Consider the following 56330-nt stretch of genomic DNA (forward strand, 5'->3'; position numbering starts at 1 on the left):
CCCTCGCCGGTGTAGGTTATGCGGGCATCGGCGATGAGGCTGGAGTTGACCGTGTTGTCCGGGGAAACGTCCCGGGGGCGCACGGTCCCCTGGAGGATGATGATCTGGTCCTCGTTGTTCACCTTCACGTTGCGCCTCCCCTCGATGAGGAAGTTGCCGTTGGGGAGGACGTCGATAATCTTGGCGCTCATGGTGGCCACAAGGTTTTCCTTCCGGGTGGTGGCGCCGCTTCCCCCGAAGGTTGAACTGGTGCTGGCCCCCAGGAGATTGCCGAGATCGGCGCCCGTCAGCTTGCCCAGGATCAGCTTCTGCTTCTCAAGCCCCATCATGTAGGGAATGCTTGCCGAAATGCTTGCGTCGCGGTTCGTGTCCGTGGTGGCCTGCTTGCTGGCGCTGGCGTTCTCTACGATCACCACGGTGATGATGTCACCCTTCCTGCGGGCCTTGTGGTCCTCGGCAAGCCCCGCCGACGCCGCCTGCCAGATGGAGCCGTTGGCATAGGTGGGCTGGGGTGCGGGGAGCTGCTCATCGAAGGAAGGGGTTCTCACTTCCGCCTTCTCGATGGCGCAGCCTGCCAGGGTGAGACAAAGTATTGACACTGCCAATCGGTTCACTGACGTACTCCTAAAAGTCTACCTGAACAGTTCCCGCGTCTATCACCCGCGCCGGCACTTCCTTGAGGGAACCGAGGTTCTGGACCATGACGATATCCCCCTCGGCCCCGTTACTCCTGGCCTTGCCGGTGGCGGTGAGACGCATGGCCTGGTTCTCGACGAGGATGGTGACGAGTTGGCCGCTCTTGACCAAGGGAACCTTTTCGAGCTGGTCTCCCCGCAGCGGCATATTGGCGCGCACCGGCATCCGGGCTCGCTTGCCGATCACCTCGTCCGCGCTCCGGTAGACCCGCCCCGTGAGGGTCGAGATGTCGCGCCGCTGCACCGTCACATCGTTCGGGCCGATCACATCGCCCCGCTCCAGTGCCCGCAGCACGACCACCGTGTCGCCAAGGGCCTCCACCTCCACGGGAACGGAGATGTTCCGCTCCACCCGGTCGTTCACCCGGACGATGACGGCCAGGTTCGCCTTCCCCCACCCTTCCCACCGGTTCGGGGCAGCCACTTCGAAACTGACCTCGCCGGCGGGGACCTTCAGGTCCCCCTGAAAGCCGATCCGCTTCAGGGTTGTTTCCATGCCGAGGCCTTCGGTCTTCTGCCGAACGAATTCGGCGACGGCCTCTTTCACCCGGGCATTGGGGATTGTCTGGGTAGCCGGGGAGGCCATGGCGGTCGAAACCAGAACCACTGCGAGAATGAGTACCGCTATTACCTGTTTCATCTCACATCCTGTGTCCCCTCACCCCCAGCCCCTCTCCCATGGGGAGAGGGGCTGGGGGTGAGGGGTATCGCGTCAGCGACGCTTCTTACCGCTTGAGGCTGTTGGCCGTCTGGAGCATCTCGTCGGCGGTCTGGACCGCCTTGGAGTTCACCTCGTAGGCCCGCTGCCCCGTGATCATATTTACCATCTCTTCCATGACGCTCACGTTGCTCATCTCCAGAAAGCCCTGAGCGGTGGTGCCAAGGCCGTTCTGGCCCGGCGTGCCGGTGGTGGCATTGCCCGAGGAGTCGGACTCCTGGAAGAGGTTCTTGCCAATGGCCAGGAGCCCCGACGGGTTGGAGAACATGGCCAGCTGGATATTTCCCACGTTGGTGGGGCTCTTCTGGCCCGCTTGGGACACGGAGACGGTCCCGTCATTGCCGACATTGATGGCCGTGGCGTTGTTGGGAATGACGATTTCGGGGATCAGGGGATAGCCGTCAGAATTGACCACCCGTCCCTGGCTGTCGCGCTTGAAGGCGCCGGAGCGGCTGTAGGTGGTGGTGCCGTCGGGCATCTGGATCTGGAAGAAGCCGTCCCCCTCGATGGCCATGTCCAGCTCGTTGCCGGTCTGGTTGATGTTGCCGATGGTGAAGATCTTGGTGACCGCCGCCAGCTTGGCGCCGAGGCCGATCTGGATACCGGACGGCACCTGCGTGGTGTTGGTGGAGGGGGACCCGGTGGTCTTCATGTTCTGGTACATGAGATCCTGGAAGTCGGCCCGACTCTTCTTGAACCCCGCGGTGTTGACGTTGGCCAGGTTGTTAGCGACGACATCGATGTTCGTCTGCTGGGCCTGCATCCCTGAGGCCGCCGTCCACAGTGCTCTGATCATGTTTTTCTCCTTGTATTGTTTCCGTGTACCCTGTAGGGGCGCATTGCATGCGCCCTGAGCGGACGCAGCCCGCCCCTACGAATTACCGATCCCCGGTCCCGGGTCCCTAGATTTTGCCGATTTCATTGGCTGCCTTGCCGGTCAAGTCGTCGTAGGCCTTGACCACCTTGGAACACATCTCGAAGTAGCGGTTCGTCTCGATGAGCTGCACCATCTCCTGGACGGTGTTCACGTTGGACTCCTCAATGGCCCCCTGCTTGACCTTCTCACCGGTCACCGGATTGGGCGTTGCCTGGGGGTCGGCCGGCACAAAGAGCCCGCCGCCGAGCTTCTGGAGGGCATAGGGCTTGGGGAAATCGACCACCTCCAGCCGTCCCACCTGGCTTCCGTCCACGAAGATCTCGCCCCGTCCGTTGATGTCCACCTTTCCTCCAGCAATAACGATGCCGCCGGCCACCTGGGCGCCGTCGGCGGTCACGAGGCGGCCGGTCGAATCGAGGCGGAAATTCCCCTGGCGGGTGTAGGCCCGTTGGCCGTCGGCCGTGGTGACGGCGAAGAATCCGTCGCCATCGATGGCGAGATCGAAGGTGTTGCCGGTCTGCCTCACGGAACCGGGAGAGTAGTCGGTGAAGAAAGTGGTCTCCGCGAAGACCGGCGCATCGGTGCCGCCGCCGGGACGGGGCTGGGCACCCACTGTCTGGAGCATGCTCTCGAAGGTCATCCGGTCTTTCTTGAAGCCGGGGGTGTTGACGTTGGCCAGGTTGTTGGACAGCACATCGAGCCGTTTCATGGCCGCGACGTTCCCCGTGAGTGCCGAATAGATGCCGCTGTTCATGGTTTCACCTCATGTTCTTCATCTTCGCCCGCAGACGGACGATGGCCTGGCTGTGGAGCTGGGAGATGCGCGATTCGGACAGATCCAGTACCGCGCCGATCTCCTTCAGGTTCAGTTCCTCGTAGTAGTAAAACGTGATCACGAGCCGCTCTTTCTCGGGGAGCCCCTCAATGGCCTCGGTGAGCGTATCGAGCATCTGCCGGGCCATGAGCTGGCTCTGGGGATTCTCGACCCCCTTGTCCTCCAGGATATCCAGAAGCCCGAAGGGGCTGCCGTCCTCGTCCTCCCACGATTCGTCGAGACTCACGAAGGAGAGGAGGTGAATCTCCTCCAGCATCTGGTGGTAGTCGTCCACGCTGATTTCTAGGGACTTGGCCACCTCTTCACTCGTGGGGTTGCGGCCGAGCCGGTGCTCCAGCATCACGAACTCCCGCTCCAGCTTCTTGAACTTGTCCCGCAGGGACCGGGTGAGCCAGTCCTGGGAACGGAGCTCGTCGATGATGGTCCCCCTGATCCGCTGCTCGGCAAAGGTCTTGAACTGGACCCCCCGGGATGGGTCGAACCGCTCGGCGGCGGTAATGAGACCGATAACGGCGGCGCTCATGAGATCGTCCTGGTCCAGATGTGGAGGTAATTGGGTTGCGATCCGTCCCACCAGGAATTTCACCAGGGGGAGATGGGTGACAATCAGCTCGTCGCGGGACTGGGCCGACGAACGCTGAGCCTCCTGCTCGTATGCCTTTACCAGACAGTTCATAGATTCTCCATTTCGGCCTCGGCGCCGAGGAATCTCCTGAAAAAGAACTGCACGTTTCCCTTGAGCCGCCGCTCGCCGCCGTTTTCCAAAATCCGCCGGGCCAGGGTGGTGAAACAGCCGGCGGCGGGGGAGTCGGGCGAGAGCTCGATGACCGGCTTCTGGCTCTTGACCGCCTCAAGGATGGCGTCGTCCCGCAGGACGCACCCCAGATAGTCCAGGGAGATGTCAAGAAACCGGCTTGTCACGTTGGAGAGCTTGGCGAAGACCTGGAGGGCGTCGTCGGTATCCCGGGCCATGTTGACGAGCACCTTGAAGTAGCGCTCGGAATGCCGCGTGGCCAGAAGCTTGATGAGGGCGTAGACATCGGTGATGGAAGTGGGCTCCGGCGTGACCACCACCACGATCTCCTGGGAGGCGGTGTTGAAGTAGGCCACGTTGTCGGAGATTCCCGCCTCGGTATCGACGATGAGGATGTCGAAATCCTCCTCCAGGGCATCGAGTTCTTCCATGATTTTGACCCGTTCCTGGAGCCCCAGAGAGGTGAAATCGGGGAGCCCCGACCCGGCCGGGATGATCCGAATGCCGCCAGGGCCTTCCACAATGATCTCCTCCAGCCGTTTCTTCCCGGAGAACACGTCGTTCAGGGTCCAGTCAGGAGTCAGTCCAAGGAGAACGTCGATGTTGCCAAGCCCCAGGTCCGCGTCGATGACCAGGACCTTTTTCCCTCGACTGGCCAGGGCCAGGGCCAGGTTGACGACGACATTGCTCTTGCCGACCCCCCCCTTGCCGCTGGTCACGGAGATGACCCTGATTCCCTTCTGGTTCTGGCCGTCGTGGGCACGAGTCGCCGTGGCCTTGCGCTTCTTGCTTACGGAGGTGGCCAGTTGCCGCAGGCTGTCGGCCTGGTCTCCCGTGGTCGCTGTCAGGTTCATTCCTTGATCTCCCCCAGGACAAGCCCGGCGACCCTGCCGGGCGTTGCTATTTCCAGATCCTCGGGCACCCGTTGCCCGGTGGTGAAGTACGAGAGCGGGAACTTGGTCCGCAGGTGGGCGTTGACGATGGTGCCGTAGCTCTCGCTCTCGTCTAGTTTGGTGAAAATGACGCGGGAGATGGGAAGGATGCCGAACCGCTCCACCACCTCCAGGATCTCCCGGTCACGGGTGGTGGCCGCGAGACAGAGGTGAATCTCGATGGCGAACCGCGACTCCAGGAAACCCTTCAGTTCTTCGATCTTCTCGTTATCCTTGTGGCTTCGACCTGCCGTGTCGATGAGGATCAGCTCCTTGTCGGAGTGGAGCTCGATGGCCGCCTCCAGTTCCGCCGGCGTCGATGCCACCTCCACCGGAACCCCCATGATGCGGGAGTAGGTCTTAAGCTGTTCCACGGCGCCGACCCGGAAATTGTCGATGGTGATGAGGGCGGCCCGGTGATTCTCCCGCAGGGCGTAGTGGGCTGCCAGCTTGGCGATGGTGGTGGTCTTGCCGACCCCGGTGGGCCCCACCAGGGCGACGATCCGCGGGCTGTTCTTCTTGAAGGCCACGGGTCCGGCACATTTGATGACGGAGGTGAAGGCATTGGGAAGGAATGAGCGGAGCGCCTCCACGGTCCCCCCCTTCTTGGCCTCGGGCTCCACCTGCTCCATGACCGCCCGCACCGCGCCACGCTCCAGCCCTTTGCGGTGCAGCTCGCTCATGATGACGCGAAGCGTCCCCCTGAAGCCCCCCTTGCCGCCGTCGGCCGGAGCCGCCGCGGGCTTCGCGAGAACTTCAGCCTTCTCGGCGGGGGTTACCCCTTCGCCGGCCTCTTTTGCAGCCAGGGTCTTGAAGAGGAGCTTCTTCATCTCCTCCAGATCCTGCTTCTGGATCGTCTTCGGCACGGAGTCGGCGGGGGCCGACGGGACGACCGTCTCCACCACGGGAGCGGCAGGCACAGCCTGGGACGCTGCCTGGGCCTTGGCGGCCGCCTCCCTGCGGGTGAGCACCTCGACCCGCTCCCGCAGGTCCTTCAGCTCCCGGGCCAGGGGAGCCAGCATGGAGCTTTCCATCATCTCCTTGGCAGAGACGTTCTCTTCCTGGGCCTCCCGGTACGGATTGGGCGCCGGCTGCCGAGGCTTCATCTCGATGCCGGCGGTCACCTGCACCACCTCTTTGGAGAAAAACCCGAGGATCCCCCCCCGCTTCTCCTTCTTCGAGGAGATGATCATGGCATCCGGGCCAAGCTCTGCCTTGACTTTGCGGAGGGCTTCCGACATATCCACTGCTTCGAATGTTTTAACCAGCATTGAGCGTCACCACCCCTAACGATTGGATTTTGACGTTTGACGGAATCTCGTTGTGCGACAGCACCGCCAGGTTCGGGACGAACCGCTCGGTGAGCTTCTTCACGTGCCGCCGGATGGACGGCGACGCCAGAAGCGTCGGGTTGGTCCCCGCCTGGTTGAACTTCTCGATCTCCTGCCTGATGCCGGAGAGAATCACCTGGGCAGTGTTCGGCTCAATGGCCAGATAGCTCCCCTGCTCCGACGGCTGGATCCCCTCGGCCACGATCTCTTCCACCCGGCGGTCGAGGCTGATGATGCAGAGGGTCTCGTCGTCCCGCTTGTACTGGTCGACGATGTAGCGCCCCAGGGCCTGGCGGGTGAACTCGGTGAGCATCTCCGGGTCCTTGGTGAGCCCACCGTAGTCGGCCAGGGTCTCCAGGATCGTCCGGAGGTCCCGGATCGAGACTCCCTCGCGCAGGAGGTTCTTGATGACTCGGAGCACTGTCCCCAGGTTGAGGAGGTTCGGAACCAGTTCGTCCACCACCTTGGGGAAGCTGGACGACAGGTTGTCCAGAAGCTGCTGGAGCTCCTGGCGCCCCACCATCTCGTGGGCGTGCTTCTTGATGATCTCACTGATGTGGGTGGCGATGATCGTGGTGCTGTCCACCACGGTGTAGCCGTAGAGCTGGGCCTGCTCCTTCACCTCGGGCCTGATCCAGATGGCCGGCAGGCCGAAGACCGGCTCCGTGGTCCGCACCCCTTCCACCTGGGCGGCAACGGCGCCGGAATCCATGGCCAGGTACTGGCCGGCCAACTCGCCTCCCCCCACCTTGGCCCCCTTGATGAGGACGTTGTACTCGTGGGGCTTCAGCTGCAGGTTGTCGTGGATGTGGATCGGTGGCACCACGAATCCCATTTTCTGGGCGTACTGGCGGCGGATGGAGCGGATCCGCTCCAGGAGTTCACCCTCCTGGGCCGCATCCACCATGGGGACCAGCCCGTATCCCACCTCAAGCTCCAGCATGTCCAGGGGACGGATCGCCGCCTGCTCTCCCGCTTCCCCCGCCTCGGCTGCGGCAGGAAGAGCCGCCAGTTCCTCTTCCATCACCTGGGGAGCTTCCTTGGCCATGCGCCCACCCATGTAAGCCAGCCCCGAGAGGAGGAAGAAGGCGAAGTGGGGAAGCCCCGGGATGAGGCCGAAGGCGAAGAGAACCCCGGAGGAGACGTAGAAGGCCTTGGGATAGTTGAGGAACTGCCCCGTGATCTCGTGGCCGAAGTTCTTCTCGTCGGCGGAACGGGTCACGATGATGCCGGCTGCAGTGGAGATGACAAGGGCCGGAATCTGGGCCACGAGCCCCTCGCCGATGGTCAGGAGCGTATAATTTGACAGGGCCGCTTCGAGGGACATCCCGTTCTGCCAGACGCCGATGATGAACCCGCCGATGATGTTAACCAGCATGATGAGGATGCCGGCAATGGCGTCCCCCCGCACGAACTTGCTGGCACCGTCCATGGAGCCGTAGAAGTCGGCCTCCCGCGACACCCGTGAGCGGCGGCGGCGGGCCTCCTTCTCGTTGATGAGCCCCGAGGAGAGGTCGGCGTCGATGGCCATCTGCTTGCCGGGCATGGCGTCCAGGGTAAAGCGGGCCGCCACCTCTGCCACCCGGCCGGCGCCCTTGGTGATGACCGTAAAGTTGATGATGACGAGGATTAGGAAGATGACCGCCCCCACCACGAAGTTTCCGCCGACCACGAATTGGCCGAAGGCCTTGATCACGTGCCCCGCGGCCTCGGTCCCCTCGTTGCCGTGGAGGAGGATGAGCCGCGTGCTGGCAACATTCAGGGCGAGGCGGTAGAGGGTCGTGACGAGGAGTACCGACGGGAAGACGGAGAAATCCAGGGGTTGCTGGGTATAGAGGGCCACCAGGAGGATCGCCAGGGCGATGGTGATGTTTGCGGCGAGGAAGATATCGAGCAGGATCGCCGGCAGCGGCACGATCATCAGGGCCAAGACGCCGATGAGCGCCACGGCCATGTAGATGTCCGAGTTGCTTTTTGCTGGCTGAAGATCCACAGCTCCGGCCGCCGGGTGTGCCATAGGGTAAAATCTCCTTGAAAATTCAAGCCCTTTTTGGGCGCACCCGTAAATGTGCAACCGTTGTGCCAGATAGAGAGGGAGAAATGTGGGTAAACCGTGGAGAAAGTACTGCCGGTAGCGGAGGGAAATGCCTAAAGAATTGCGCGGTCGTGCCGATAAGACCCATAGCAGGTCATAAGTACGGCATTTTGAAATGTATCGGTCAAGGTTTTGACGGGGAGAGAACGACTGCGGACAACGCCGAATCAGATAGTGGTGAAATAGTCAGCCAGACGAGCCTTGAACATGTCAAACACTTCTTCCAGATTGTCGATTCCTTCCACCATTCGCTCCCAGTCCACCTGAAACCCGTAACTGTGATGAACGATATGTCTGAACTTGCGGTAGGGAGCAAGGGCACGGGCCAACGAATCTTCGAAAAGAACCGGCAGGGGCTGGCGCGAGGGAGCACAAAACCAGCGAAACAGCTCAGAATGCCATGTGGCGCCTGACGGCAACTCAATTGCGTGGAATCTGCAGACTCGCTTGAGGATGTTCTCGACTCCCCCGTAAAACTGGGCAAGGAACGCCGCCGCAGCCGTTTTCTCCCGAACCGTTGCCTCGCGTTCAGCCACGTCCCGGCGTAAGGCAAAAAGCTCGCTGCAGACACCTTCCATCAACTCAAGCTCAATAGAGATCTCTTCCCTCAACTCATCGGCAGTCACAGCAGCACCCGCCCCCTCTTCTCAACGAGTTGCGTAAAGCGGTTCGGGGGGCTCAACGGCACGACATCGAACGGGGTCTGGAGCTCATCCTCGAGCCGTGCGGCAAGCTCATAGAGCTTCCAACCTTCAATGCCGTCACAGGCGATGTCGATATCACGCGCTCCCTCGGGGTTTTCGACGGCGCTGCCGAAAAGGATAACCCTTGTGGCACCGTAGGATTGCGCCATTTCCTTAATTCTCTCGTAGTGCTCCTGCCTGATAGCCATGACAATCCCTTTTTTCCTGAGTGAAGAGCCGATTTGATTATACCGGAGTAGTTATGAAGCGCAATGCAAAGCATCCAGTACCTCTCTCCGTCAATAATACTCCTCCCCATACTCCGGCACCTCGTCTAGGTATCCCGGAATCCCCTCAAGATGGGCAATGGCTTTCTCTACGGAAGCGATGAGCCGCTCCCGGTCCTTGGGATAGCTCCCTGCAAGCTCCAGGAAATTGGAGACGTGATTGGAGCGGAGAATGGTCCGCTGGGGGGAGAGGTGCGTCAACAGCTCCCGGGCCTCGGCCAGCAGTTCCCGGCGGGTGCACTGGTCCAGGGTGTCGATGAACTCCTCATTGTGGCGGCGGAAGAGGGTGAGGAGCGAGAAAAACTCGGGATTCACCCGGTTCACCCAGGCGGCCGTGGCCCGCGCATGATCGAGACTCCGCCCCCGGCCCGCCACTCCCAGGATGGCCGTAACCGACAGCTTCATCCCCGCTTCCCGGGCCTTGCACGCCTCCTGCGCCATTTTCTCCGCCGTAAAGCCCTTGTTCACCGCCGCAAGCGTCGCGTCATCCCCCGACTCCAGCCCGAAGTAGACGATCCGCAGCCGCTTCTCCCGTAGCACCCGCAATTCATCCACACTCTTGGTGGTGAGGCTGTTGGGCGAGGCGTAGGAGGCGACCCGCGCGAGGTTCGGAAACGTGGCGGCAAGCCGGTCGAGAATGGCGCACAGCCCCCCGAAGGGGTAGACCAGGGCATCGCCGTCGGCCAGAAAGACCCTATCCACATGGAGACGGTACCGGGCCGGGATGCCGTCGATCTCTGCGAAAACCTCTTCCACCGGCTTCAGAGCAAAGCGCTTCGTTTTGTACATGCCGCAGTAGGCGCAGTGGTTCTGGGAGCAGCCGATGGTGATCTGGAAGATCAGGCTGCGGGCCTCGCTGGGGGGACGGAAGACGGGTTCGATGTAGGTGGGCATGGTGGGGTCCTTAACCAATAGCTTCAGTGCAGAGTCAATTACTCTCTACTTTATTCACTCAACAGGGGGTGAAAGTCAACTGTCCACCACTTGCTGAGCAAAATACAGGAAGTGATGCATGTACAGACCTTGCCAACCTTTCAGGAACTTCCCTCTGTGCGCCCGGGAATTATCGGCAAAATCGGGTAAAATGGTAAAATAACTGGAAGCAATCCGCGGACGGTCACGGCTGCAGGGAGGTGGCGATGAGTCTCAAGGGAAAGACAGCGATCGTAACCGGCGCAGGGCGAGGTCTCGGTCGCGCTTCGGCTATGGCGCTGGCGCGGGAGGGTGCCGATCTGGTGATCATGAGCAGAACCCCCAAGGAACTGGAGGAGACCGCGACGCTCGTCATGGAAGCGGGGGGAACGGTGGTGATCCAGGAGGGTGACGTGGCGAACCCCGCAGACGTCCGGCGGGTGGTGGAGACCGCGGTCGAGACGTTCGAAACGGTCGACATCCTCATGAACAATGCGGCAGTCATCGGCCCGGTCCGCACCCTCCATCAGGTGGCTCCGGAGGAGTGGGCGTACGCCATGGCCGTCAATCTCACCGGCCCCTGGCTCTTTGCCCGGGAGGTCGTCCCCCACATGATCCGCCAGGAGCGGGGGAAAATCATCAACGTCGTCTCGGGGCTGGGCGAGATCGTCATTTCCCCCTTCGGGGCCTACGCCATCGCCAAGGCGGGGCTCATCCACATGACGCGCTACCTGGCCGAGGAGTTGAAGGTCCACAACATCCAGGTAAACGGCCTCAACCCGGCGGTGATGGATACCCGGATGCAGGAGGATATCCGCGGCCTCGGGCCGGCGGTTCTTGGTCCCGATGTCTTCGCCGACTTCACGGCCATGAAGGATCGGAAAGAGCTTCTCCCGCCCGAACGGGTGGCGCGGCTGGCGGTCTTCCTCGCCTCCGAGGCGTCTGACCGGGTAACGGGAGAAAACGGGACCGAGAGCCATTTCCGCACGTTCGGCTACCGGTATTAGGTAGGGTAACGAAACACGAAGGATGCGGATAATGGCCGCACAGGAGGTCACGCCGATGAAACCGACCGAAGAGATGCTGAGAAGAATGGAAGCCGCCTTTGAACGGGAGCCCCGGATCAATCTCCACGCCTATCCCCTTCAGATGGAGATCGACGACGGGATATTGACCCTTGAGGGAGTAACGGAGAGCGTGGCGGCCAAGAAACTTGCCCTGGAACTGGCCGCCGCAGAGCCAGGCGTGGCTGGGATCGTGGACCGGCTGAGGGTGGAGCCTGCCGAGACCATGGAGGACGCGGATATCCGCAACCACGTCTGCGATGCCTTCGTCCAGGAGCCGGCCTTCGCCGACTACGCCATCCGTGCCTTTTCCTTCGGTACCTGGGAAACGGTGCGCAGTGCCCCGCGGGAGCCGACCGGGGTCATGGAGGTGGAGGTGGCCGATGGCATTGTCACCCTGAACGGCACCGTCGGGAGCCTTTCCCACAAGCGCCTGGCCGGGGTCCTGGCCTGGTGGGTGCCGGGGAGCCGCGACGTGGTGAACGGGTTGGAGGTCTCCCCACCCGAGGAGGACAACGACGACGAGGTGATCGACGCCGTCCGTCTTGTCCTGGAGAAGGACCCCTTCGTCAACGCCTCCCAGATCCGGGTAAGCTGCCGCGATTGCGTCGTCACCCTGGAGGGGGTGGTGCCCAAGCCGAAGGAGAAGGAGATGGCCGAGGCCGATACGTGGTACGTCTTCGGGGTGGACCGGGTGGTGAACAGGCTGGAGGTGCGGGAATAGAGCTCCTACCCGCCAAGGGCTCGTCGATACTCCCGTCTGAGCCGCTCGGCGTCGGCGCTGGCGATGACATCCCACGGCAGCATCTCGTCGAGGGGAATGGTCCGGTGGACCAGGAGGTCGGTGTCGACGGGAAATTCCCGGGCCGCCCGCTTCCAGCTCTCCAGCTCTGCGGCGCGGAGGAGAAAACTGGATAGCCGCCGGTCCCCCCGGGAGAGAAGGGCCTGGAGCCAAGCGTCCTTGGGGCTCTCGGCGATGAGCCGCACGTTGGAGAGCTTCCCGACCGCCTGCTGGAGGTACTTGAGCTTTTTCTCAAGCGAGGGGATCTCCTCCATGCCGCACCACTGGAACGGGGTGAACGGCTTGGGGACAAAGGGGTTCACGGAAAGGATGATCTCACCGAGCCGCTTGTTTTTCCGCGCCGCGGCAATGACCCGCTCGCGGATCTTCCCCATGAGGATGGCCATCTCCTCCAGATCGTCCATGGTCTCGGCGGGGAGGCCGATGATGAAGTAGAGCTTCAGGTTCAGGATGTCGTGGCCGATGAGGAGATCGCAGGCGGCTAGGATCTGCTCCTCGGTCAGGTTCTTGTTGATGAGGTCCCGTATCCGCTGGCTCCCCCCCTCGGGGGCCAGGGCCACGGTCTTGTGGCCGCTCGCCTTGAGCACCTCGATCATTCCCTCGTCGAGGCGGTCGATTCGCAGCGACGACACCGACACTGTCCCACCCTCCGCCAGGATGTGCCGGCACAGTTCACCGATCTCCCGAAAATCCGACACAGCCGCCCCCACAAGCCCGATCTTGCGCCGGTGGCTAAGCCCTTCGGCGACGGCGGTCTTCACGGCATCGAAGGAGCGCTGCCGGTAGGGATGGTAGATGAAGCCGGCGGCGCAGAAGCGGCATCCCCGCCCGCACCCCCGGGAGACCTCCACGAGATACATGTCGGAAAACTCGGTGCCGGGCGTCAAAATCTCGGACACGGTGGCCCGCCCGTCGGGCTCGGCCATCCAGATGCGCTTCACCTGCTCCGGCGCCCCGTCCTTCGCCTCCCGCGACAGCAGGCAGGCGCCGTCGTACTCCGTCGCGTAGAGAGACGGCACGTAGATACCGGGAAGTTCCGCCACTCCTGCAAGAAACGTTGCGCGGTCGCCAATCCCCTCGGCGCGGATGCAGTCCAGAAGCGCCGGCAGGATCGCCTCCCCCTCCCCCACGACAATGAGGTCCAGGAAATCAGCCACCGGCTCCGGGTTGAGAAAGAGGGCCGCCCCGCCCCCCATGATAAGGGGATGGGCCCCAGTCCGCTCCGCCACCAGGGCCGGGATGCCGGCCAGGTCGAAGATGACGGGGATGTTTAGGTAGTCGCTCTCGAAGGAAACCGAGAAGGCAATAATATCAAAGGAGGAAAGGGGTTCCTGGGACTCCAGGGAGAGGAGCCGGGTGCCGCTGCGGCGGTATTCCCGCAGGTCGTCCTGATCGGGGAGGAAAGCCCGTTCGCAGAGGATGTCGGGCTCGGCGTTTAGCAGTGCATGGACCGCCTGGAAGCCGAGGTTGCTCATGGCCACGGCGTAGCGGTTGGGATAGACGAGGCAGACGGTCAGTTTCCCGCCACGCCGTTTGGGTGAACTCCCCTCTTCCTGGGCCAGGATCCGGCGATATTTTTCAATAATTTTCCACGACATTGACAGAAGGTATCACGGAGGAAGAGGTTTCAGAAAGGGGAAAAAGGCCCGGCCCCCCTGGAGGGGGTAAGTGGGGAGCCGGGAAATTGAAATTGAAAGCAATGACTGAAACAAAGGGGGAAGGTGCGTGCCGCAGGGCCAAAGGGCCCCTACGGCACGCACCGCGGTCAACTAATCAACCGACTTCCTCAGGAACGTCGGAATGTCGTACTGGTCCTCCTCATCGGAGAAGAACCCCTTCTGGCGGCTGTAAGAGGGCTCCCGCTGCTGCTTCTCGCGGATGAAGGTGGGAATCTCGCGATTCACCTCCTGGCGGGTGCCGGGGGGGGTGACGGACTTCAACTCCTGGCGCTGCTTCTCCACGTCAAAACGGTCGCCGAACCCGGTGGCGATGGCGGTCACCTTGAGCTGCTCCCCAAGGGTCTCGTCGATGGTGACGCCGATGATGATGTTGGCATCCTCGTGGACCTTCTCGTGGATGGTCCGGTTCACCGCCTCGAACTCGTCCATGGTCATGGCGGCGGAGCCGGAGATGTTCACCAGCACCCCCTTGGCGCCGGAGATGTCCACGTCCTCCAGGAGCGGGCTGGAGATGGCGCGCAGGGCCGCTTCAACCGCCCGGTTCTCGCCGGCGGCGATGCCGATTCCCATCATGGCCATGCCCCGCTCGCTCATGATGGCCTTCACGTCGGCGAAGTCCACGTTGATGAAGCCGCTGGTGGTGATGAGGTCGGAGATGCCCTGGACCGCCTGGCGGAGCACGTCATCGGACGGTTTGAAGGCGTCGAGGATCGACATGGACTTGCCGGCCAGCCCGATGAGCCGGTCGTTGGGAATGACGATGAGGGAATCCACGTGTTTTTTTAGCTCTCGAATCCCGTCATCGGCCTTGGCCAGGCGCTGCTTCCCTTCCCGGGAAAAAGGCTTGGTGACCACGCCGACGGTGAGGGCGCCCACTTCCTTGGCAACCTCGGCGATAATGGGCGCTGCGCCGGTGCCGGTGCCGCCCCCCATGCCGGCGGCGATAAAGATCATGTCCGCCCCTTTGAGAGTTTCCGCCAGCTGCTCCCGGTCCTCCTGGGCCGCCTCGCGCCCCCGGGACGGATCGGCACCGGCCCCGAGCCCCTTGGTGAGCTGCCGGCCGATCTGAATCTTGATGGGCGCCTTGGAGATGCGCAGGGCCTGCACGTCGGTGTTGGCCACGGCGAAGTCAACCCCGCCGACCTGGCTCTCGATCATGGTGTTGACCGCATTCCCCCCGCTGCCGCCGACGCCGATGACCTTGATCTTGGCACACTGATCGATGCTTTCGTCGAATTCGAACATACCCTACCCCCTTTTTCCTTTCATGATGTGTTTGGTTGTCATTGCAATACAGAACAAAACATGAATGCGAACAATACGCTCCGGTGACTAGAAAAACTCCCCGAACCACTCCTTCATCCGCCGGGAGACCCGCCGGAAGAGGTTCTCGTCGGTCTGGGCCGTGGGGAACTCGCGGATGCCGACGTTCTTGCTCCCGTAGACCACGAGCCCGACCCCTGTTGCGTAGACCGGCGAGTTGACCACATCCACGAGGCCGCCGATCTGCTGGGGCATGCCGCGACGCACCGGCAGGTTGAAGACCTGCTCGGCCAGTTCCGGCATCCCCTCGAGGATGGTGGTGCCGCCGGTGATGACCACGCCGGAGGCGATGAGGTCCTCAAAGCCCGATTTCATGATCTCGCGGTTCACCAGGGTGAAGATCTCCTCCACCCGCGGCTCCAGGATCTCGGCCAGAAGCTGGCGGGAAAGGACCCGCGGCTTGCGGCCTCCCACGCTCGGCACCTCGATGGTCTCTTCCTTCCCCACCAGGGACGCCATGCAGCAGCCGTACTTCTGCTTGATCTTCTCCGCCTCGGCCATGGGAGTCCGGAGTCCCACGGCGATGTCGTTGGTGAGGTGGTTCCCCCCCAGGGAAAGGACCGAGGTGTGCTTGATGGCACCGTCCACGAAGATGGCGATGTCGGTGGTGCCGCCGCCGATGTCCACCAGGGCCACCCCCAACTCCTTCTCGTCGGCCGACAGGACCGCCTCGGAGGAGGCCAGCTGCTCAAGGACAATGTCGGCCACGTCGAGGCCGGCCCGGTTGCAGGCCTTCACGATGTTCTGGGCGCTGGCCACGGCGCCGGTCACGATGTGGACCTTGGCTTCGAGCCGCACCCCGCTCATGCCAAGGGGCTCGCGGATGCCGTCCTGGTCGTCGATGATGAATTCCTGGGGAAGGATGTGGATCACCTCCCGGTCCATGGGGATGGCGATTGCCTTGGCCGCGTCGATGACCCGCTTCACGTCTTCGGAGGTCACCTCGCGGTTCTTGATGGCGATCACCCCCTGGGAGTTGAATCCCTTGATGTGGCCTCCGGCGATCCCCGCATAGACGGAGCGGATCTCGCAGCCGGCCATGAGTTCAGCCTCGGAGACCGCCTTCTTGATGGACTCGACGGTGCTCTCGATATTGATCACGACACCCTTGCGCATCCCCCGTGACGGGCTGCTGCCGATCCCGACGATGTCGATGCCGTCCTCGGTAACGTTGCCGACAATGGCACAGATCTTCGTTGTGCCGATATCGAGTCCGACGATCAGGTTATCCCTTCGTGCCGACATAGTGTTTCCCCCTCCCCCGCTTTATCCTTTTTTGACGATGATCTTGTCCTGGTAGTCGCAGTCGATGTACTCAACTGCCGTCATCTGCGTCTTCAGTTCCCCATAGACCGTGGCAAAACGGGCCAGTTTGGTCTCGTACCCATCCTTGCCAAGCCGTACCGGCACGCCGCCACCGGCGGTGAAGAGAGTGAGTCCGAATCCCTTGTCGATGTGAATCTCCGAAACATCGGCCAGGGTAAAGGCACTCCCCTTCTTCAGCATATCCATGAGGGCCACGGCGCCGGTAAGCATCTCCCTGGCCCCCTTGGGATCCCGGGCCAGGTCATCCTCGGTGATGCCGGTTATGACCGGAAAGTTGAGGCTGTCACCTTGGGTAAGGGGCTTGAAGACCTCCCCCTTGGCATCCAGGTAGTAGAGGAACCCCATGTTCACCACTGCCACTGGCTCCCGCTCCACCACCTCGATGCGGATGGTGTGGGGGAAGTAGCGGCGCACCTGCACCTTCTCTATCCAAGCGTTCTTGGCCAGTTGTTCGCCGATGCGGCGCAACCGCAGCCCCAGCATGGAATCGCCCCTTCTCACCCCAGCCTGTCCAAGAACTTCGTCACGGGTCAGGTGCCTCAACTTCGACACCTCGATGGCCTCCACCTGAAGCACCGCCATCTCGTACCGGGAGGCAAACGTGTATCCCTTGTAGCCTGCGCCCCCCACGACCGCCACGGCCAGCGCGCCGAGCACGGCCCGGCTCCCCCAGGTGATGAGGGGGCGCCAGTTGATCGGCTTCCGCTCCTTCTTTACCCGGTTGCGGCTCTTCTGGGCCGGCTGGATTCGTGTTTTTACGTGTAGATCGCGCATGGACGTCCGTGAATCAGAATTCTGAAATCGACAACAATTAGCAGTCGCTCCTAGTTTTCCGTACCGATCTTCAAAGAAGCTGAAACAAGTATCCGCTCCACCAGCTCCTCGAAATCGATCCCGGCCTCCTTCTGGGCAATCTCCGGCAGGAGGCTCAGGGCCGTCATCCCCGGCAGGGTATTCACTTCAAGGAGAAAACAGTCACCCCCCTCGGTCACCAGGAAGTCTACCCGGCTGTACCCGGCGCACCCCAGAGCCCGGTGGGCCTTCTCCCCTTCGGCGAGGAGCTTGCGGTACAGGTCGGCGGGAAGCACCGGCGGACAGATGTGCTCCGCCATGCCGTCGGTGTACTTGGCCTCGAAGTCGTAGAACTCCTTCTTCGGCACAATCTCGATGGCTCCCATGGCCCGGTCGTCGAGAATCCCCACTTGGATCTCCCGCCCCTTGACGAACTTCTCCACCAGAATCTCGTTGTCGTAGCGGAACGCAGTCTCCAAAGCGGCGGAAAGCTCCTCAGCCTTCTTCACGATGCTCACCCCTACCGACGACCCCTCCTGGGAGGGCTTCACCACCACGGGGAGATCAATGCCGGCCGAAACGGGGTCGAAGGTTTCGCCCCGCACGAGTACCCGGTGGTGGGTTATCGTGAGGCCGGCGGCGGCAAAGGCCTGCTTGGCAAAAATCTTGTTCATGGCCAGGGCGCTCGCAAGGACCCCCGAGCCGGTGTAGGGGATTCCCATGAGTTCCAGCACCCCCTGGACCGCCCCGTCCTCGCCGTAGCGGCCGTGAAGGCAGATGAAGGCCACGTCGATCCATTCCCTGACGAGAACCTGGGGGAGATCGCGGTCCACATCAATGGCAACGGCGTCATATCCCCGGGCCAGAAGCGCCTTGTGCACCGCTCCCCCGCTGGAGAGAGAGACCTCCCGTTCCGCCGAGAGCCCTCCCATAAGCACGCCGATCTTCTTGGTTTTCAGTTCATCACTGGTCATCGAGTTTTCGCCTGAGCGCTTCTTGGAAGCGGTTCTTTAATCACCCTTCACCGACAATCCTGACCTCTTCTTCAAGAGCTATGCCGGTACGTTGTTTTACTGCCTCTTTAATTCGGGTAGCCAAGGCAAGAAAATCGGCAGCCGTCGCCCTCCCCCGATTTATCAGGAAGTTAGCGTGGGCCTCCGACACCTGGGCGCCCCCCACCCGCTCTCCCCGAAGCCCAGCTTCGTCAATCAGCCGCCAAGCAGCGGTCCCCTCCGGATTTTTAAAGAAGGACCCGGCATTGGGAAAGCCGACTTTTTGACTCGCGGCCCGGTGTTCCAGATAACCGGCGATCCGTACCCCGATCTGATCGGGATCGGCCGGATCCAGGCGAAAGGTTGCCCCAACAATAATCTCGCCAGGCGCAAGCCTCAGGAATCGGTAGCCGTAATCGAGGCCGTCGCGGCCGGTTTGCAGCATCTCCCCGTCCCGGATGGTGAGGAGTTCCTCCACTCGGTCAACCACCGCTCCGCCGTGGGCTCCGGCGTTCATGGCCAGGGCGCCGCCAACCGTGCCGGGAATGCCGCAGAGAAACTCAAGCCCCCCAAGCCCCCTGTCCCGCAGCAGCTGCACGAGCTGCCGGTTGGTTACTCCGGCCCCGGCCATCACCTTCTCACCGGCGAGCAGGGTCATCTCATCCAGGCGCGCGAGGGAAATGACCACTCCCCGGATGCCGCCGTCCCGTACCAGGAGGTTGTATCCTCCGCCGACCACCAGGTAGGGGGTACCGGTTTCAGCCAGAAGCGCCAGGAGCGCCGCGAGATCATCCCGGTCAGCCGGGATGACGAAGAAGTCGGCGGCTCCCCCCACCTTAAGCGAGGTGTGGCGCGCCATCGGCTCATCCCGCAGGGTCTCCCCCCTCACGTATGCACGGAGACGGGCGTACAGTTCGTCGTTCAAAGAGCTATCCCTCTGCCGTCTCCAGCTTCCGGAGCAGGGCCTCCCCGGTCTGCCAGATGTTGCCGGCGCCGAGGGTCAGGACGATGTCACCGGGCCTCACGATCTGGACCAGGTGGTCGGGGAGCGCCTCCCGATCAGCGATGTACGTCACATCCCGCTGTCCGTGCTTGCGGATATTCTCCGCCAGACGCTCCGCCGTCACCCCCTCGATGGGGTTCTCGCCGGCCGAGTAGATGTCGGTGAGCACCAGCACGTCGGCATCGTAGAAGCAGGTGACGAATTCGGCGAAGAGCTCCTTGGTCCGGCTGTAGCGGTGGGGCTGGAAGGCCACCACGAGCCGCCGATCGGGCCAGCCGCTCTTGCCCGCGGCCAGGGTGGCCCGGATTTCCGCCGGATGGTGGCCGTAGTCGTCAACCACGGTGATGCCGTTCACCTCTCCCTTTACCTGGAAACGCCGCCCCACGCCGCCGAACTTGGCAAACCCCTCCTGGATCTGGGCAAAGGGAACATCGAGCTCCATGGCCACGGCGATGCACGCGAGGGCGTTCAGCACGTTGTGGGCACCGGGCATCGCGAAGGAAACCTCCCCCATCCGGTACCCCTTGTAGTGGGCCACAAAGGAGGTGGTTCCCCCTTCGAGGCGGATGTGGGTAGCGCGGATGTCGGCTTGGGACGAAAGGCCATAGGTGACGAACCGCTTCTTCACCCGCGGAAGTATCTCGGCGATGTTCCGGTCTTCCAGACAGAGGACCGCCAGACCGTAGAAGGGTATCTTGTTGATGAAATCGACGAAGGTATCCTTGATCTGCTCGATGCCGCCGGTGTAGAAGTCCAGGTGGTCGGCGTCGATATTGGTCACCACCGCGATGGTGGGGGAGAGCTTCAGGAACGAGCCGTCGGACTCGTCGGCCTCGGCCACCAGGAACTGCCCCTGGCCGAGCTTGGCGTTGGTGCCGAGGGTGTTGAGCTTGCCGCCGATGACGATGGTGGGGTCAATGCCGCCGTGGGTGAGGACCGTGGCCACCATGGAGGTGGTGGTGGTCTTGCCGTGGGTGCCGGCGATGGCGATCCCGTACTTCATCCGCATCAGTTCCGCCAGCATCTCTGCCCGGGGTATCACCGGGATCATGCGCCGCTTGGCCTCCACCACCTCGGGGTTGTCGTCGTGGACCGCCGTGGAGGTCACCACCACGTCCACATCGGCCAGGTTTTCCCGGGCGTGGCCGAAACGGATGTCCCCCCCGAGGGAGGCAAGGCGGTCGGTGGTTTCCGATTGCTTCAGGTCGGAGCCGGACACCTTGTACCCCAGGTTCAGGAGCACCTCGGCGATGCCGCTCATGCCGATGCCACCGATACCGACGAAGTGGATTTTCTCGATCTTTCCGTACATATCTATTTTTCTTTCCTTTGACTTGTCATCATTTCGTCAACGATCACCTGGGCCGCATCGAGTCGCGCAAGCCCCTGGGCCGCCTCTCCGACGCTTTTCAGCCGCGCCGGGTCGACCATGAGATCCCGGATGGTTTTCGCCAGCACCTCACCAGAGAGTTCCTGCTCGATAATCACGAATCCGGCCCCCCGCTTGAGGAGCGCCTCGGCGTTTCGACGCTGGTGGTCGTCCACGGCGTGGGGATACGGGATAAAGATGCACGGCTTGCCGCAGGCGGTTATCTCGGCGATGGTGGTGGCCCCTGCCCGGCAGACCACCAGGTCGGCCCAACGGTAGGCATCGGCCATAGAATCGATGAACGCCACCACGTCGGCGGCGATCCCCTGTTCCTCATAGACCGAGGTCACATCTTCCAGATCATTCTCGCCGGTCTGGTGGGTGATCCGCAGCCTCTCCTTCACGTCCTCCAGATAGGGCAGAACTTCTCCCATGATCAGGTTGATCCGGTGAGCCCCGGCGCTTCCGCCAAAGACCAGGAGGTGAAAGGCATCATCGGCCCGTTCTTCCTGAGGGGCAAGGGCAACCTGCTCCAGTATCTGGCGACGGAGCGGGTTCCCGGTCAGCAGCGTCCGCTCCTCGGGGAAAAACTTCCGTGACTCTTCCAAAGAGATAAAGACCCGCTCGGCCACCGTGGCAAGCATCTTGTTGGTGAAGCCGGGGATCGCGTTCTGCTCGTGGATGAAGCGCGGAATCGACATTCCCCGGGCGGCCAGCAGTGCCGGCGCAGACGCGTACCCACCCACGCCCAGGACCAGATCGGGCTTGAACTCCTTGAGGATCTTCCGGGACTGGGCATAGCCGTAGAGGAACTTGGCAAGCCCCTTGGCCCGGGCGACGCTCCCCTTGCCACGAATGCCGGCAGCGGTGATGCATTCGAGCCGGTACCCCAGCTTCGGCAATACCCGTGCCTCGATTCCCCGCCAGGTCCCCACGAAGAGAACCTCGTTCCCTTTCTTGCGAGAGAGGAACTCCTCGGCCACCGCAATGCCGGGAAAGAGATGCCCCCCGGTTCCGCCGCCCGCGATCAGAAGTCTCATGGCGTCCCCTTCATCCGGGTTGACACGTTGAGGAGAATCCCCACCGCGAAGAGCGTTACAATGAGGGAACTGCCACCATAGCTGATGAACGGCAGCGCCAGTCCCTTGGTGGGGAGAAGCCCCGTGACGACCCCCATGTTGACGAAGGCCTGAATGCCGAGCAGCGTCACGATCCCGAAGGCCAGAAAGCGCCCGAAGGGGTCCTGGGCCATGAGAGCCACCCGCACCCCCCGAAGCACGAGCATCAGGAACATGGCCGCGATGACGATGACGCCGATGAGCCCCAGTTCCTCCCCAATTACCGAGAGGATGAAATCGGTGTGGGCCTCGGGGAGGAAGAACATCTTCTGTTTCCCCTCGCCGAGCCCCTGGCCGATGATGCCGCCATTGCCGAAGGCGAGCCATGACTGGATGATCTGGAAGCCGGTGTTGGTGGGATCCTCCCAGGGATTCAGGTATGCCAGGATGCGACGGCGCCGATAGTCCACGTTCATGACGAGGAAGTAGAGGAACGGCAGCGCCAGCACCACCATTCCGAGGATGTAGCGAGGCCTGGTGCCGGCGGCGAAGAGCATGAGAATAGCTACCCCACCCATGGTGAGGGCAGCCCCCAGGTCGTGCTGCTTAAGGAGGATCGCCAGCAGGATGGCAAGGAGCACCATGTAGGGGGCGAAGCCGGTGGAGAAGAACTTCACCTTTTCCTGCTTCTTGTCGAGGGAATAGGCCATGTACATGATCAGCGCCATCTTGGCCAGCTCCGACGGCTGGAAGTTGAAGCCCGGAAACCTGATCCAGCGGGAGGCACCCTTGGCAGCGCCGCCGATTCCCGGAATGAAGACCAGGAAGAGAAGCAGCAGGCAACCGAGGAGAATCGGAACGGCATACTCCCGCCACTGCCGGTAGTCTATCCGCATGGCGAGCACCATGCCCGCGAACCCCATCAGCGCGTAGATCCCCTGACGCTTCAGGAAGTAGAACCCGTCGTGAAACTTCTTGGTGGCCATGACCGAAGAGGCCGAGTAGACCATCACCACACCGAAGCAGGTGAGGGCCACCGCCATCAGGAGGATGACCAAGTCGTAACGCTCGATCTCTTTCAGGTTCAGTTTGAAGTTCAGGTTCACGGGCGCTCTCCCGTGCCGAGGGCGTTTACGGCCGCGCGGAAACGCTGGGCCCGCTCCTCGTAGTCGCGGAACATGTCGAAACTGGAGCAGGCCGGCGAGAAGAGAACCACCCCTCCCGATTCCGTGAGTCTCGCTGCCAGCTCGACCGCTTCCTCAAGGGTCGTGGCCATGCGGGTGTCGGTAAGGCCCCCCAGTTCCCGGGCCATCCGTTCCTTTGCCTCGCCGATGAGGACCATGTGCCGCACCCGCTCCGTCACCAGGGGGGCCAGGGGTGCGTACGACCCCCCCTTGTCCTTCCCTCCGGCAATGAGGGTGATGTCATTGAAACTGGCCAGCGCCTTCTCCACACTTCCCACGTTGGTGGCTTTGCTGTCCTCGTAGTAACGGACGCCTGCCAACTCCCGAACCAGCTCCATCCGGTGGGGGAGTCCGCCGAACCCTTCGACGGCCGCAAGGGCCTGTATTGCGTCGCACCCCAGGAGGAGGGTCGCGGCGAGGGAGGCCATGATGTTTTCGATATTGTGGACTCCGGTGATCCGGAACCGGGCGGTGGGGAAGCACTCCTCACGCCCGCCGTGACGGAAGGTGATGACGCCGTCCCGGTGAAAGATCCCCTCGGCAAGCTCCCGCTGTTGGCTCATGGGGAATACCGTCGCGGCAACCCGCCCGGCAATGCCGGCCACGATGGGATCATCCACGTTCAGCACCGCGAAATCAGACGATTGCTGGTTCTCGAAGATCCGCACCTTGGCGTCGATGTACTCAAGGAACGTGGCATAGCGGTCCAGGTGGTCCTCGGTGATGTTGAGGAGCACCGCCACCCGCGGACGGAAGGAGCTGATCCATTCCAGTTGGAAGGAGCTGATCTCCACCACCACCCGTTCTACCGCCTCGCCTCCCTCGATCAACTCGATGAGGGGATTGCCGATGTTCCCCCCCACGAAGGTCCGGAACCCGCAGGCGCTGAAGATCTCCCCTGTCAGGGTCGTGGTGGTGGTCTTGCCGTTGGTCCCGGTGATGGCCACCACGGGGGCGGTGACGAACCGGGATGCCAGTTCGATCTCGGTAATCACCTCGCGTCCGGCCCTGCGGGCCGCCTGGAGGTAGGGGCTCTCCTGGGGGACGCCGGGGCTCACCACCACCACGTCGGCAGCAGCGAAATCGGTCTCATCGTGGTGGCCCAGCACGTACCGCACGGGAAGTCCTGCCAGCTCCCCGAGGGGGCCAGCCAGGGCGGACTCGTCGCGAAGGTCGGTCACGGTTACCCGCGCCCCGTTTCGCACCAGAAAGCGGGCCACCGCCACGCCTGTGCGGGCAAGGCCTACGACCAGTATGTTCTTTCCCGAAATATCCATGCTATCTCAGCTTCAGGGTCGAGATCGCCACGAGGGCCAGGATAATGGTGATGATCCAGAACCGGACGATGATCTTCGGCTCCGCCACACCCTTGAGCTCGAAGTGGTGGTGGATGGGGGCCATGCGGAAGATCCGCTTCCCCCGGTACTTGTAGGACCCCACCTGGAAGATGACCGACAGGGCCTCAACGACGAACACCCCGCCAACGATGACGAGGAGGATCTCCTGCTTGGTGATGACCGCCAGGGTCCCGAGCCCGCCGCCGAGGGAGAGGGAGCCCACGTCCCCCATGAAGACTTCGGCGGGGTAAGCGTTGTACCAGAGAAAGCCTATCCCCGCGCCCACCATGGCTCCGCAGAGGACAGCCAACTCGCCGGCACCGGGGACATAGGGGGTCTGCAAATAGCTGGATAGTTTAGCATTGCCGGCTATGTAAGTAAACAGCAGATAGGTTGCTGCGTTGATGGCCACGGGACCGATGGCCAGACCGTCGAGGCCGTCGGTCAGGTTCACGGCATTGCTCGCCCCCACGATGACCAGCATGGCAAAGGGGATATAGAACCAGGAAAGGTCAGGATGGAGTCGCTTGAAGAAGGGGAAGGCGAGTTCGGTCGACATATTCACCACAAAAACCAGGAAACAGACCGCCATGCCGGCGATCAGCAACTGGCCGGCCATCTTCTGGCGGGGGGAGAGCCCCTTGGGGTTTTTCTCCACCACTTTCTTGTAGTCGTCGGTGAAACCGATAAGCCCGTACCCCACGATCACAAAGAGAGTGGTCCAGACGTAGCGGTTCGTCAGGTCGGCCCACAGAAGCGTCGGAATCACGATGGATGCGAGGATGAGAATCCCGCCCATGGTGGGAGTACCCGACTTCTTCAGGTGGGATTCGGGACCGTCAGTGCGGATAACCTGCCGGGCCTGGAGCGCCTCCAGCTTCCGGATGACCCAGGGGCCAAGAATGAACGACACCAGCAGGGCGGTGATGACGGCGTAGATGGTCCTGAACGTCAGGTACTTGAAGACGTTGAAGATCCTGAAGTCGCTCGCCAGTGGATAAAGGAGATGGTAGAGCATTAGGCCGAGGCCCCCTTCCCGAGGGACGCGGCAAAGACTTCACGCATCTTTTCCGCGACCCGATCCATGGCCAATCCCCGGGAACCTTTCACGAGAATAAAATCGCCCGCCGCGGTGGTCCGCCGCAGGTCCGCCACGATGGCATCGTGGCTCGTGGCAACCGTAACAGCATCGTCCGCGAGCCCTCCCTCCAGGGCTCCAGCAGCAACAATGCCGGCCATTCCCCCCATCACATAGAGACGATCGACGCAGGTGGCGGCCAGAAGTCCCAGCTGGCGGTGGGCCTCCTCGGTCCCTTCGCCCAGCTCGAGCATATCGCCAAGAACCGCCACCGCCCTGTGTCCTTCGCGGATCTCCCGCAGTGTGGTGAGGGCTGCCGCCATGGAGGCGGGGTTAGCATTGTAGCTGTCGTCGATGAGGATGACGTCCCCCACCTCCTCCAGGTTGAACCTCCTGGCATAGGGTGAAAACTCTCCCAGCCCCCGGGCTATGGTCTCGGCGGAAACCCCAAGGACATGGGCAGCCGCGGCAGCGGCAAGGGCATTGGCGACATTGTGACGACCGAAGGCCCGCAGGGTGACCGGAACCGATTCTGTGGGAAGCCGGAGAATGAACTGCTGGCCATTGCGCCCAAGATTCTCGACCGCCTCGGCAGTGACATCGGCGTTGTGGAGCCCGAAGGAAACACGACGAACTCCCTCGGGGGAGGGACAACGGGCGATAAGGGGATCGTCGGCGTTGAACACGGCGCACCCCTCTGCGGGGAGCCGCAGGAATAGCTCTCCTTTGGCCCGCGCCACCCCCTCGACACTCCCCAGGGTCTCCAGGTGGGCCGGATAGGCGTTGGTGATGATCCCCACATCCGGACAGGCAATCTCAGCCAGACGGTCGATCTCGCCAAAGGCGCTCATCCCCATCTCCAGAACAGCCCAACGATGAGAGGTATCGAGGCGAAAAAGCATCTGGGGAAGCCCGATCAGGTTGTTGAGGTTCCCCTCTGTTTTGAGTCCGGGACCGGTCTGCCCCAGGATAGAGGCCAGCATCTCCTTGGTGGTTGTCTTGCCGTTGCTCCCGGTCACGGCCACCACCGGGATGGCAAAGCGCTGCCGGTGAAAAGTCGCCAAATTGCCAAGGGCCTTCAGGGTATCGTCAACGGCGATGGCGGAGACACCGGGCGGAAGTTCGTTCTTCTCCAGCCACTGGTGCTCCGCAAGCACAACCCGCACCCCGCGATCGCAGGCAACGCTGAGGTAATCGTGACCGTCAAACCGCTCACCCCGCAACGGCACGAACAGCTCGCCGGACTTAACCGTACGGGAGTCGGTCGACACCCCCTCCACGCCGGCAGTTTTCCCTTCGCCGACGAGGGTGCCTCCCGTTGCCTTACGTATGTCTGCCAGAGAGAATAACACGCTATCCCTGTCCTTTGGATGACAGTTCCCGAAAAGCGGCAGCAGCCTCTTCCCGATCGTCGAAGTGGTGCTTCGTCGTCCCGATAATCTGGTAGTCCTCGTGTCCCTTGCCAGCAAGGAGCACGACATCCCCCGGACATGCCACGCGGGCGGCCAGCCTGATTGCCTCGCGTCTCGATTCCACCACGGTAAATCCTTTGGCAGCGAAACCGGTGGTGAGTTCTTCCGCCCCATACTCCCGGAGCCCTAGCGAACGGATGCCCCCGAGAATCTCGCCGATGATCGCTCCGGCATTCTCGGTTCGCGGGTTGTCGGAGGTGACGATGGATAGATCGCTGAAACGCCCTGCAATCTCCCCCATGACGGGCCGTTTTCCCCGATCCCGGTCTCCGCCGCAGCCGAATACGGTGATGATCCGGCCGGCGGCGATCTCGGCAACGGTTTTCAGGACATTCTCCAGGGCGTCGCCTGTGTGGGCATAATCGACCAGCACCATTACCCCACGGTCGTTATCAACCCGCTCAAGGCGTCCTGGGACCCGGACATCCCCCTCGATTCCCCCGCGAATTGCATCCAGGGAGAGTCCCAGGGCCACGCCAGCCGCCACAGCCGCCAGGATGTTGTAGAGGTTGAACCGCCCCAGAAGCCGCGAGTGAAATGGTATCGTACCAAGCGGGGTAGCGAGGGTACCGGAGATTCCATCGACAGAAAAGGTGACCGTCTCGGCCCGGACCAGGGCCGAAGGAGACAGACCGTAGCTCACCACCGGCGCAACCGCGTCACGGGCAAGTCGGGCACCATAGGGGTCGTCAACGTTAATGGCCGCGGCACGTCGGGGTTTCATGTCGTCCGCTGCCAGAAGCTCGGTAAAAAGCCGCGCCTTGCTTTCGAAGTACGACTCCATGTCCCGATGATAGTCCAGGTGGTCACGGGTGAGATTGGTGAAGACGCCGACATCGAAGCGGCATCCGTCAACCCGCCGCTGTTCAAGGGCATGGGAGGAAACCTCCATGACCACACCTTGGGCGCCCCGGTCCACCAGATCGCGTATGGTCAGCTGCAGATCTACCGACTCGGGAGTTGTGTGGGGAGCCGGGATAGTCTTGTCACCGAAGCGGTAGCTGATGGTCCCGAGAACCGCCGCAGGGATGCCGGCTCGGGCCAAGACGGCCTCCACCAGGTACGTGGTGGTCGTCTTGCCGTTGGTCCCCGTGATACCGACCACGGGAATACCATCGGTGGGGTTGCCGCAGAAGGCTGCGGCAGCGCGGGACATGGCAAGACGCGCGTCATCGACCTTCAGCCAGGTCATTCCTTCGGGGACCCGCGACGAATCCTCCACCACCACGGCAACTGCGCCACGGTCTCGCGAGGCGGCAATGTAATCATGGCCGTCTGTCGCCACTCCCCTCAACGCGAAAAAGAGACCGCCGGACCGCACCTGCCGTGAATCGCAGTAGAGCCCTTCGATCTCCAGCGCCAGAGTTCCTTCCGTTTCAGAGGGATTAATGACCCGTGCCAGATCTTCCAGTCTCATGTTCCCTCGCCGTAGAATTTACTCGTGATCATTTCCATCTTTCTTCAGCCAACCTTGCTATGCCGTCGGCGCAAACTTGACCCAAACCTGGTCGCTGGGCTTGATCCGGTGCCCGGGAAGGGGGCTCTGCTCAATGGCCCGCCCGCTTCCGTGAAGACGTACGTTGAGCCCCTTTTCTTCCATAACCTTGAGTGTCTGGCGCATGCTCATCCCCCGGAAGTTGGGCATCACAATCCCCTCTCCCTCCTCGACGATCGCCCCTTCGGCGGCCTCCACAGCCTCCGGATTTGCCTTGGCCTCCACCGCCTTCGGCTTGCTCCTGACGACGGTGTCGGGCGGCACTTTAAGGTAGCAGAGGGTCTGCAAGGCGATGCTGCTGAAGGCTGGAGCGGCCACCACACCGCCATAGGGGCTTGTCTTCGGCTCATCAATCACCACAAGAATGGTGATTCGGGGACGGTCTGCGGGGACAAATCCGATGAAGGACGCGGTCCGTTTCGTGGCGGAGTACCCGTGGGTAACCGGGTCCACTTTCTGGGCAGTGCCGGTCTTGCCGGCAACCCGGTAGCCTTCAACCGAGGCATTGGTTCCGGTCCCCCCCTCGGCGGCAACCCCTTCCATCATCCGGGAAACTGTTTTGGCCGTTTCAGGGGAAATGACCCGCCGGCGCACCTGTGGCTCGAAAGATGTGACCACGTTCCCTTCGCTGTCGGTGATTTTCTCGACCAGATAGGGTTTCATGAGAACCCCGCCGTTGGCAATGGCCGATACGGCGGAGGCCAGTTGCAGGGACGATGTCGTCACACCCTGACCAAACGAAATGGTGGCGAGATCAATGCCGTACCACTGGCTCCAGGGCCGCAGGCTTCCCCCCACTTCACCGGGCAGATCAACCCCGCTCCTGTCGCCGATTCCAAAATTCTTCAGGTAGGTGTACAAGCGTGACGGTCCCAGGCGGCTCCCGATTTTGGCGGCGCCGATATTGCTGGAATACTTGAGGACATCGGCGATACTGAGCCGGCCGTACTTGTGCGTATCGTGGATTGTCCTTCCGCCGATCGCGTAACTTCCTCCCTCGCAATTTATGCCGTCGCCGGGCCGGATCACCTTTTCCTCCAACGCGGCGGCGATCAGGAAGGTCTTGAAGGTGGAACCGGGCTCATAGCTGTCGGCAACGGCGCGGTTACGCCATACCTGCGGAGAGTAGGAGGCATGGGAGTTCAGATTGAAGGTCGGATAATTTGCCATGGCCAGCACCTTGCCGGTGTGGGGATCCATCACGAGCGCGGTACCGGCGCGGGCTCCGCTTTTTTCCACCGCCTGGGCCAGTTCCTTCTCGGCGATATACTGGATGTTCTTGTCCAGGGTAAGAGTGACGTTGTGCCCCATGGCTCCATTCTGGATCACCGTCCCCTTGAGGGCCACATTGCGTCCCAGGGCGTCCCGCTCTGTCACCAGATAGCCGGTTCCACCAAGGATCGTGGAGTCATAGCGTCGTTCTACCCCCTCCAGTCCCTCGGGGTCCAGGCCGGTGAACCCGATCACGTGGGCAGCCACCTCTGAGTTGGGATAAAAGCGCTTTGTCTCTTTGACGAAACCGATCCCCTCGAGATCCAGATCCCGGATTCGCTTCACCACATCAGGGGTAAGCCGCCGTTGGAGCCAGACGAAGTTCTTGTTCCCCTGAAGCTTCTTCAGGATCGACTCCTTTGGCATGCCAAGGACTGGCGCCAACTGCGCCGAAGCCGAGCCCAAGTCCTCCATGGACTTTGGCTCGGCATAACAGGAATCCATCTCAACCGAAACTGCCAAGGCGGCGCCATTCGCATCGTAGATCGTCCCGCGAACCGGCGTAAGGGGAATAATCTTCTGGTGCTGCCGATCGGCGAGCTTCAGAAGGTAATCGCGCTTGATCACCTGAAGGTAAAAGGCACGGCAGAACGTCAACGCAAAGAGGAGAACGAAGAACCCCCCGATGAAGCGGATACGGAGAGTTATCCATTTCTCCGCGTCGTACCTCATTTCACTACCACCACCTGCTGGTCAGTGGGGAGCGCCATGCCGAGGTCCCCCTTGGCAAGGGCCTCGATCCGGGCCGGAGTTTTCAGGGATGCAACCTCGAGCCGCAACCTGTTCTGCTCTTCCTGGGCTTCCTTAAGGAAGCGGTTGGCCTCGGCGATCTCCAGGTTCAAGTCAATGACCCGCACCCGGGACCACACATGGAAAACCGAAACGAGTGTCAGCAAAACCATGACCGCCAGAAGAAAGGGAAACATCTCCCCCCTCTGGGCGTACATCGCCTCAAGCTTTTTCGGTGCCGCCACCTTGGTAAAATCGGTTCTCGCCTGCGCCATACTCCCTCCAATAACTCTCACAGCTTTTCCACTGCCCGCACCTTGGCGCTCCGCGCCCTCGGGTTTGTCGCCACTTCGTCCCCTCCCGCCATTACCGGCTTTCCGGTAAGGATGCGGACGCGGGGCTTGTTGCCGCATACACATCGGGGTAGCATTTTCGGGCAGGTGCATCCCTGGGCATAGCGGCGGAAAACGGTCTTGACGATCCGATCCTCAAGGGAGTGAAACGAAATCACCACCCCCCTCCCCCCCGGGGCCAGACGTTCGATACCGGCCACAAGGCCCCGCTCCAGGCTTCCGAGCTCGTCGTTCACGGCAATGCGAAGCGCCTGGAACGTCCGCGTGGCCGGATGGATCCGCTCTTCCCACGCTGCCCGGGGAATCGCCCCCTTCACACAATCAACCAGCTGAAGCGTACTCTTGATGGGTCCGTGCTGCTCCCTCGCCTTGACAATGAACGCGGCGATCCGCTTCGCCCACCGTTCTTCTCCATACTCCCGAATTAGTCGAGCCAGCTCGTCTGCAGAGAGTTCATTCACCAGGTCGGCGGCAGTCTCGCCGGTTTCCGAATCCATCCGCATATCGAGGGGAGCATCCACCTGAAAGCTAAATCCACGCTCCGCCGTATCAAGCTGGTGGGATGAAACACCGAGATCCAAGAGGAAGCCGTCGATGGCGTTAATTCCCAGCGTGGCAAGCGACTCGTCCATGGCTGCAAAATTCGAACGAATGCACGTAACACGGTCCCCGTAGAAGGAGAGCCGTTCCCGGGCAGCAACCAGAGCCTCCGGGTCCCGGTCGAACCCAACCAGAACGCCATCGGGCGAAGACGCCTCAAGAATCATCCGGGCATGGCCGGCACCTCCCAGGGTCCCATCCACATAGACTCCGCCCGGCCGGGGGGAGAGCAGGGCAAGCACTTCCGTCGGCATGACCGACAGATGACCGAACTCCGCCACTAGAGACCCAGCTCCGCCACCGCCTCGGAGTCCGAGGGGAACGCCTTCATGTCATGGGCGCGCACCTTATCCCATTCTGACTGGCTCCAGATTTCCACTTTTTTCATGGCTCCCACAAACAGGATTTCCCGCTCCAGAACCGCATTCTTGCGAAGATGTGGGGGCACCAGCACCCTTCCCAGCTTGTCGGCCGAACATTCGACCGCCGGCGCAACGATAGTGCGCATGATGCTGTTGCGCTGAGCCGAGGTAAGCCCCTTGCCGTTCAGAAACGACTCCTCAAAGAGGAACCATTCCTGATAGGGGAATATAAGGAGTCCCGAGCTATAAACCCCGCCCCCGAGATCCACGGGAACCGAATTCGTGACAAAAAAGCGCTCATCACCGAAGCTCTCCACGAGCACATCCCTGAACCTGGCCGGCAGGCTCGTCCGCCCCTTGGCGTCGATGGTTGTCTCGTAGATCCCCCGGAACATTCCCGCTCACCCCTTGCCACATTTTACCACAATTTACCACTTCGTGGCACAAATCATACCGACCCCCCCGGGGGTTGTCAAGGCAAAACCGGCCCGCACTGTGTGTTTTTTTATCCATATTTTTCAACACGTTACCATACGCATGACAACGGTGAACCGAAACACCGGGTCCCCTGTCGGCAACAACGGCTCGGCAACAAAAAAACCAACAATTAACATCACTTAAGCGAATAATTCGGAAGGGGAATGATGCAACGTGGAAAAGAGAGGCATGAACCGGAGGGAAAAAGGGGGCCAAGCCCCCATGAATCACTTGTCTTTTTTTCGATCAAGAAGAGAAACCACTTTTCCCCCCTTACCCTGATCTTTTTCTTCTTCAGGGGGAGCGGGGGAGGGTTGCGGAGGAGAAGGGGCAGAGGCAGAATCTCCCTGGACCGGAGAGACCACTTTCTCCATCCGGATAGGAGTTCCTCCCATGGTGAAAGGGGCGCCGTTGATCTGCGCCTCTTCAAGAATCCATGTATAGATCTCAAGCGGCACCGTCAACACCAGAAGCCTGACCCGCCACCAACCAGCCTTGACATCCGGCGAAATGTCCTCGATCCGGGCGTAGAAGCCGGGCTTGCTGTCGATATGAACCAACACGAGATCATTGATCGTTGTCGCCATTGGCACACCTTTCCAGATTATGGTTGTATCCCAGGATCGCCATCCTTCGCGCCGCACCGGCACGGTGGGCAAAAAGCTGCTCCAGCTTCCCATAAAGGGCCCTGAGCTGCCGCTCGCCCCGATAGAAAGCCTCAATCCGTTCCGGCTCCCACAGCTCTTCGACCCGCTCGCAATTGAAGGTAATACAGGGAAAAGGGCGGAGGGATGGCGCCATCATGCAGCCGCAGTCATCGAGATAGGGGCAGACATCGCGGTTAAAGCGCGGGGTAAAGAGGGGTTCTCCTTCTGCCAAAAAGACCAGGATGTCGGCCACAGTGACGTGGTACTTTCCCCGCAGGCAGCATTGGCCACCGCAGGATGCACAGATGCCCCCGCTACCCATCTCCTGGGCAAGGGAATGAAGCTCCCTCCTGGCCTCCCTGATCGCCGTGGCCAGCGTCTTCACCTCTCCCTGCAGGGCCGACGGCAAGGCGGCATAGTCGGCAGAGACGGCGGCGATGCCACAGTCCCAGCGCTCACGATCGTTCATGGAATACTCTTTGAAAAAAATAATTGGCCGAAGCAGCCCATAAGCCGGGTTCTGTTCCCGCCGCGGGTTACCCCTTGGCGGGCGATGACCATTCCTCTGGGACCGCCGTTGCCGACGGCCTCAAGCAGCCAACCCGGAAGCACGGACGGGCCGTCCTTGACGCTTCCCTATTCGGCCTTGCTCCTGGTGGGGTTTACCTGGCATCCGACGTCACCGCCGGACCCGGTGAGCTCTTACCTCACCCTTTCACCCTTACCCGCCGGAGCGGGCGGACTTCTCTCTGTGGCACTATCCCTGGGGTCGCCCCCGCTGGACGTTATCCAGCACCATACCCTGTGGAGCCCGGACTTTCCTCCCTCCGCGGACGGAGAGCGGTCATCTGTTCTGCTTCGGCCAAACCTTGAACTGTGCCAGGACTATTGAACGTCCTGACGCAGAAACAACATCCGCTGGCAGTGGGGGCAGAGCACCAGGTCATCCCCTCGGAAGAGGCTGTTGTAGAGCTGCGGCGGGAGATTCATGTTGCACCCGGAGCAGTTGCCTGCCCGCGCCTCCACGATGGCAATCCCCTGGCGCCGCTCACGCAGGGCCAGGTAACGCTTGACGAGGGAGGCGGGGATCGCCTTTGCCGTTGCCTCCTTGGCAGCCGCATCGGCGGCGAGCTCCCGGTCGATCCGGTCAAGCCCCTCCTGGATTTCCGCTTTGCGGCTCGCCATGTTTTCCTCAAGAGAGGTCAGATCGGCTTCACGGGCGGCTATGTCGGCGGTCAACTCCTCGGCCTGGGCCGATTTCTGAAGTACCTGCTCCTCCAGCTCAGCCTTGAGCTTGCGCGCAGCCGTGATCTCCTTGACCACTGCCTGGTACTCCTTCTGGGTCTTGATCTCCTTCTGGCGCATCTCGGAACGGGCGATATTCTCATCCTCCGTGGCCAGACTCGCTTCAAGCCCCCGCTTCTCCTCATCGAGAAGTGCCAGTTCGCCCCGCTTCGCCTCCACTGCAAGCCGCGTCTCTTCCACCTGCTGGTCCAGTTCCGCCATCTGATCGAGCAGCGCCTGCCGCTCTCCCTGACGGCCGTCGATTTTCAAGTCAAGCTCCTGCAACTCCTCAAGCATAAACAGATTTTTGCGCACCCCATCAACCTCCCTTAACCCAGTATGTTACCTTCACAGTCAGAGCGATACCGTCATCGCCACGTGAACGGATCACGCTCCCCACAGAAGGGAATAACCTCTGCCTCGAAACGGCGCGACGCGAGTTCCACCGCCATCCGCTTCGCTACACTCTCCACCATGAGTACCTCCGTGCCGAAGTGCCCCCCGTCGACAATGGCCACGCCAAGGGCTTCGGCATCGCGGGCCTCATGGTACTTCACATCACCCGTCACCAGCACGTCCGCGCCCTGTCGCTGGGCGTCACGCAGCAGCGACATGCCGCTCCCGCCACAGAGTGCCACCTTCCTGACGGGACGAGCGCCATCCCCGACAAACCGCACGCCGGCAAGACCGAGGCGCCCTTTGACTTCGTCGGCAAAGGCACTGACCGTAGTCTCCTCCGCAAGGACGCCGATTCTGCCTAGTCCCTGCTCTGGCCCCCTGTTCAGGAGCGGGAAGAGGTCAAAAGCGGGTTCCTCGTAGGGATGTGCCTTGACCAGGGCGGTCACGGCTGCCGAAAGGTTCCGCTTCTCCAGAAGCACCTCGATTCGCGACTCCTCCACGTATTCCCGCGTTCCCACCTGGCCGATGAACGGTTGCGCGCCCGCCAGGGGCTTGAAGGTGCCGGTGCCGGCACACTGAAAGGAACAGTCACGGTAGGCGCCGATAACGCCGCTGAAGAGAAAGAGGGCATCCCGCACCTGTTCCTCGTGTCCCTTTGGTACAAACACGACAAGCTTCACGAGACTTTCTGAGGTCGTCACTTTTAACGGCCGGCAGTTGCTGACGCCGAGGCGCTCAGCCAGGAGATCATTCATCCCGCCAGAGGCGATGTCGAAATTGGTGTGGAGAGAGATAACTGCCAGGGAGTGGCTTGCGGCTTTCAGAACGAGACGTCCGATGGGGTCTGCGGAGGAAATATGCTTGAGGGGACGAAAAATGAAGGGGTGATGAGTGAGGAGAAGCTGGCATCGGTCGGCGATTGCCGCATCGATTGTGTCCGGAGTGCCGTCGAGGGCCACCATGATCCGGGTAGCGGGCTCCGACGGATTCCCCACCATGAGCCCCACGTTGTCCCACTCTTCGGCGAGGTCATGCGGAGCTATTTTATTAACAATTCCAACTATATCCGAGACTTTTGGCGTAATCATTCGTGGTAAAAGAAAAAGAGTGCCACCCTTCGGGCCGCACTCCTTTTTGAAACAGTATGAGTGGTCGTTGTTGACCGGTGATTTCGGGGCATCCCCTGCTTCATCCTGACAAATTTCGGGTGGTGGGCCCACCAGGACTCGAACCTGGGACCGACCGGTTATGAGCCGGTTGCTCTAGCCAACTGAGCTATAGGCCCGAAAACGAAGATTCGATACTACGCAAAGGGGCGCGACGTGTCAAGGTTTTTTCCGTACCAACCGACAGGAGAGCTGGAGATGAAGCCAATAAATTCGCTCCGTTTCCCAATCGGGACCTTCAGTACAGATCATACTTCAAGAGTCGGCATTCGAGGGGGCCGTTGAAAAGAGCAATCCTGCGGGAAGCCTTGAGTCCTACCTCCTTGGCGAGGCCAATGCTCCCCGTGAAGAGCCAGGCAGTGTAACCGGCGCAGCGCTGTTTGAAAACATCGCCGATCTGGCGATAAAAGGATTTCAGTTGTTCCTCGTCACCCAGACGCCGTCCGTAGGGAGGATTCGTAAGGATGACTCCCGGCGCAGGAGGCGGAACGAGTTCTCGCAGGTCCCGCGCCTCAAAGGATACGAACTTATCGACGCCGGCACGGCGACTGTTGCCACGGGCTAAGGCAAGAACATCCTCCAGACGGTCGCTGCCGAGAATGGGCACGGCAAGCGTTGTCCGTTCCGTCTGCCGCGCCTCCTCAAGGAGCCGCCGCCAACGGGTGGCATCAAAGGCAGGCCAGCGCTGGAACCCGAAGCGCTCCCGGACAAGCCCGGGCGCGCGGTTCAAAGCCATGAGGGCTGCCTCTATGAGGATCGTCCCGGAGCCGCAGAGGGGGTCGACCAAGGGAACCGTCCCATCCCAACCGGTGAGAAGCACAAGGGCCGCGGCCAAGGTCTCCCGCAGAGGAGCCTCGCCGGCCTCGGTCCGGTACCCGCGGCGGTCAAGTCCGGTGCCGGAGCTGTCGAGACTGATGGTGCAACGGTTGCGGACCAAATGGACATTAACCAGGAGATCGGGATCCTTGGGATTCACGCTGGGGCGGCGTCCGAACCGGTCCCGGAGGGTATCGACGATGGCATCCTTGGTCTTTAGGGCCACAAACCCCGAGTGGGTAAGGGCCGAATCGCGCAGCACGCATTCAACGGCAAGGGTCGTGTCAGGGGTGAGATAGCGGTCCCAGGGGAGGGCACGGACCCCGTCGTAAAGATCCTGCGGCGAGTGGCACTGAAATTCGGTCAGGGCGACAAGGATGCGGCTCGCAGTCCTGAGCCAGAGATTGGCCCGGTAGCAGGCGGAAAGATCCCCCGTGAAACGGACCCCCCCCTTCTCCATGGTCACTCCGCCGAGGCCGAGGCCGGTCATCTCCCGAGCCAGCACCTCCTCCACCCCCTTGGCGGTGGTGGCAAAGAATGACTGCTCGCCGTCGAAGGGTCCGGCCGCTGCTTTTCTCCTGATGATCGTCAAGGGGTTTCCTCCGCAAGAACGGCGTTGATGGCGGCAACTCCCTCCCGGGCACCGCAGGAGAGGGAGAGGTGTGGCGCGCGGATCTGGGGCTCTCGCGGATTGATCCGCACGGCCAGCGCATCGGAACGGGAACCAAGTTCCTCGGTCAGATAACGGATAGTCGGGATGGCGGTGCCGGCCCCCATCTCGACCACCACCAGACGCCCCCCCCGGATGTCGGCGAGGAACTCGTCAAAGTTCCGCTGTTGCCGGGCCGAGCGGTCGCTCACCCAGCCGTAGTCGCCGAACATGAGTATATTGGGGCGAGCCACGGCGCCGCAGTGGATGCAGCGGGGGACGTGCCCAGCCCGCATGGTCGCCTCGTCCACCGGAATAGTCTCCCGGTTCTCCCAGATGGCCATGGTGCAGGGCGTCGTGCACTGGAGGTGGTGGATGGAGCCGTGGACTTCCAAGATACGATCGTCGGCAAACCCGGCCTTCTGAAACTGGCCGTCCACGTTGGAGGTGGCCACGAAATAATCGAGGCCGAACCGTTCGACCCATTCCCGCAGGATGTCGAAGCCGGCATGGGGGACCGTGGCCCGGTAAAGGTTGGTCCGATGGCCGTAGAACCCCCAGCCAAAAGCCGGATCCCGCTCAAAGTGGTCGGGATTCGCGGCCCCCACAAAGGTAATGCCGAGCTTCTGGTACGGGGGATACGCCTTCCAGAACCCGGCGTCTCCACGGAAATCGGGAAGTCCCGAATCAACCCCCATGCCGGCACCGGCGGTTATGACGATGGCATCGGCATGCTTCACCGCCTCGGCGGCAACGCGAACTTTCTCCTGCAGGTCCATGGGCTCCTCCTCAGATGGCGACCCGCACAAGGGTCGGATTGAGAAGCTTCACCACGTCACGGGGATCAATCCCCACGAGATATCCCCGCTTGCCGCCGTTGATGTAGATGCAGGACAGGTCAAGGATCGTTTCTTCCATGTAGACCGGCATCCGGCGGCGGGTCCCGAAAGGAGAGGTCCCCCCCACGAGGTATCCCGTATGCTTCTGGGCCGTGTCAGGGGAGCAGGGAAAAATCCCCTTCACCCCCAGAACCCGGGCCAGTTCCTTGGTGGAAACCTGGCGATCCCCGTGCATCAGGACGATTAGTGGATTTTTCGCCTCGTCCTCCATGATGAGAGTCTTCACCACGGCGTGCTCGTCCACCCCCAGTTCCCGGGAGGAGACGGCGGTCCCCCCCTTTTCCTCATAGGCATAGAGGTGGTCGGTGAATGGAACCTTCGCGGCGCGCAACGCCCGCACCGCAGCCGTGACCGGCGCCTTGCTCTCCTTAGCCATAGCTCCCCACACTATGAATGATTCACAATGCGAAAGCCGCGCCGGATGCCGACGCGGCTCTCATTACTGCGGTTCGCGGATGCTATTCCACGAAGCTCTTGAGCTTCTTGGCCCGGCTCGGGTGCCGGAGTTTCCGCAGGGCCTTGGCCTCGATCTGCCGGATCCGTTCCCGGGTAACCTCGAAATCCTGCCCCACTTCCTCCAGGGTGTGATCGCTCTTCTCGCCGATGCCGAAACGCATCCGGAGCACCTTCTCCTCCCGGGGGGTGAGGGTGGAGAGGACCCGGGAGGTCTGCTCCGAGAGGTTGGCCTTGATGACCGCCTCAAGGGGCGAAACGACCCCCTTGTCCTCGATGAAATCCCCCAGATGCGAATCTTCCTCCTCCCCAATGGGGGTTTCGAGGGAGATGGGCTCCTTGGCGATCTTGAGGACCTTGCGCACCTTGTCGAGGGGAAGATTCATCCGCTCGGCGATCTCCTCGGGGGACGGCTCCCGGCCGATCTCCTGCACTAGCTGGCGGCTGGTCCGGATCAGCTTGTTGATGGTCTCGATCATGTGGACCGGAATCCGGATGGTCCTCGCCTGGTCGGCGATGGCGCGGGTGATGGCCTGACGGATCCACCAAGTGGCGTAGGTGGAAAACTTGTACCCCCGCTGGTACTCGAACTTGTCCACCGCCTTCATGAGGCCGATGTTCCCCTCCTGGATCAGGTCCAGGAACTGGAGACCCCGGTTCGTGTACTTCTTGGCGATGGAGACCACGAGCCGCAGGTTCGCTTCCACCAGCTCGGACTTGGCCAGCTTCGCCTTGGCCTCGCCCCGGTCGATGGCGTGGAGGGCGTCGGACAGTTCCTGGGCCTTGAAGCCCGACTCGTGCTCCAGCTTCTTGAGCTTTTTCTCAGCGGCGCGGATCTTCTTATCGAGCTTTTGGGCATCCTCAAAGTTTACCTTGAGCCCCTTGGCCTTTTCGTCGCCCTTGGCAACAATCTCCTTGAGGCGTTCGCCGTTGATGCCTGCTTCGGTTTCAACCGCCGCAATCTCTGTCAGAATGGCTTCCACTTTGCCCGACAGTTCCTTGAGACGCTGGGCAATCTTGGTGATGTGACGATCCTTGAGCCGAAGGGACTTCACGAGATCGGCGAACTTTTCCCGGATCTCCTGCTGCTCGGCGTGGAGCTCTTTTTGGCGCTTCGCGGCAACGCCCTCAGCGTCGAGCTCTTCGGCAATGGCCTCCATCCTCACGTCAAGATCCCGGATCTCGTCGATAATGGAGAGGACGCGATTTGCCTGGACGTCTTCCTCGTCCTCTTCCAGCTCCTCTTCTTCAACTTCCTTGCTGATCTCGGCCGCGCTTATCTGGAACTTGCGGAGTTTGTCGCCAAGGGCGATTATCTCCTTGACCGTAATAGGAGTGGTAAGGATGACACGGGCGATGTCGCGCTCCCCTTCCTCGATCCGCTTGGCGATCTCAACCTCGCCTTCGCGCGTGAGAAGCGACACAGACCCCATCTCCCGCAAGTACATCCGGACCGGATCGCTCGTGCGCCCCAGGACCCCCGGCTCGTACTCCATCTCCTCCTGCTCCCCCTCCATCTCCTCTTCCTCTTCGAGGTCGAGCTTCATCTTGGGGATTTTGACCTTCTGGGATGAATCGACGAGGTCGATGTCCATCTCACCGAACATGCTCATTACATCGTCAATCTGCTCCGTTGAGAAGTCGGGAGGCAGCACGTCGTTGACTTCGTCATAGGTAAGGAATCCCTTCTCCTTGCCGATGTCCACCAGCTGCTGCTTAACTTCGTCCGAACTTTTCTTGGCCATCAAATTCACCTCATTGCACGCTGTTCTTATTAAGATAACTGCGATTTACGGTTTCGCAAGGCATCAATCTCAGCCAGGAGATCCCGGTAGCGAGGACTATCGGGATCGGTCGCCGCCAGTTCCCGAGCCAACTCCTTCATCAGGCCGAGGGAGTTCCGCTCCAGAGCCGCGCGGCACTGATCAAAGGCCTTGTGGACATCAACGTCGGCCAGATGGTCGTCGTTGACAAGAAATGCGGCGATACGGCCCCGCTCCTCTGCCCCTTCAACCAGATCGAGAATTTCACCCCACTCGACTGGCTTCCCGGCTCCGATACGCTCCAGTATTGCCTCGGCGACGGGAAGAAGCTGTGGGCCGAAGATACGTGCTACGCCATGGTTCCTTACCCGTTCAGCAACTTCGGGATAGCGCCCCATGAGGGAGAGGAGCATCTCCTCAGGAGAAGCTCCCTGCTGCCGGCGAGGCCGAGCGGCACTCCTGTCGTCCCGGGGAGCAACGGAGGCCGAGGACCCGCCGATCTTCCGCGCGAGGGAGCGGACATCGACACCGAGAACCCGGGAAATTTCCCGCGCATAGAGTTCCCGCTCGATGGCATTGGAGACCCTTGCCAACCGCGGGGCCATCTCATCGATGACCTTCACCTTTCCCTCGACAGTACCGGTATCCTCGTCCCGCACCAACTGGCGAAAGAAATAATCGACCACCGGACGCGCTTTTGCCAGACGGGCCGAAAACGCCTCGGCACCCTCTTTCCGGATGAAGCTGTCCGGATCCTCCCCGGCGGTCAGTTCCACCACATGGGCGGGGAATCCGGCATCGAGGCAGAGATCCATGGCCCGCAGCGTCGCTTTCCGTCCGGCGCTGTCAGCGTCGAACAAGGTATAGGCTTTCCCCGCGTAGCGCTTCAGAAGCTTGATATGCCCCTCGGTGAGGGCCGTGCCGCAGGTGGCGACCACGTTCCTGACCCCTGCCTGAAAGAGGGCCAAATGGTCAAAATACCCCTCCACCACGATGGCGCTCGCCGTCTCCCGCATGGCTCCCTTGGCGAGGGAGACGCCGAAGAGGACCTCGCTCTTGTGGTAGATGGGCGATTCGGGGGAATTGATGTATTTGGGCAGCGAGTCGTCGAGAACCCTGCCGCCAAAGCCGATAGCACGGCCATGGATATCGGTAATAGTAAAGAGAAGCCGGTTTCGGAAAGTATCGTAGAACCCGCCCCCGTCCCGACGTCTCACCAGACCTAGCTTCTCCGCCAGTTCCAGCGGCACCGAGCGATGCTGGAGATGACGGGCCAGGAAGTCCCATCGGTCCGGGGCAAAGCCGAGGCGGTACGCCTCTGCCGTGGCCCGATCCACACCGCGCCCTTCCAGATAGCGTCGCGCCGCCCCCCCCTCTTCGCTCCGTTCGAGGGCCTCGCGGTAGAGGCCCACGGCCAGCTCCATGATGCCGTGGAGTTCCTCCCGCTCGTCCAGGCGCCGTTTTTCCGCAGCGGAAACGGGACGATCCTCGATCTCAACCCCCACCCGCTTGGCAAGGAACTTCACCGCCTCGGGGAACGAGAGCCCCTCCATTCTGGCGATGAACGTGATCGCATTCCCTCCCACGCCGCAACCGAAGCAGTGAAAGATTCCTCGGGCCGGATTCACGTTGAAGGAAGGGGTTTTCTCGCCATGGAAGGGACAAAGCCCCTGGTAGTTGGCCCCCGACTTCCGGAGGCTCACGTAATCGGACACCACCTCCAGAATTGAGGCCCGTTCCCGGACCTCCCTGATCTTATCGTCGGGGATCAATGACATCTTTAGTCCGATTTTCTCCGGCCGGCCGTTTCTCAACAGTATTCTTTCGCCAGCCGGTCACAATGTCCTTGCCGCAGTTGGCGAAGGCCCGGGCCGTGCCGGATGCGGCTATCCTGCTCCGTACCCCGTGGGGAACGGGAGGGAAACTGGCCAGATAGAGGACAATACTGAGAAGAAGCGCTCCCTGCAAAAGGCCGAAGACAATTCCCCCGACGCGGTTGACCCCTCCGAGAAGGACGATTTTCAAGATTACGGTGAGAAGGTGTCCGACGAGAAAGAAGAGGAGGCCGATCGCCAGGAGGATGCAGAGGAATGCCACTGCGGACGCCACCCGTGGAGGAAGATGAATAACACTCCCCAGGAACGCGCCGGCGGTCTGGTAATAGGTAAAGGCCGCCCACCCTCCGGTCACCAACCCGAGAAGTGAGCAGACCTCGCGGACAAAACCCTTCATGAACCCCTTTGCCGCAAACCCCAGCAAAACGGCCCAGAGCAGTATATCGAGGAGGCTCATGCCGAACTCGTAACCTTAACAACGGGCAAAAGAAGAAGGGGGCAATCCAGAGAATCGCCCCCATAACTCATAGTAGTATTGTGATGTCAGAAAAAGAGCGCAACGCTACGCAAGCTTTTCTTTCACCACTACACTGACCAGGGAACCGTCAGCCCTGCCGGTCACGTGAGGCATGATGGCTTTCATGACCTTCCCCATATCCTTCGGGCCTTGGGCTCCACTGTCTGCGATGGCTTGCACGACCAGCGCCTCCACTTCTTCGCGGGAAAGCTGCTGCGGAAGGAAGGTGAGAAGCACTGCCAGCTCTTTCTCCTCCTTCTCGACGAGATCGGCCCGACCGGCCTCGCCAAACATCCGGATCGACTCCCGGCGTTGCTTGACCAAGGTGGAGAGAACCTCCGTTATCTCCCCATCGGCAAGCTCGTGCCGCAACTCGATTTCACGATTTTTGACCGATGAGCGAATGAGACGGATAACGGAAAGCCGTATATCGTCCCGGGCCTTCATGGCCTGCTTCATCTCGTCGTTCAGCCTGTCCCGCAGCATGGAAGTCCCTGGTTAGTCCATCATCTTGCGCTGTTTTTTCATGGCACGCTTGCGCGCTGCGATAGCCTTCTTCTTCTTCTTGATGCTCGGCTTCTCGTAATGCTCGCGCTTACGGACCTCGGAGAGGATCCCCGCCTTCTCGCACTGCTTCTTGAACTTCTTCAGTGCAAGCTCAAAAGGCTCAGCTTCTTTTACCTTGACACCCGGCATGCATATTCCCCTCCCTCCTCTATGTAAAGTGGCCACTTGGGCTTATAGAAGAAATGTACGTGGGCCGGATATTTTTTCACAGACCATGCATAATATGCGGCTACCGTGTCTGTGTCAATATTTTTTTCGTTTTTTCAGGAGGTTTTCACTCCCTGGGCCGCGACGCTTTCTCGGCAATGCCCGAAGTTCCGAAGCGACGGCGCAGTTCTGCATAGATTTCTTCGGGGGCGATGTCGTAATAGCCGAGGAGAACCAGCGCATGGAAGAAAAGGTCGGCAGTCTCGTAGACGATCTCCTCCCGCTTTCCCCCCTTGCCGGCAATGACCACTTCGGTGGCCTCCTCGCCGAGCTTCTTGAGGATCTTGTCGATCCCCTTCTGGAGGAGCGATGCGGTGTAGGAGGAATCGGCGGAGGCATTCTTGCGCTCCTGGATCACCTGATAGACGGCCTGTAGGATATCGTCTCGTTCGCTCATAGTCGGACTGGGACCCCTCGCCCGCGGAGATACTCCTTGGCCTCGCCGATGGTGTACTCCTTATAGTGAAAGATGGAGGCGGCAAGACATGCCGAGGCTCCCGCCTTCACGAAGCCGTCGTGGAGATGCTCCAGGTTCCCCACCCCGCCGGAGGCGATGACCGGGATGGAGACCGCATCGACAATGGCCCGGGTCAGGGGGATGTCGTAGCCGTCCTTGGTGCCGTCCCGGTCCATGCTAGTGAGGAGGATCTCGCCGGCGCCGTACCCCTCCATCCGCCGGGCCCACTCCACCGCGTCGATGCCGGTGGGGTTGCGTCCGCCGTGGGTGTAGACCTCCCAGCGGTTCTCTCCCGCCACCTGCCGGGCGTCGATGGCCACCACGGTGCATTGGGAGCCGAAGCGCTCCGCCGCCTCCCGCACGAACTCAGGGCGGTGGACCGCCGCGGTGTTGATGGAGACCTTGTCAGCCCCGGCGTTCAGGAGATTGCGGATATCGTCCACGGTCCGGACCCCGCCCCCCACAGTGAGGGGCATGAAGACCCGCTCGGCGGTACGGCGCACCACGTCGATGATGATGCTCCGCTCGTCGGATGAGGCGGTGATATCGAGAAAGGTGAGCTCGTCGGCCCCTTGACGGTCATAGGCCTCCGCGATCTCCACCGGGTCTCCGGCGTCGCGCAGCTCCAGAAACTGAACCCCCTTAACGACCCTCCCCCCCTTCACGTCGAGGCACGGAATGATCCGCTTGGTCAGCATGTTACGCCCCTCCCCGCTTTGTGAGGACCACGGCCTCGGCCAGATTGATGGCCCCGGTGTAGACCGCCTTGCCGGTGATGGCGCCGGCGATGCCGCTCGCCTCGATGGCCATGAGGTTCTCGATGTCCTTGAGGGACGATACCCCGCCGGAAGCGATGACCGGGATCGAGATCGCCTCGGCCAGTGCCCTAGTCGCCTCGATGTTCGGTCCCTGCATCATCCCGTCCCGGGCAATATCAGTGTAGATGATGGCGGCGACGCCGTATCCCTCGAACCGCTTCGCCAGATCCACCGCCGTGACACCGGTGACCTCGGCCCACCCTTGGACCGCCACCATACCGTTCTTTGCGTCGATGCCGACCACGATCCGCCCCGGAAAGAGGCGGCAGGCCTCCTCCACCAGCGCCGGGTTGCGCTGGGCCGCGGTGCCGAGGATGACCCGGCCGATGCCGAGGGAGAGGTACGCCTCGATGGTGGCAATGTCCCGGATACCGCCCCCCAGTTGGGTCGGGATGGCGATGGCCTTGACGATGGCCTCGATGGAGGCGCGGTTCTTCGGCTCACCGGCAAAGGCGCCGTCCAGGTCAACGATGTGGAGGAGCTCAGCCCCCTGACGCTCCCACTCCCTGGCCTGGTCGGCCGGGCTGTCGCAGAAGACGGTATCCTTCTCCATGAGCCCCTGTTCGAGGCGGACGCACTTTCCTTCCTTGAGGTCGATGGCAGGTATGACGATCACTTCATCTCTCCGAAGTTCTTGAGTATGGACAGCCCCACCGCTTGGGACTTCTCGGGGTGGAACTGGGTGGCGACGATGTTGTCCTTCCAGAGGGCGGCGCAGAATTCGATGCCGTAACCGCTCGTGGCGGCAACGACACCCTCGTCATCGGGCTTTGCGTAGAACGAGTGAACAAAGTAGACGTTAGCTCCGTCCTCCACCTCGGCGAACGCCGGCGGACGGCGCTTGATGGAAAGCTGGTTCCACCCCATGTGGGGGACCTTGAGCTCCTCGCCCCCTTCGCGCATCCCCTCGGGGAAGCGGAGGACGTGTCCGGGGATGACGTTCAGCCCCTGGTAGAGGCCGAACTCCACGCTGTCGGTGAAGAGAAGTTGCATCCCAACGCAGATACCGAGGAAGGGGCGCCCGTCCCGGATCACCTTCAGGATCGGCTCCACGAACCCACCCTGCTCCAGGTTGCGCATGCAGTCCCGGAAGGCCCCCACGCCGGGAAGGACGACCTTCTCCGCCTCCAGGACCACCTTCGGGTCGGCGGTCACCACCGCCTCGAACCCCACCTTCTCGAATCCCTTCTGGACCGAGCGGAGGTTCCCCATGCCGTAGTCGATGATCGCGATTGTTGCCATATCAGAGCTTGCCCTTCGTCGACATGACCCCTACGATCCGGGGATCCACCTGGGTCGCCTGATCCATGGCCCGGGCGAAGGCCTTGAAGCAGGCCTCGACCATGTGGTGGACGTTGTCGCCGTACATGACGTTCACGTGGATGTTGGCGCCGAGGTTGTTGACCACCGCCTGGAAGAACTCCCGCACCAGTTCCACGTCGAACTCGCCGATCTTCACCTTGGGAAGCGCGACGTGGTAGACGAGGTAGGGGCGGCCCGAAATGTCCACCGCCACGCTGGCAAGGGTCTCGTCCATGGGGACGCTGGCCTGGCCGTAGCGCCGGATTCCCTTCTTGTCGCCCAGGGCTTCCTTCAGCGCCTGGCCGAGGACGATGCCGATATCCTCCACCGTGTGGTGGAAGTCGATGTCGATGTCCCCCCTGGCGTCAACCTGGAGGTTGAAGAGCCCGTGACGGGCAAAGAGGTCGAGCATATGGTCGAGAAACGGCACGGAGGTGCAGATTTTCGCCTCGCCCGCCCCGTCGATCTCCAGAGTGAGCTTGATCTGAGTTTCTTTGGTGACGCGTTCGATGGTGGCTTTCCGGGACATGGAACCCTCCTCGTGGGGATCGAAGTTAGCCAATCTCTTTCAGGGCAGCGAGGGTCTTCTCCATCTCCTCCCGCGTGCCGATGGAGATCCTCATCCCATGGGCCAAGAGCGGGTCGGAGAAGTGGCGGACCAGGATCTTGCGGGCGTAGAGCCCGTCGTAGACCCGCTTGCCGTCGTGGTCGGGAGGACTGGCAAACAGGTAGTTCCCCTGGGAGGGGATGACATCGTAGCCGATGGAGCGCAGTTCAGCGGTGAACCATTCCCGCGTCTCGCGGATCCTGCGGCAGCATTCCGCCAGATATGCCTGATCGCGGAGCGCGGCCACGCAGGCCGCCTGGGCCAGGCGGTCGAGATTGTAATGGTCGCGGATCTTGTCCAGGGCCGCGATCACCTCCGGACGGGCAATGGCGAGGCCGATACGCATGCCGGCCAGGGAATAACTCTTGGAAAGGGTGCGCGTCACCACCACATTCTCGTGCCGTCTCACCAGCTCCAAGGCATTGGACTCGGCAAATTCGGCATAGGTTTCGTCCAGTACCAGCATACCGGCACACCGCCGGGCCAGCTCGTCAATGTACTCGACCGGGAAACTGGGGCCAAGCGGTGCGTTAGGGGTGGTAAGGAAGAAGACTTTCCCTTCGTAACGATCTGGAAAACCGGCGATCCGGAAGTCGTCGGTCAGGCCGAACGTGCGTACCCGGGCACCTTGGACCTCGGCAAGGGTGCCGTAGTAGGAGTAAGAGGGGTGAACGTAGCCGATCTCCTCCCCTTCGGCGGCAAAGGCCCGGATCAGGTTGTTCAGCACCTCGTCGGAGCCGTTGGCCATGATGATCCAGGAGGGGTCGAAGCCGTACAGTTCTCCGGCCGCTTCGCGCAGCTTCTGGCTGGAGGCGTTGGGGTAGATGCGCAGGGCGGACCCGTCCGGTCCAAGTTCCTCGAGAATAGCCTTCACCACCGCCGGCGACGGCGGATACGGATTTTCGTTCGTGTTCAGCTTGATCCACGAGGCGATATCGGGCGGCTGGTAACCGGGAATGTACCCCTTCATGGAGGCGATGTTCTGTCGAAGTGGAATCATTTCCGGACCTCTCCTTCCCCCTTCATTCTCACGCTCACCGACCTGCCGTGGGCCTCCAGCCCCTCCAGTTCGGCGATCCGGACGATGTCGCGCCCCAGGCGGTTCAACCCGCTCTCGCTGAAGTAGACGATGGAGGACTTCTTCACGAAATCGTCCACCGACAGGGGTGAGAAGAACCGGGCCGTGCCGCCGGTGGGAAGGGTATGGTTCGGGCCGGCCAGATAGTCCCCCGCCGCCTCGGGAGTGAAGTGACCGAGGAAGATGGCACCGGCGTTCCTGATTTTCGGCAGGAGATCGAAGGGGTTTGCCACGGCCAGTTCCAGGTGCTCCGGGGCGATCCGGTTGCTGAACGCGATGACCTCATCGAGGCTGCCGGCCACGATGACCGCGCCGTAGGTTTCCCACGATTTCCGGGCAATGGTTTCCCGGGAAAGCTCCGCCAGCTGCCGCTCCACCTCCGCCGCCACCCGCTCGCCAAAGCCGCGGTCGGTGGTGATGAGGATGGATGAGGCAAGCTCGTCGTGCTCCGCCTGGGAGAGGAGGTCGGCGGCGATGTGGGCCGGGGTGCCGCTCCCGTCGTTGATGACGAGGATCTCGCTGGGGCCGGCAATCATATCGATCCCCACCTGGCCGAAGACGAGCTTCTTCGCCGTGGCCACGTAGATGTTCCCCGGGCCGGTGATTTTGTCCACCTTGGGCACCGTCGCGGTTCCGTAGGCCAGGGCCGCCACCGCCTGGGCGCCGCCGAGCCGGAAGATCCTGTCGACGCCGGAGAGCCGCGCCGCCACCAGCACATGGGGATTGATCTCGCCGCCGGGAGTCGGGGCCACCATGACGATCTCGCCAACGCCCGCCACCCGGGCCGGCACAGCGTTCATGATGACGCTGGAGGGATAGCTCGCTTTGCCGCCGGGGACATAGATCCCGACCCGCTCCAGTGGCGTCACCATCTGGCCGAGAAGGATGTCGGGCTCGCCGGTGGAGAGCCAGGTCTCCTGTTTCTGTTTTTCGTGGAAGCGGGCCACCCGCTCCACCGCCAACTTGAGGGCCGCGATCTCCTCGTCCTTCATCCGGGCAAAGGCATACTCGATCTCGTCCTCGGTCACCTGGAGGGTGGCCACGGAATCGGCCTCAAGCCGGTCGAAGCGCCGGGTGTACTCCAGGAGCGCCTCGTCACCCCGCGCACGGACATCGGCGATGATGTCGAGGACCACCTGCTCCACCTCGCGGCCGGTTTCTTCGCCCCGGGCGAGGATGGCGGCGAATTCCGTATTGAAGTTCGTATCCCTGATATCGAGGAATTTCATACGTGCTTCTCCAGCCCTTCGATGATCTCGGTGATCCGGGGGTGCTTGGTCTTGAGGCTCGCCCGGTTGACGATGAGGCGCGTGGTGATCTCGGCGATGGTCTCCACCTCCACAAGGCCGTTCTGGCGCAGAGTCTCGCCGGTGGAAACGAGGTCCACGATCCGCTCGGAGAGCCCCACCAGGGGCGCCAACTCGATGGAACCATAGAGTTTGATGATCTCCACCTGCACCCCTTTGCCAGCAAAGTACTTTTCGGTCACGTTGGGGTACTTGGTGGCGATCCGGATGTTGCTCCAACTGGAGGGATCGTCGTCCCGGGCAAGCCCCACCGGCTCCGCCACCATCATCCGGCAGTAGCCGAACTTGAGGTCCAGGGGCTCGTACAGGTCCTTCTCCTGCTCCATGAGGGTGTCCTTCCCCACAATGCCGAGGTCGGCGCAGCCATACTCCACGTAGGTGGGGACATCGGTGGCCCGAACAATCATATACCGCATCCGCTGTTCGGAATTCTCAAAGATGAGCTTCCGGCTGTTGGAGAGGAGCTCGGTGCAATCGATCCCGATCTTGCCGAACAGGGCGACGGATTCTTCGAGGATCCGTCCCTTGGGGATGGCGATGGTGAGGAAGTCGCTCATGACTCTTTTACTCTCTTGATGTCGGCACCGAGGCCCGCCAGCTTCTTCTCGATGGAATCGTACCCCCGGTCCAGGTGGTAGATGCGGGAGATCTCGGTGGTGTTGTCGGCGGCAAGCCCTGCCAGGATCAGCGATGCCGAGGCCCGGAGGTCCGTGGCCATGACCGGCGCTCCGGAGAGTTTCCTCACCCCCTTCACCGTTGCGGTGTTCCCCTCAACAGTGATGTCGGCACCGAAGCGCAGCAACTCCGAGACGTGCATGAAGCGGTTCTCGAAGATGTTCTCGCTGATGACGCTCGCCCCGTCGGCCACGCACATGAGAGCCATGAACTGGGCCTGCATGTCAGTGGGGAACCCGGGATAGGGGCGGGTCTTGATGTTGATGGCCTTGGGACGGCGGGGCCCCTTCACCCGCACCACGTTGTCGCGGTTGATGATCTCCACGCCGGCGTCCTGGAGCTTGAAGACGAGGGCATCCAGATGCTCCAGCTTCATGTTGTGAATCTTGATGTCGCCACCGGTGATGGCCGCCGCCACCATGAAGGTGCCGGCCTCGATCCGGTCGGGCATGACGTCGTGGGCCACCGGAGCCAGCTCCTTTACGCCGGTGATCCGGATGGTGTCGGTGCCGGCCCCTTCGATCTTTGCCCCCATTCTGTTCAGGATGTCACCAAGATCGATAATTTCCGGTTCCCGGGCGGCGTTCTCCAGAATCGTCTCACCCTTGGCCAGGGCCGCCGCCATCATGAGTTGCTCGGTCCCCCCCACGGTGGCGATGTCGAAGTTGATCCGTGCCCCCTTCAGCTTCTTCGCCTTGGCCTCCACATAGCCGTGTTCCAGCCGGATGTCGGCCCCGAGGGCCGCAAGCCCCTTGAGGTGGAGGTTGATGGGGCGAGCACCGATGGCGCAGCCGCCGGGGAGCGAGACCCGCGCCCGGCCGTGGCGCGCCAGGAGGGGCCCCAGGACCAGGACCGACGCCCGCATGGTCTTAACCAGGTCGTAGGTGGCCTCCACGTTGTTCACGTGGGTCGTGTCAATCCGAACGATGTTGCCGTTCCCCTCCACCACGGCGCCCAGGGATTCAAGAACCTTGATGGTGGTATTGATGTCGCGCAGGAAGGGAACGTTACGGATCTCGTTAAGCCCGGGGGCGAGGATGGTGGAAATGAAGATGGGGAGGGCTGCATTCTTGGAGCCGCTGACCGATACGTCACCGGTCAGTTTCTTTCCCCCTTTGATGATCAGCTTGTCCAATGGAATGCCTCTGAAATTGATGTGGGGGTGCAAAGTATTGCGCCCAGAATGTGATGAATCACGTCCCTACGGAATCCGTCCGCCGACCACCCGGTCAATGCCGTTGGGGTCCTTGGCCGTAAAGCAATCGGTGAAACCGGCCTTCTCAAACATCTCGAGCACCGACTCAGCCTGGCCGATCCCCAACTCGACCATGAGCCAGCCGCCAAGGCTCAAGTGCTCCAGTGCGGCTGGGACGATGATCCGGTAGAAATCAAGGCCGTCGGCACCGCCGTCAAGGGCGGCGCGGGGCTCGTACTCCCGCACCTCCGGCTGGAGCGTATCCAGGTCGGCGGTGGGAATATAGGGAGGATTGGAGACGATCAGGTCGAACCGCTGGTCTGCGAAGGGCTCGAAGAGGGATCCTTCGTAAAGGATCACCCGGACGCCGTGGCGCTCCACGTTTTGCTGGGCCAGGGCGATGGCTCCGGCGGACTGCTCCACCCCACACACCTGGGCATCGGGCAGGTTCTTTGCCAGAGAAACGGCGATACAGCCACTCCCGACGCCGATGTCAAGGACCGTGGCGGCGTGGGGGGCACGGCGGAGCGCCTCCTCCACAAGCACCTCGGTGTCGTGGCGGGGGATGAGCACCGCCGGCGTCACGACAAATTCGAGGCCGCAGAACTCCTGGGTACCGAGGACGTACTGGAGAGGTTCCCGCTTGGCCCGCCGCGCCACGAGCCCCCGGACCGCCGACAGTTCTTCGGCGTTCAGGGGTTTGTCGAAGTTGACGTAGAGCCCCACCCGGTCGAGCCCCAGGGCAGCGGAGAGAAGCCACTCAGTCTCCAGTCGGGCGTTCTCGACCCCCTTGTCGGCCAGGTATCCCCTGGTCCAATCAAGGACCCTGCGGATGGTCCAGGTTTCAGGCTTTTCCGTCATGGAACCCTTTCCGGTCCGTGCGGATCAGGCCGCTTCGGCCTGGGCCTTGAGGGCCTCCATCTGGTAGTGGGCCCGGAGCGTATCCACGACTTCGGCGATGTCCCCTTCCATGAGGGCGTCGAGCCGGTAGAGGGTAAGACCGATCCGGTGGTCGGTCATCCGTCCCTGGGGGAAGTTGTAGGTGCGTATCCGCTCGCTCCGGTCCCCGCTTCCCACCTGCTGCTTCCGGTCGGCGGCGATGCGGGCGTTCTGCTCCTGCTGGAGGCCGTCCAGGATCCTCGATTTGAGGACCTTCATGGCCTTTGACCGGTTCTTGATCTGGCTCCGCTCGTCCTGGCACTCCACCACGATGCCGGTGGGAAGGTGGGTGATCCGGACCGCCGACTCGGTCTTGTTGACGTGCTGGCCGCCGGCCCCGGAGGCACGATAGACGTCGATCTTGAGGTCCACGGGATTGATGTCCACCTCGATATCCTCGGCCTCGGGGAGAACCGCAACGGTGCAGGCACTGGTGTGGATCCGCCCCTGGGCCTCGGTCTCCGGCACCCGCTGGACCCGGTGGGTCCCCGACTCGTACTTGAGCTTGGCAAAGACCCCCTGCCCCTCGATAAGGGCCACAACCTCCTTGAAGCCCCCCCTCTCCGACTCGGAGGCGGACAGGATCTCCACCTTCCACCGGTTGCGCTCGGCAAAGCGGGAATACATCCGGAAGAGGTCGCCGGCAAAGAGGGCCGACTCGTCGCCGCCGGTGCCGGCACGGATCTCCAGGATGACGTTGCGGTCGTCGTTGGGGTCCTTGGGGAGGAGCAGCAGCTTGATCTCCCCCTCCAGTTCCTCCTTCTGCCGCTCCAGCTCCTCCAGTTCCGCCTGGGCCATCTCCTTCATCTCCGGGTCGGCCAGAAGCTCCCGGTTCCCATCGATCTCGGCAAGGACCTTTTTGTAGCGACGATAGGCCTCGACCAGGCCGGTCAGGTCGTTGTGCTCCCGGGAGAGTTTGCGAAACTCGGGCTGGTTGGCGATCACCGTCGGGTCGGCCAGAAGCGATTCAAGCTCCTGGTACCGGATTTCAAGTTCTTCTATCTTGTCAAACATCAACGCAATCCTTCAGAAACAAAAATCAAAACTATCGGAAACGTATCAAACCACCAGCCGGTCGTCCTTGTAGCCGCCATTCTCTTCCAGGGCCTCTACCATGGAACGGATCGCCACCTCCACCTGGCTGTCGTCGGGTTCGCGGGTGGTGAGCCGCTGAAGCGCCAGGCCAGGGGCGATGATGAGCCGCACCAGGGGGTGCTGGCCGTTTTTCGCGCTCCACTTGAGAAACTCATAGGAAACCCCGGCGATGACCGGCAGGAGCACCACCCGGGCCCCGGCCTTCATCCAGAAGGGCCAGAGCTTGGGGATGAGCGAGAATATGACGATGCTCACCAGCATGACGATGAGGAGAAAGCTCGTGCCGCAGCGGGGGTGAAGACGGCTGTACTTCTGCACCGTGGCCGCCGTCAGTTCCTCCCCGGCCTCGAAGGCAAAGATAGTCTTGTGCTCGGCGCCGTGGTACTCAAAAACCCGCTGGATGTCGCCCATGCGGGAGATGGAGACGATGTAGAGGAGAAAGACCGCCACGCGGATGATGCCGTCCACCAGATTGAACACGATGTTGGACTGGCCGATGACCGGGACGAGGAGCTTGGTGAGGTAAAGGGGAAGAACGAAAAAGAGGAGGACGCCGAAGCCGAGGGCAACGGCCATGGTCCCACCCATGGCCCAGGAGGAGAGCTCTTCCTTCTCTTCCTCTTCGGCCAGCGCCTCGTTGGCGGAAAAGTTGAGTGCCTTGAGCCCTATAACGAGAGAGGAGAAGAGGGCAACCGCTCCCCGGAGGATCGGGAGCTTCACGATGGGAAAGCGCTCCGAGAGCGGGGGGACCTCCTCCCGCTTGACGGCTATCTCGCCCGAAGGGCGCCGGACCGCGATGGCCATGGAACGGGGCGCTCGCATCATGACCCCTTCGAGAACAGCCTGCCCACCTACATTGATCCGCTCCGCAAGGAGGAGCAACTGCACCAGCAGCAACCGGAACCACCTCGTCATACGTACATCTCCTTGAATCTCTTCCTGACCTCGACGATCTTGCCGCAGGTCATGGTCCCTTCCGGACAGGGGCCGGCAACGCAGCCGGGGCCGGCATCCCGGAAGATGGTGGGGGCGACCCCCTTTACAAGCCGCAGCATCTCCACGGCCATGGCCCGGATCTCCCACTGGGCCCGCTCGCAGCAGCGCAGGCCGAAGAAGTGGAGAAGCTCCCGAGCGTTCATGGTCATGATGATCTTCGTCTCCGCGGCGTTGGGGAGGATGTAGCGGGCGTCCTCGGCCGGGATGCCAGCCTCGAAGAGTTCGGCATAGGTATCGTGGAGCGCCTTCAGCTGCGATTTGAAGCGGGCAGCAAGATCGGGACGCCCCGCGATGGAGGGGGGGATCACGGCAGAGAATTGCTCCGTATGGGTCACGTAGCGCTGGGACTGCTGGGAGTAGGAGGCGATCCGATGCCGGACGAGCTGGTGGCTCGTGGCCCGCGATATCCCCTCGATGCCGAAGGTGAAGGAGGCATGCTCCAGCACCGACTGGTGTCCCAGCGACATGATCTTGTCGAGAAACGCGGAGATGTCGGAACGCGACAGACGCTCCTTCAGCTCATCAATGCCGATGGGGGAGTAACAGAGCCGCGCGGCGAGGGCAACGGCCATTTCGGGATCAGGGGTGTGCTGGAGCAGGGTAACCTTCATGAAGTCCCTTCACGAGGCGATTTGGATACAGCGCTTCAAGAAACAGATAAGGGGATTTCGCCATGGACAAAATCCCCTTCCGCTCAAATCCGCAAGGCCGGGGGCCTGTTACTGCATGCCGTACTTCTTCCGGAAGCGCTCGACGCGGCCGGCGGTGTCCACGAGCTTCTGCTTGCCGGTGAAGAACGGATGGCAGGCAGAGCAGATTTCGGTGGAGATCTCGGTTCTGGTGGAACGGGTCTGGAAGCTGTTGCCGCAGGCGCACTTCACGGTAACCTCGTTGTACTTGGGATGAATCCCTTCTTTCATATCGTCCTCCTTGGGGGCCTTTGCCCCGGTGCCATGTGATCTGTCGGAAAGTTAAAACGTTAACAAACGGACTCTTTTTTTTCAAGACTTTTTTCCGTCACCCCGCAGAGGGGCACGGGACGCCTACTTGCTCATGGAATCGAGGAATTCCTGGTTGCTCTTGGTCTCGGAAAGCTTCTCCAGGAGAAACTCCATGCTGTCCACCACATTCATGGGATGGAGGACCTTGCGGAGGATCCAGGTGCGGTTGAGGGAGCCCTTTTCCACGAGAAGCTCCTCCTTGCGGGTTCCGGACTTATTGATGTCGATGGCCGGGAAGGTCCGCTTCTCCACGAGCTTGCGGTCCAGGTGGACTTCCATGTTGCCGGTCCCCTTGAACTCCTCGAAGATGACTTCATCCATCTTGCTCCCGGTGTCCACCAGGGCCGAGGCGATGATGGTAAGGGACCCCCCCTCTTCAATATTGCGGGCCGCGCCGAAGAAGCGCTTCGGCTTCTGGAGGGCGTTGGCGTCCACGCCGCCGGTAAGGATCTTGCCGGAGGGGGGGAGCACCGTGTTGTAGGCCCGGGCGAGGCGCGTGATGGAGTCCAGAAGAATCACCACGTCCCGCTTGTGCTCCACGAGGCGCTTCGCCTTCTCGATGACCATCTCGGCCACCTGCACGTGACGGGTGGCCGGCTCGTCGAAGGTGGAGGAAACCACCTCCCCCCGGACCGAACGCTGCATGTCGGTAACCTCCTCGGGGCGTTCGTCGATGAGAAGGACGATCAGGTAGACCTCGGGATGGTTCTCGGCAATGGAGTTGGCGATGTTCTGGATGAGCATCGTCTTGCCAGTTCGGGGCGGCGCCACGATGAGTCCCCGCTGCCCCTTGCCGATGGGAGAGACGAGCTCCAGGACCCGCATCGGCATATTATCCGGCGTGGTCTCCAGCTTCAGCTTTTCGTCAGGATAAAGGGGGGTCAGGTTGTCGAAGAGGATCTTGTCCCGAGCCACCTCGGGGGGCTCGAAGTTGACCGTCTCCACCTTGAGGAGGGCAAAGTAGCGCTCCCCCTCCTTGGGGGGGCGGATCTGGCCGGAAACGGTGTCGCCGGTATGGAGGTTGAACCGGCGGATTTGAGAAGGAGAAACATAGATATCGTCAGGCCCCGGCAGATAGTTGTAGTCCGGCGCCCGGAGAAAGCCGAAGCCGTCGGGAAGACATTCCAGGACCCCCTCGCCGAAGATCATGCCGTTTTTCTCGGTCTGGGCGTTGAGGATGGCAAAAATCAGATCCTGCTTGCGCAGGCTTGAGGCACCCTCGATGTTGAGGCCCTTGGCGATTGCCGCAAGCTCATTGATTTTTTTGCCTTTAAGCTCCTGAAGATTCATCGGTTCTCCTGTGGACGGGCGCAACGGAATAGTTGCTGAATGATGGCGGGCTCATTGTCGGGGTTATTCATTGGATGACTGAACGTAACGAAAGCGGAGACGCACCTTTTGTGGATACGTGGAATCTGTGCTCTTATGTAATCGAATGGTCGTAACTTTTCCGAATAGCGACGCGCGTTGATTATGGTGTTGAGTGGAGCGCCTGATTTGTAAAGGAATGAAAGAACGCCGGGGATGTTTCCAATGGACAAAAATGAGGTCGTACAGATTTATAAGTAATCCGATTCCTCCTCTTTTGTCAACAGGAATTATCGCAAATCCATCCCAACGATATCCCCCAAGCAAAACCTTGTCTCACCTGCCATTGCGCGCCTTCATCGTCAGCGGCAGGTTCCACTTGACTATTGACGCAGTTCCCCTGAGGACGTATAGTCCGCAAAGGCATGCACCAGTAAAATGGCGTCACACCGCGAGTGCTGCGA

General features: G+C 61.7%; 57 protein-coding genes, 1 tRNA gene and 1 other RNA gene (1 of these 59 running past the window's edge). 2 read left to right on the forward strand and 57 right to left on the reverse strand.

Features of this window, described 5'->3' with window-relative positions; all coding sequences use genetic code 11:
* The 11 genes from KI811_RS10510 to KI811_RS10560 form a co-directional block, all read right to left on the reverse strand.
* On the reverse strand, window positions 1–614 hold the 5' portion of the coding sequence (locus KI811_RS10510) for a flagellar basal body L-ring protein FlgH (protein ID WP_214186430.1). It extends 67 nt beyond the left edge of the window; 614 of the gene's 681 nt are visible here — the first part of the coding sequence; its start codon is at window positions 612–614; its stop codon lies off the left edge, out of view.
* A 10-nt stretch (window positions 615–624) separates the two neighbouring features.
* Window positions 625–1335: a flagellar basal body P-ring formation chaperone FlgA gene (flgA, locus tag KI811_RS10515; protein WP_214186431.1), complete on the reverse strand. Its 711-nt coding sequence runs from the start codon at window positions 1333–1335 to the stop codon at window positions 625–627.
* Between the two features lie 85 nt (window positions 1336–1420).
* Window positions 1421–2209: a flagellar basal-body rod protein FlgG gene (gene flgG / locus KI811_RS10520; RefSeq protein WP_214186432.1), complete on the reverse strand. Its 789-nt coding sequence runs from the start codon at window positions 2207–2209 to the stop codon at window positions 1421–1423.
* A 106-nt stretch (window positions 2210–2315) separates the two neighbouring features.
* The gene (gene flgF, locus KI811_RS10525) at window positions 2316–3044 is read right to left on the reverse strand and encodes a flagellar basal-body rod protein FlgF (RefSeq protein ID WP_214186433.1); all 729 of its coding nucleotides are present in this window, start codon (window positions 3042–3044) and stop codon (window positions 2316–2318) included.
* Between the two features lie 4 nt (window positions 3045–3048).
* Window positions 3049–3801: a FliA/WhiG family RNA polymerase sigma factor gene (locus KI811_RS10530; protein ID WP_214186434.1), complete on the reverse strand. Its 753-nt coding sequence runs from the start codon at window positions 3799–3801 to the stop codon at window positions 3049–3051.
* Window positions 3798–4733 (reverse strand): MinD/ParA family protein, encoded by a 936-nt coding sequence (locus KI811_RS10535; RefSeq protein WP_214186435.1) that lies wholly within the window; start codon window positions 4731–4733, stop codon window positions 3798–3800. The genes KI811_RS10530 and KI811_RS10535 overlap by 4 nt, the downstream gene beginning before the upstream one ends.
* Window positions 4730–6082 (reverse strand): flagellar biosynthesis GTPase FlhF, encoded by a 1353-nt coding sequence (flhF, locus tag KI811_RS10540; protein ID WP_214186436.1) that lies wholly within the window; start codon window positions 6080–6082, stop codon window positions 4730–4732. The genes KI811_RS10535 and flhF overlap by 4 nt, the downstream gene beginning before the upstream one ends.
* Window positions 6072–8159, reverse strand: a complete 2088-nt coding sequence (flhA, locus tag KI811_RS10545; protein WP_214186437.1) for a flagellar biosynthesis protein FlhA — start codon at window positions 8157–8159, stop codon at window positions 6072–6074. Before flhA ends, flhF begins: the two co-directional genes overlap by 11 nt.
* Before the next feature lie 245 nt (window positions 8160–8404).
* On the reverse strand, window positions 8405–8863 hold the full coding sequence (locus tag KI811_RS18635; protein WP_246551653.1) for a ribonuclease toxin HepT-like protein: 459 nt from the start codon (window positions 8861–8863) through the stop codon (window positions 8405–8407).
* Window positions 8860–9129: a nucleotidyltransferase family protein gene (locus KI811_RS10555; RefSeq protein ID WP_214186438.1), complete on the reverse strand. Its 270-nt coding sequence runs from the start codon at window positions 9127–9129 to the stop codon at window positions 8860–8862. Before KI811_RS10555 ends, KI811_RS18635 begins: the two co-directional genes overlap by 4 nt.
* Window positions 9130–9219: 90 nt before the next feature.
* Complete coding sequence (locus KI811_RS10560; protein ID WP_214186439.1) at window positions 9220–10101, reverse strand: radical SAM protein; 882 nt, start codon at window positions 10099–10101, stop codon at window positions 9220–9222.
* A gap of 245 nt (window positions 10102–10346) precedes the next feature.
* Here KI811_RS10560 and KI811_RS10565 point away from each other — a divergent pair, with 245 nt between their 5' ends.
* Window positions 10347–11126 (forward strand): SDR family NAD(P)-dependent oxidoreductase, encoded by a 780-nt coding sequence (locus KI811_RS10565; protein WP_214186440.1) that lies wholly within the window; start codon window positions 10347–10349, stop codon window positions 11124–11126.
* 55 nt (window positions 11127–11181) lie between these two features.
* Window positions 11182–11907 (forward strand): BON domain-containing protein, encoded by a 726-nt coding sequence (locus KI811_RS10570; RefSeq protein ID WP_214186441.1) that lies wholly within the window; start codon window positions 11182–11184, stop codon window positions 11905–11907.
* A gap of 5 nt (window positions 11908–11912) precedes the next feature.
* Here KI811_RS10570 and KI811_RS10575 read toward each other — a convergent pair whose 3' ends face one another.
* From KI811_RS10575 to rho, 46 genes are all read right to left on the reverse strand, one after another.
* Complete coding sequence (locus KI811_RS10575; RefSeq protein WP_214186442.1) at window positions 11913–13583, reverse strand: radical SAM protein; 1671 nt, start codon at window positions 13581–13583, stop codon at window positions 11913–11915.
* Window positions 13584–13754: 171 nt separating this feature from the next.
* Window positions 13755–14909 (reverse strand): cell division protein FtsZ, encoded by a 1155-nt coding sequence (gene ftsZ / locus KI811_RS10580; protein WP_214186443.1) that lies wholly within the window; start codon window positions 14907–14909, stop codon window positions 13755–13757.
* An 87-nt stretch (window positions 14910–14996) separates the two neighbouring features.
* Window positions 14997–16232 (reverse strand): cell division protein FtsA, encoded by a 1236-nt coding sequence (ftsA, locus tag KI811_RS10585; protein ID WP_004512388.1) that lies wholly within the window; start codon window positions 16230–16232, stop codon window positions 14997–14999.
* Between the two features lie 21 nt (window positions 16233–16253).
* Window positions 16254–17087, reverse strand: coding sequence for a cell division protein FtsQ/DivIB (locus KI811_RS10590; protein WP_214186444.1), 834 nt, complete (start codon window positions 17085–17087; stop codon window positions 16254–16256).
* Window positions 17088–17137: 50 nt separating this feature from the next.
* Window positions 17138–18079: a D-alanine--D-alanine ligase gene (locus KI811_RS10595; RefSeq protein WP_214186445.1), complete on the reverse strand. Its 942-nt coding sequence runs from the start codon at window positions 18077–18079 to the stop codon at window positions 17138–17140.
* A 40-nt stretch (window positions 18080–18119) separates the two neighbouring features.
* Entirely contained in the window at window positions 18120–19022 is a 903-nt protein-coding gene (gene murB / locus KI811_RS10600) for a UDP-N-acetylmuramate dehydrogenase (RefSeq protein ID WP_214186446.1), read from the reverse strand.
* 4 nt (window positions 19023–19026) lie between these two features.
* Entirely contained in the window at window positions 19027–20412 is a 1386-nt protein-coding gene (gene murC, locus KI811_RS10605) for a UDP-N-acetylmuramate--L-alanine ligase (RefSeq protein WP_214186447.1), read from the reverse strand.
* Window positions 20413–20414: 2 nt separating this feature from the next.
* The gene (murG, locus tag KI811_RS10610; RefSeq protein ID WP_214186448.1) at window positions 20415–21509 is read right to left on the reverse strand and encodes an undecaprenyldiphospho-muramoylpentapeptide beta-N-acetylglucosaminyltransferase; all 1095 of its coding nucleotides are present in this window, start codon (window positions 21507–21509) and stop codon (window positions 20415–20417) included.
* Window positions 21506–22633, reverse strand: a complete 1128-nt coding sequence (ftsW, locus tag KI811_RS10615; protein WP_281875233.1) for a putative lipid II flippase FtsW — start codon at window positions 22631–22633, stop codon at window positions 21506–21508. The genes murG and ftsW overlap by 4 nt, the downstream gene beginning before the upstream one ends.
* Window positions 22630–23988 carry a UDP-N-acetylmuramoyl-L-alanine--D-glutamate ligase gene (murD, locus tag KI811_RS10620; RefSeq protein ID WP_214186449.1) on the reverse strand — a complete coding sequence of 453 codons (1359 nt, stop codon included), beginning with the start codon at window positions 23986–23988 and terminating at the stop codon, window positions 22630–22632. Before murD ends, ftsW begins: the two co-directional genes overlap by 4 nt.
* Window position 23989: 1 nt before the next feature.
* Entirely contained in the window at window positions 23990–25066 is a 1077-nt protein-coding gene (gene mraY / locus KI811_RS10625; protein ID WP_004512381.1) for a phospho-N-acetylmuramoyl-pentapeptide-transferase, read from the reverse strand.
* Window positions 25066–26478, reverse strand: coding sequence for a UDP-N-acetylmuramoyl-tripeptide--D-alanyl-D-alanine ligase (locus KI811_RS10630; protein WP_214186450.1), 1413 nt, complete (start codon window positions 26476–26478; stop codon window positions 25066–25068). The genes mraY and KI811_RS10630 overlap by 1 nt, the downstream gene beginning before the upstream one ends.
* Window position 26479: 1 nt before the next feature.
* Window positions 26480–28015, reverse strand: a complete 1536-nt coding sequence (locus KI811_RS10635) for a UDP-N-acetylmuramoyl-L-alanyl-D-glutamate--2,6-diaminopimelate ligase (RefSeq protein WP_214186451.1) — start codon at window positions 28013–28015, stop codon at window positions 26480–26482.
* Window positions 28016–28072: 57 nt separating this feature from the next.
* Window positions 28073–30037, reverse strand: a complete 1965-nt coding sequence (locus tag KI811_RS10640; protein ID WP_214186452.1) for a penicillin-binding protein — start codon at window positions 30035–30037, stop codon at window positions 28073–28075.
* Window positions 30034–30369: a cell division protein FtsL gene (gene ftsL / locus KI811_RS10645; RefSeq protein WP_004512377.1), complete on the reverse strand. Its 336-nt coding sequence runs from the start codon at window positions 30367–30369 to the stop codon at window positions 30034–30036. The genes KI811_RS10640 and ftsL overlap by 4 nt, the downstream gene beginning before the upstream one ends.
* Window positions 30370–30386: 17 nt before the next feature.
* Entirely contained in the window at window positions 30387–31328 is a 942-nt protein-coding gene (gene rsmH, locus KI811_RS10650) for a 16S rRNA (cytosine(1402)-N(4))-methyltransferase RsmH (protein WP_214186453.1), read from the reverse strand.
* Window positions 31328–31804, reverse strand: coding sequence for a division/cell wall cluster transcriptional repressor MraZ (gene mraZ, locus KI811_RS10655; RefSeq protein ID WP_214186454.1), 477 nt, complete (start codon window positions 31802–31804; stop codon window positions 31328–31330). The genes rsmH and mraZ overlap by 1 nt, the downstream gene beginning before the upstream one ends.
* Window positions 31805–32113: 309 nt before the next feature.
* The gene (locus tag KI811_RS10660) at window positions 32114–32473 is read right to left on the reverse strand and encodes a hypothetical protein (RefSeq protein WP_214186455.1); all 360 of its coding nucleotides are present in this window, start codon (window positions 32471–32473) and stop codon (window positions 32114–32116) included.
* Window positions 32454–33002 carry a hypothetical protein gene (locus tag KI811_RS10665; RefSeq protein ID WP_214186456.1) on the reverse strand — a complete coding sequence of 183 codons (549 nt, stop codon included), beginning with the start codon at window positions 33000–33002 and terminating at the stop codon, window positions 32454–32456. Before KI811_RS10665 ends, KI811_RS10660 begins: the two co-directional genes overlap by 20 nt.
* Window positions 33003–33026: 24 nt before the next feature.
* An RNA gene (gene rnpB, locus KI811_RS10670) (RNase P RNA component class A) lies at window positions 33027–33394 on the reverse strand.
* 24 nt (window positions 33395–33418) lie between these two features.
* Window positions 33419–34132, reverse strand: coding sequence for a zinc ribbon domain-containing protein (locus KI811_RS10675; RefSeq protein ID WP_214186457.1), 714 nt, complete (start codon window positions 34130–34132; stop codon window positions 33419–33421).
* 53 nt (window positions 34133–34185) lie between these two features.
* Window positions 34186–35304, reverse strand: a complete 1119-nt coding sequence (locus KI811_RS10680) for a Nif3-like dinuclear metal center hexameric protein (RefSeq protein WP_214186458.1) — start codon at window positions 35302–35304, stop codon at window positions 34186–34188.
* Between the two features lie 120 nt (window positions 35305–35424).
* Window positions 35425–35501: transfer RNA gene (locus KI811_RS10685), tRNA-Ile, on the reverse strand.
* Window positions 35502–35620: 119 nt separating this feature from the next.
* A complete protein-coding gene (locus KI811_RS10690; protein WP_214186459.1) occupies window positions 35621–36790 on the reverse strand; it encodes a THUMP domain-containing class I SAM-dependent RNA methyltransferase in 1170 nt (389 codons plus the stop codon).
* Complete coding sequence (locus tag KI811_RS10695; protein WP_214186460.1) at window positions 36787–37626, reverse strand: SIR2 family NAD-dependent protein deacylase; 840 nt, start codon at window positions 37624–37626, stop codon at window positions 36787–36789. Before KI811_RS10695 ends, KI811_RS10690 begins: the two co-directional genes overlap by 4 nt.
* Window positions 37627–37636: 10 nt before the next feature.
* Complete coding sequence (gene ybaK, locus KI811_RS10700) at window positions 37637–38122, reverse strand: Cys-tRNA(Pro) deacylase (protein ID WP_214186461.1); 486 nt, start codon at window positions 38120–38122, stop codon at window positions 37637–37639.
* 82 nt (window positions 38123–38204) lie between these two features.
* Complete coding sequence (gene rpoD, locus KI811_RS10705; protein ID WP_214186462.1) at window positions 38205–39944, reverse strand: RNA polymerase sigma factor RpoD; 1740 nt, start codon at window positions 39942–39944, stop codon at window positions 38205–38207.
* Window positions 39945–39973: 29 nt separating this feature from the next.
* Window positions 39974–41740 carry a DNA primase gene (gene dnaG / locus KI811_RS10710; protein ID WP_214186463.1) on the reverse strand — a complete coding sequence of 589 codons (1767 nt, stop codon included), beginning with the start codon at window positions 41738–41740 and terminating at the stop codon, window positions 39974–39976.
* Entirely contained in the window at window positions 41718–42254 is a 537-nt protein-coding gene (locus tag KI811_RS10715) for a CvpA family protein (protein WP_214186464.1), read from the reverse strand. Before KI811_RS10715 ends, dnaG begins: the two co-directional genes overlap by 23 nt.
* 105 nt (window positions 42255–42359) lie before the next feature.
* On the reverse strand, window positions 42360–42800 hold the full coding sequence (locus tag KI811_RS10720) for a GatB/YqeY domain-containing protein (protein WP_214186465.1): 441 nt from the start codon (window positions 42798–42800) through the stop codon (window positions 42360–42362).
* 12 nt (window positions 42801–42812) lie between these two features.
* Entirely contained in the window at window positions 42813–43010 is a 198-nt protein-coding gene (gene rpsU, locus KI811_RS10725) for a 30S ribosomal protein S21 (protein ID WP_004512363.1), read from the reverse strand.
* 145 nt (window positions 43011–43155) lie between these two features.
* Window positions 43156–43485 carry a phosphoribosyl-ATP diphosphatase gene (locus KI811_RS10730; RefSeq protein WP_214186466.1) on the reverse strand — a complete coding sequence of 110 codons (330 nt, stop codon included), beginning with the start codon at window positions 43483–43485 and terminating at the stop codon, window positions 43156–43158.
* Window positions 43482–44243 carry an imidazole glycerol phosphate synthase subunit HisF gene (gene hisF / locus KI811_RS10735; RefSeq protein ID WP_214186467.1) on the reverse strand — a complete coding sequence of 254 codons (762 nt, stop codon included), beginning with the start codon at window positions 44241–44243 and terminating at the stop codon, window positions 43482–43484. Before hisF ends, KI811_RS10730 begins: the two co-directional genes overlap by 4 nt.
* Window position 44244: 1 nt before the next feature.
* On the reverse strand, window positions 44245–44979 hold the full coding sequence (hisA, locus tag KI811_RS10740; RefSeq protein WP_214186468.1) for a 1-(5-phosphoribosyl)-5-[(5-phosphoribosylamino)methylideneamino]imidazole-4-carboxamide isomerase: 735 nt from the start codon (window positions 44977–44979) through the stop codon (window positions 44245–44247).
* Window positions 44976–45605, reverse strand: a complete 630-nt coding sequence (gene hisH, locus KI811_RS10745; RefSeq protein WP_214186469.1) for an imidazole glycerol phosphate synthase subunit HisH — start codon at window positions 45603–45605, stop codon at window positions 44976–44978. Before hisH ends, hisA begins: the two co-directional genes overlap by 4 nt.
* Window position 45606: 1 nt before the next feature.
* Window positions 45607–46194, reverse strand: a complete 588-nt coding sequence (hisB, locus tag KI811_RS10750; protein WP_214186470.1) for an imidazoleglycerol-phosphate dehydratase HisB — start codon at window positions 46192–46194, stop codon at window positions 45607–45609.
* A gap of 25 nt (window positions 46195–46219) precedes the next feature.
* On the reverse strand, window positions 46220–47272 hold the full coding sequence (hisC, locus tag KI811_RS10755) for a histidinol-phosphate transaminase (protein WP_214186471.1): 1053 nt from the start codon (window positions 47270–47272) through the stop codon (window positions 46220–46222).
* Entirely contained in the window at window positions 47269–48579 is a 1311-nt protein-coding gene (gene hisD, locus KI811_RS10760) for a histidinol dehydrogenase (protein ID WP_214186472.1), read from the reverse strand. The genes hisC and hisD overlap by 4 nt, the downstream gene beginning before the upstream one ends.
* Entirely contained in the window at window positions 48576–49214 is a 639-nt protein-coding gene (gene hisG / locus KI811_RS10765; protein WP_214186473.1) for an ATP phosphoribosyltransferase, read from the reverse strand. Before hisG ends, hisD begins: the two co-directional genes overlap by 4 nt.
* Window positions 49211–50467 (reverse strand): UDP-N-acetylglucosamine 1-carboxyvinyltransferase, encoded by a 1257-nt coding sequence (murA, locus tag KI811_RS10770; RefSeq protein WP_214186474.1) that lies wholly within the window; start codon window positions 50465–50467, stop codon window positions 49211–49213. Before murA ends, hisG begins: the two co-directional genes overlap by 4 nt.
* Before the next feature lie 66 nt (window positions 50468–50533).
* Entirely contained in the window at window positions 50534–51388 is an 855-nt protein-coding gene (prmC, locus tag KI811_RS10775; protein ID WP_214186475.1) for a peptide chain release factor N(5)-glutamine methyltransferase, read from the reverse strand.
* Between the two features lie 24 nt (window positions 51389–51412).
* On the reverse strand, window positions 51413–52480 hold the full coding sequence (gene prfA / locus KI811_RS10780; RefSeq protein ID WP_214186476.1) for a peptide chain release factor 1: 1068 nt from the start codon (window positions 52478–52480) through the stop codon (window positions 51413–51415).
* Between the two features lie 45 nt (window positions 52481–52525).
* Window positions 52526–53476, reverse strand: coding sequence for a DUF1385 domain-containing protein (locus KI811_RS10785; RefSeq protein ID WP_214186477.1), 951 nt, complete (start codon window positions 53474–53476; stop codon window positions 52526–52528).
* Window positions 53473–54168, reverse strand: a complete 696-nt coding sequence (gene thyX, locus KI811_RS10790) for an FAD-dependent thymidylate synthase (protein ID WP_214186478.1) — start codon at window positions 54166–54168, stop codon at window positions 53473–53475. The genes KI811_RS10785 and thyX overlap by 4 nt, the downstream gene beginning before the upstream one ends.
* A 108-nt stretch (window positions 54169–54276) precedes the next feature.
* Entirely contained in the window at window positions 54277–54477 is a 201-nt protein-coding gene (gene rpmE / locus KI811_RS10795; RefSeq protein WP_004512349.1) for a 50S ribosomal protein L31, read from the reverse strand.
* A gap of 123 nt (window positions 54478–54600) precedes the next feature.
* On the reverse strand, window positions 54601–55848 hold the full coding sequence (gene rho / locus KI811_RS10800; RefSeq protein WP_214186479.1) for a transcription termination factor Rho: 1248 nt from the start codon (window positions 55846–55848) through the stop codon (window positions 54601–54603).
* Window positions 55849–56330 lie beyond the last annotated feature (482 nt).

Origin of the sequence: Geobacter hydrogenophilus, from assembly GCF_018501225.1 — a bacterium.
GTDB classification, from domain to species: domain Bacteria; phylum Desulfobacterota; class Desulfuromonadia; order Geobacterales; family Geobacteraceae; genus Geobacter; species Geobacter hydrogenophilus.

Bases quoted from the DNA above. Each gene is read 5' to 3' on its own strand.
- KI811_RS10590 (WP_214186444.1), bottom strand. From the start codon at position 17,087: ATGCGCGATCTACACGTAAAAACACGAATCCAGCCGGCCCAGAAGAGC.
- KI811_RS10570 (WP_214186441.1), top strand. From the start codon at position 11,182: ATGAAACCGACCGAAGAGATGCTGAGAAGAATGGAAGCCGCCTTTGAA.
- KI811_RS10535 (WP_214186435.1), bottom strand. From the start codon at position 4,733: ATGAACCTGACAGCGACCACGGGAGACCAGGCCGACAGCCTGCGGCAA.
- KI811_RS10595 (WP_214186445.1), bottom strand. From the start codon at position 18,079: ATGACCAGTGATGAACTGAAAACCAAGAAGATCGGCGTGCTTATGGGA.
- KI811_RS10555 (WP_214186438.1), bottom strand. From the start codon at position 9,129: ATGGCTATCAGGCAGGAGCACTACGAGAGAATTAAGGAAATGGCGCAA.
- rpoD (WP_214186462.1), bottom strand. From the start codon at position 39,944: ATGGCCAAGAAAAGTTCGGACGAAGTTAAGCAGCAGCTGGTGGACATC.
- KI811_RS10560 (WP_214186439.1), bottom strand. From the start codon at position 10,101: ATGCCCACCTACATCGAACCCGTCTTCCGTCCCCCCAGCGAGGCCCGC.
- KI811_RS10715 (WP_214186464.1), bottom strand. From the start codon at position 42,254: ATGAGCCTCCTCGATATACTGCTCTGGGCCGTTTTGCTGGGGTTTGCG.
- ftsA (WP_004512388.1), bottom strand. From the start codon at position 16,232: ATGTCGGCACGAAGGGATAACCTGATCGTCGGACTCGATATCGGCACA.
- flgA (WP_214186431.1), bottom strand. From the start codon at position 1,335: ATGAAACAGGTAATAGCGGTACTCATTCTCGCAGTGGTTCTGGTTTCG.
- hisF (WP_214186467.1), bottom strand. From the start codon at position 44,243: ATGCTGACCAAGCGGATCATTCCGTGCCTCGACGTGAAGGGGGGGAGG.
- flgG (WP_214186432.1), bottom strand. From the start codon at position 2,209: ATGATCAGAGCACTGTGGACGGCGGCCTCAGGGATGCAGGCCCAGCAG.
- KI811_RS10635 (WP_214186451.1), bottom strand. From the start codon at position 28,015: ATGAGACTGGAAGATCTGGCACGGGTCATTAATCCCTCTGAAACGGAA.
- flgF (WP_214186433.1), bottom strand. From the start codon at position 3,044: ATGAACAGCGGCATCTATTCGGCACTCACGGGGAACGTCGCGGCCATG.
- rpmE (WP_004512349.1), bottom strand. From the start codon at position 54,477: ATGAAAGAAGGGATTCATCCCAAGTACAACGAGGTTACCGTGAAGTGC.
- murD (WP_214186449.1), bottom strand. From the start codon at position 23,988: ATGGATATTTCGGGAAAGAACATACTGGTCGTAGGCCTTGCCCGCACA.
- mraZ (WP_214186454.1), bottom strand. From the start codon at position 31,804: ATGTTCCGGGGGATCTACGAGACAACCATCGACGCCAAGGGGCGGACG.
- ftsZ (WP_214186443.1), bottom strand. From the start codon at position 14,909: ATGTTCGAATTCGACGAAAGCATCGATCAGTGTGCCAAGATCAAGGTC.
- KI811_RS10680 (WP_214186458.1), bottom strand. From the start codon at position 35,304: ATGATTACGCCAAAAGTCTCGGATATAGTTGGAATTGTTAATAAAATA.
- KI811_RS10695 (WP_214186460.1), bottom strand. From the start codon at position 37,626: ATGGACCTGCAGGAGAAAGTTCGCGTTGCCGCCGAGGCGGTGAAGCAT.
- KI811_RS10785 (WP_214186477.1), bottom strand. From the start codon at position 53,476: ATGACGAGGTGGTTCCGGTTGCTGCTGGTGCAGTTGCTCCTCCTTGCG.
- prfA (WP_214186476.1), bottom strand. From the start codon at position 52,480: ATGTTTGACAAGATAGAAGAACTTGAAATCCGGTACCAGGAGCTTGAA.
- murC (WP_214186447.1), bottom strand. From the start codon at position 20,412: ATGTACGGAAAGATCGAGAAAATCCACTTCGTCGGTATCGGTGGCATC.
- rho (WP_214186479.1), bottom strand. From the start codon at position 55,848: ATGAATCTTCAGGAGCTTAAAGGCAAAAAAATCAATGAGCTTGCGGCA.
- hisG (WP_214186473.1), bottom strand. From the start codon at position 49,214: ATGAGCGACTTCCTCACCATCGCCATCCCCAAGGGACGGATCCTCGAA.
- KI811_RS10660 (WP_214186455.1), bottom strand. From the start codon at position 32,473: ATGGCGACAACGATCAATGATCTCGTGTTGGTTCATATCGACAGCAAG.
- hisD (WP_214186472.1), bottom strand. From the start codon at position 48,579: ATGAAATTCCTCGATATCAGGGATACGAACTTCAATACGGAATTCGCC.
- hisH (WP_214186469.1), bottom strand. From the start codon at position 45,605: ATGGCAACAATCGCGATCATCGACTACGGCATGGGGAACCTCCGCTCG.
- KI811_RS10530 (WP_214186434.1), bottom strand. From the start codon at position 3,801: ATGAACTGTCTGGTAAAGGCATACGAGCAGGAGGCTCAGCGTTCGTCG.
- flhA (WP_214186437.1), bottom strand. From the start codon at position 8,159: ATGGCACACCCGGCGGCCGGAGCTGTGGATCTTCAGCCAGCAAAAAGC.
- thyX (WP_214186478.1), bottom strand. From the start codon at position 54,168: ATGAAGGTTACCCTGCTCCAGCACACCCCTGATCCCGAAATGGCCGTT.
- KI811_RS10640 (WP_214186452.1), bottom strand. From the start codon at position 30,037: ATGAGGTACGACGCGGAGAAATGGATAACTCTCCGTATCCGCTTCATC.
- KI811_RS10565 (WP_214186440.1), top strand. From the start codon at position 10,347: ATGAGTCTCAAGGGAAAGACAGCGATCGTAACCGGCGCAGGGCGAGGT.
- dnaG (WP_214186463.1), bottom strand. From the start codon at position 41,740: ATGTCATTGATCCCCGACGATAAGATCAGGGAGGTCCGGGAACGGGCC.
- ybaK (WP_214186461.1), bottom strand. From the start codon at position 38,122: ATGGCTAAGGAGAGCAAGGCGCCGGTCACGGCTGCGGTGCGGGCGTTG.
- ftsL (WP_004512377.1), bottom strand. From the start codon at position 30,369: ATGGCGCAGGCGAGAACCGATTTTACCAAGGTGGCGGCACCGAAAAAG.
- hisB (WP_214186470.1), bottom strand. From the start codon at position 46,194: ATGTCCCGGAAAGCCACCATCGAACGCGTCACCAAAGAAACTCAGATC.
- mraY (WP_004512381.1), bottom strand. From the start codon at position 25,066: ATGCTCTACCATCTCCTTTATCCACTGGCGAGCGACTTCAGGATCTTC.
- KI811_RS10575 (WP_214186442.1), bottom strand. From the start codon at position 13,583: ATGTCGTGGAAAATTATTGAAAAATATCGCCGGATCCTGGCCCAGGAA.
- KI811_RS10720 (WP_214186465.1), bottom strand. From the start codon at position 42,800: ATGCTGCGGGACAGGCTGAACGACGAGATGAAGCAGGCCATGAAGGCC.
- KI811_RS10665 (WP_214186456.1), bottom strand. From the start codon at position 33,002: ATGAACGATCGTGAGCGCTGGGACTGTGGCATCGCCGCCGTCTCTGCC.
- prmC (WP_214186475.1), bottom strand. From the start codon at position 51,388: ATGACGGAAAAGCCTGAAACCTGGACCATCCGCAGGGTCCTTGATTGG.
- murG (WP_214186448.1), bottom strand. From the start codon at position 21,509: ATGAGACTTCTGATCGCGGGCGGCGGAACCGGGGGGCATCTCTTTCCC.
- rpsU (WP_004512363.1), bottom strand. From the start codon at position 43,010: ATGCCGGGTGTCAAGGTAAAAGAAGCTGAGCCTTTTGAGCTTGCACTG.
- flhF (WP_214186436.1), bottom strand. From the start codon at position 6,082: ATGCTGGTTAAAACATTCGAAGCAGTGGATATGTCGGAAGCCCTCCGC.
- KI811_RS10730 (WP_214186466.1), bottom strand. From the start codon at position 43,485: ATGAGCGAACGAGACGATATCCTACAGGCCGTCTATCAGGTGATCCAG.
- hisC (WP_214186471.1), bottom strand. From the start codon at position 47,272: ATGATTCCACTTCGACAGAACATCGCCTCCATGAAGGGGTACATTCCC.